45 protein-coding genes (1 of these 45 cut by a window edge) are annotated in these 47,219 nt (G+C 54.2%); 29 read left to right on the plus strand and 16 right to left on the minus strand.

Going from position 1 to position 47,219, the window contains the following annotated elements; genetic code table 11:
- A protein-coding gene (gene hemL / locus ABR39_RS07445) for a glutamate-1-semialdehyde 2,1-aminomutase (RefSeq protein WP_047346400.1) crosses the window boundary here: on the minus strand, positions 1 to 648 show its 5' portion. Its footprint begins 633 nt before the window's first position; only the first 648 of its 1,281 coding nucleotides appear in the window; it begins with the start codon at positions 646 to 648; its stop codon lies off the left edge, out of view.
- 177 nt (positions 649 to 825) lie between these two features.
- Here hemL and clcA point away from each other — a divergent pair, with 177 nt between their 5' ends.
- Together clcA and erpA are read left to right on the plus strand one after the other, a co-directional pair.
- Positions 826 to 2,226 carry a H(+)/Cl(-) exchange transporter ClcA gene (gene clcA / locus ABR39_RS07450; protein ID WP_047346401.1) on the plus strand — a complete coding sequence of 467 codons (1,401 nt, stop codon included), beginning with the start codon at positions 826 to 828 and terminating at the stop codon, positions 2,224 to 2,226.
- 85 nt (positions 2,227 to 2,311) lie between these two features.
- Positions 2,312 to 2,656: an iron-sulfur cluster insertion protein ErpA gene (gene erpA / locus ABR39_RS07455; protein ID WP_013095643.1), complete on the plus strand. Its 345-nt coding sequence runs from the start codon at positions 2,312 to 2,314 to the stop codon at positions 2,654 to 2,656.
- A gap of 93 nt (positions 2,657 to 2,749) precedes the next feature.
- On the opposite strand, the gene ABR39_RS07460 is transcribed toward erpA, so the two are convergent.
- Genes ABR39_RS07460 through mtnN form a run of 3 tightly spaced genes read right to left on the minus strand, consistent with a single transcriptional unit; the run spans position 2,750 to position 4,892 of the window.
- Complete coding sequence (locus tag ABR39_RS07460) at positions 2,750 to 3,373, minus strand: TRIC cation channel family protein (RefSeq protein WP_047346402.1); 624 nt, start codon at positions 3,371 to 3,373, stop codon at positions 2,750 to 2,752.
- 27 nt (positions 3,374 to 3,400) lie between these two features.
- Positions 3,401 to 4,201, minus strand: coding sequence for a vitamin B12 ABC transporter substrate-binding protein BtuF (btuF, locus tag ABR39_RS07465; protein WP_047346403.1), 801 nt, complete (start codon positions 4,199 to 4,201; stop codon positions 3,401 to 3,403).
- Positions 4,194 to 4,892 carry a 5'-methylthioadenosine/S-adenosylhomocysteine nucleosidase gene (gene mtnN, locus ABR39_RS07470; RefSeq protein ID WP_008501920.1) on the minus strand — a complete coding sequence of 233 codons (699 nt, stop codon included), beginning with the start codon at positions 4,890 to 4,892 and terminating at the stop codon, positions 4,194 to 4,196. The genes btuF and mtnN overlap by 8 nt, the downstream gene beginning before the upstream one ends.
- An 82-nt stretch (positions 4,893 to 4,974) precedes the next feature.
- On the opposite strand from mtnN, the gene dgt reads away from it, so the two are divergent.
- The 3 genes from dgt (at position 4,975) to cdaR (ending at position 9,369) form a co-directional block, all read left to right on the plus strand.
- A complete protein-coding gene (dgt, locus tag ABR39_RS07475; protein ID WP_047346404.1) occupies positions 4,975 to 6,489 on the plus strand; it encodes a dGTPase in 1,515 nt (504 codons plus the stop codon).
- 131 nt (positions 6,490 to 6,620) lie between these two features.
- The gene (gene degP, locus ABR39_RS07480; protein WP_047346405.1) at positions 6,621 to 8,057 is read left to right on the plus strand and encodes a serine endoprotease DegP; all 1,437 of its coding nucleotides are present in this window, start codon (positions 6,621 to 6,623) and stop codon (positions 8,055 to 8,057) included.
- 154 nt (positions 8,058 to 8,211) lie between these two features.
- Positions 8,212 to 9,369 carry a DNA-binding transcriptional regulator CdaR gene (cdaR, locus tag ABR39_RS07485; protein ID WP_047346406.1) on the plus strand — a complete coding sequence of 386 codons (1,158 nt, stop codon included), beginning with the start codon at positions 8,212 to 8,214 and terminating at the stop codon, positions 9,367 to 9,369.
- Between the two features lie 104 nt (positions 9,370 to 9,473).
- Here cdaR and ABR39_RS07490 read toward each other — a convergent pair whose 3' ends face one another.
- From ABR39_RS07490 to map, 4 genes are all read right to left on the minus strand, one after another.
- A complete protein-coding gene (locus ABR39_RS07490) occupies positions 9,474 to 9,863 on the minus strand; it encodes a DUF3461 family protein (protein WP_008501916.1) in 390 nt (129 codons plus the stop codon).
- Positions 9,864 to 9,974: 111 nt separating this feature from the next.
- Entirely contained in the window at positions 9,975 to 10,799 is an 825-nt protein-coding gene (gene dapD / locus ABR39_RS07495; RefSeq protein WP_008501915.1) for a 2,3,4,5-tetrahydropyridine-2,6-dicarboxylate N-succinyltransferase, read from the minus strand.
- A gap of 32 nt (positions 10,800 to 10,831) precedes the next feature.
- Positions 10,832 to 13,507 (minus strand): bifunctional uridylyltransferase/uridylyl-removing protein GlnD, encoded by a 2,676-nt coding sequence (gene glnD / locus ABR39_RS07500; RefSeq protein WP_048339033.1) that lies wholly within the window; start codon positions 13,505 to 13,507, stop codon positions 10,832 to 10,834.
- Between the two features lie 63 nt (positions 13,508 to 13,570).
- Positions 13,571 to 14,365, minus strand: coding sequence for a type I methionyl aminopeptidase (map, locus tag ABR39_RS07505; RefSeq protein WP_047346408.1), 795 nt, complete (start codon positions 14,363 to 14,365; stop codon positions 13,571 to 13,573).
- A gap of 321 nt (positions 14,366 to 14,686) precedes the next feature.
- Between map and rpsB the strand changes: the two genes are divergently transcribed.
- The 20 genes from rpsB to tilS all read left to right on the plus strand — a co-directional run bounded on the left by rpsB (position 14,687) and on the right by tilS (position 38,169).
- Positions 14,687 to 15,412: a 30S ribosomal protein S2 gene (gene rpsB / locus ABR39_RS07510; protein ID WP_003856207.1), complete on the plus strand. Its 726-nt coding sequence runs from the start codon at positions 14,687 to 14,689 to the stop codon at positions 15,410 to 15,412.
- 117 nt (positions 15,413 to 15,529) lie between these two features.
- Positions 15,530 to 16,381 carry a translation elongation factor Ts gene (gene tsf / locus ABR39_RS07515; RefSeq protein WP_014882627.1) on the plus strand — a complete coding sequence of 284 codons (852 nt, stop codon included), beginning with the start codon at positions 15,530 to 15,532 and terminating at the stop codon, positions 16,379 to 16,381.
- A 150-nt stretch (positions 16,382 to 16,531) separates the two neighbouring features.
- A complete protein-coding gene (gene pyrH, locus ABR39_RS07520) occupies positions 16,532 to 17,257 on the plus strand; it encodes a UMP kinase (RefSeq protein ID WP_047346409.1) in 726 nt (241 codons plus the stop codon).
- 167 nt (positions 17,258 to 17,424) lie between these two features.
- Positions 17,425 to 17,982, plus strand: coding sequence for a ribosome recycling factor (gene frr, locus ABR39_RS07525; protein WP_047346410.1), 558 nt, complete (start codon positions 17,425 to 17,427; stop codon positions 17,980 to 17,982).
- Positions 17,983 to 18,077: 95 nt separating this feature from the next.
- Positions 18,078 to 19,277, plus strand: coding sequence for a 1-deoxy-D-xylulose-5-phosphate reductoisomerase (ispC, locus tag ABR39_RS07530; RefSeq protein ID WP_047346411.1), 1,200 nt, complete (start codon positions 18,078 to 18,080; stop codon positions 19,275 to 19,277).
- A gap of 186 nt (positions 19,278 to 19,463) precedes the next feature.
- Entirely contained in the window at positions 19,464 to 20,222 is a 759-nt protein-coding gene (ispU, locus tag ABR39_RS07535; RefSeq protein ID WP_048339029.1) for a (2E,6E)-farnesyl-diphosphate-specific ditrans,polycis-undecaprenyl-diphosphate synthase, read from the plus strand.
- A 12-nt stretch (positions 20,223 to 20,234) separates the two neighbouring features.
- Positions 20,235 to 21,092: a phosphatidate cytidylyltransferase gene (cdsA, locus tag ABR39_RS07540; protein WP_047346413.1), complete on the plus strand. Its 858-nt coding sequence runs from the start codon at positions 20,235 to 20,237 to the stop codon at positions 21,090 to 21,092.
- Positions 21,093 to 21,103: 11 nt separating this feature from the next.
- Positions 21,104 to 22,456, plus strand: a complete 1,353-nt coding sequence (gene rseP / locus ABR39_RS07545) for a sigma E protease regulator RseP (protein WP_047346414.1) — start codon at positions 21,104 to 21,106, stop codon at positions 22,454 to 22,456.
- Positions 22,457 to 22,485: 29 nt separating this feature from the next.
- Positions 22,486 to 24,903 carry an outer membrane protein assembly factor BamA gene (gene bamA, locus ABR39_RS07550; protein WP_047346415.1) on the plus strand — a complete coding sequence of 806 codons (2,418 nt, stop codon included), beginning with the start codon at positions 22,486 to 22,488 and terminating at the stop codon, positions 24,901 to 24,903.
- 122 nt (positions 24,904 to 25,025) lie between these two features.
- Complete coding sequence (skp, locus tag ABR39_RS07555) at positions 25,026 to 25,520, plus strand: molecular chaperone Skp (protein ID WP_047346416.1); 495 nt, start codon at positions 25,026 to 25,028, stop codon at positions 25,518 to 25,520.
- 3 nt (positions 25,521 to 25,523) lie between these two features.
- Entirely contained in the window at positions 25,524 to 26,549 is a 1,026-nt protein-coding gene (lpxD, locus tag ABR39_RS07560) for a UDP-3-O-(3-hydroxymyristoyl)glucosamine N-acyltransferase (protein ID WP_047346417.1), read from the plus strand.
- Between the two features lie 102 nt (positions 26,550 to 26,651).
- The gene (fabZ, locus tag ABR39_RS07565) at positions 26,652 to 27,107 is read left to right on the plus strand and encodes a 3-hydroxyacyl-ACP dehydratase FabZ (RefSeq protein ID WP_010426706.1); all 456 of its coding nucleotides are present in this window, start codon (positions 26,652 to 26,654) and stop codon (positions 27,105 to 27,107) included.
- 3 nt (positions 27,108 to 27,110) lie between these two features.
- Complete coding sequence (gene lpxA / locus ABR39_RS07570; protein ID WP_047346418.1) at positions 27,111 to 27,899, plus strand: acyl-ACP--UDP-N-acetylglucosamine O-acyltransferase; 789 nt, start codon at positions 27,111 to 27,113, stop codon at positions 27,897 to 27,899.
- Positions 27,899 to 29,047 (plus strand): lipid-A-disaccharide synthase, encoded by a 1,149-nt coding sequence (lpxB, locus tag ABR39_RS07575; RefSeq protein WP_047346419.1) that lies wholly within the window; start codon positions 27,899 to 27,901, stop codon positions 29,045 to 29,047. Before lpxA ends, lpxB begins: the two co-directional genes overlap by 1 nt.
- Complete coding sequence (gene rnhB / locus ABR39_RS07580) at positions 29,044 to 29,640, plus strand: ribonuclease HII (RefSeq protein ID WP_047346420.1); 597 nt, start codon at positions 29,044 to 29,046, stop codon at positions 29,638 to 29,640. Before lpxB ends, rnhB begins: the two co-directional genes overlap by 4 nt.
- A gap of 38 nt (positions 29,641 to 29,678) precedes the next feature.
- Positions 29,679 to 33,161 carry a DNA polymerase III subunit alpha gene (gene dnaE / locus ABR39_RS07585; protein ID WP_047346421.1) on the plus strand — a complete coding sequence of 1,161 codons (3,483 nt, stop codon included), beginning with the start codon at positions 29,679 to 29,681 and terminating at the stop codon, positions 33,159 to 33,161.
- Positions 33,162 to 33,173: 12 nt separating this feature from the next.
- Positions 33,174 to 34,133, plus strand: coding sequence for an acetyl-CoA carboxylase carboxyl transferase subunit alpha (gene accA / locus ABR39_RS07590; RefSeq protein WP_008501895.1), 960 nt, complete (start codon positions 33,174 to 33,176; stop codon positions 34,131 to 34,133).
- Positions 34,134 to 34,233: 100 nt separating this feature from the next.
- Positions 34,234 to 36,366 (plus strand): lysine decarboxylase LdcC, encoded by a 2,133-nt coding sequence (locus ABR39_RS07595; protein WP_047346422.1) that lies wholly within the window; start codon positions 34,234 to 34,236, stop codon positions 36,364 to 36,366.
- Between the two features lie 65 nt (positions 36,367 to 36,431).
- Positions 36,432 to 36,821 (plus strand): VOC family protein, encoded by a 390-nt coding sequence (locus tag ABR39_RS07600; RefSeq protein ID WP_047346423.1) that lies wholly within the window; start codon positions 36,432 to 36,434, stop codon positions 36,819 to 36,821.
- A gap of 58 nt (positions 36,822 to 36,879) precedes the next feature.
- Complete coding sequence (gene tilS / locus ABR39_RS07605) at positions 36,880 to 38,169, plus strand: tRNA lysidine(34) synthetase TilS (protein WP_047346424.1); 1,290 nt, start codon at positions 36,880 to 36,882, stop codon at positions 38,167 to 38,169.
- A 28-nt stretch (positions 38,170 to 38,197) separates the two neighbouring features.
- Here the strand turns inward: tilS and rof are convergent, their stop codons facing one another.
- Entirely contained in the window at positions 38,198 to 38,458 is a 261-nt protein-coding gene (gene rof / locus ABR39_RS07610) for a Rho-binding antiterminator (RefSeq protein WP_047346425.1), read from the minus strand.
- Complete coding sequence (locus tag ABR39_RS24130; protein WP_032667327.1) at positions 38,445 to 38,645, minus strand: YaeP family protein; 201 nt, start codon at positions 38,643 to 38,645, stop codon at positions 38,445 to 38,447. The genes rof and ABR39_RS24130 overlap by 14 nt, the downstream gene beginning before the upstream one ends.
- A gap of 196 nt (positions 38,646 to 38,841) precedes the next feature.
- On the opposite strand from ABR39_RS24130, the gene ABR39_RS07615 reads away from it, so the two are divergent.
- From ABR39_RS07615 to nlpE, 3 genes are read left to right on the plus strand one after another with little or no spacing between them, the layout of a single operon-like run.
- Positions 38,842 to 39,387, plus strand: a complete 546-nt coding sequence (locus tag ABR39_RS07615) for a YaeQ family protein (RefSeq protein WP_047346426.1) — start codon at positions 38,842 to 38,844, stop codon at positions 39,385 to 39,387.
- On the plus strand, positions 39,384 to 39,806 hold the full coding sequence (arfB, locus tag ABR39_RS07620) for an alternative ribosome rescue aminoacyl-tRNA hydrolase ArfB (protein WP_032649720.1): 423 nt from the start codon (positions 39,384 to 39,386) through the stop codon (positions 39,804 to 39,806). Before ABR39_RS07615 ends, arfB begins: the two co-directional genes overlap by 4 nt.
- Before the next feature lie 34 nt (positions 39,807 to 39,840).
- On the plus strand, positions 39,841 to 40,539 hold the full coding sequence (nlpE, locus tag ABR39_RS07625; protein WP_047346427.1) for an envelope stress response activation lipoprotein NlpE: 699 nt from the start codon (positions 39,841 to 39,843) through the stop codon (positions 40,537 to 40,539).
- Between the two features lie 47 nt (positions 40,540 to 40,586).
- Here the strand turns inward: nlpE and proS are convergent, their stop codons facing one another.
- The 6 genes from proS to metN all read right to left on the minus strand — a co-directional run bounded on the left by proS (position 40,587) and on the right by metN (position 46,166).
- Positions 40,587 to 42,305: a proline--tRNA ligase gene (proS, locus tag ABR39_RS07630; protein ID WP_047346428.1), complete on the minus strand. Its 1,719-nt coding sequence runs from the start codon at positions 42,303 to 42,305 to the stop codon at positions 40,587 to 40,589.
- A gap of 112 nt (positions 42,306 to 42,417) precedes the next feature.
- Entirely contained in the window at positions 42,418 to 43,125 is a 708-nt protein-coding gene (gene tsaA, locus ABR39_RS07635) for a tRNA (N6-threonylcarbamoyladenosine(37)-N6)-methyltransferase TrmO (RefSeq protein WP_047346429.1), read from the minus strand.
- On the minus strand, positions 43,122 to 43,526 hold the full coding sequence (gene rcsF, locus ABR39_RS07640) for an Rcs stress response system protein RcsF (protein ID WP_047346430.1): 405 nt from the start codon (positions 43,524 to 43,526) through the stop codon (positions 43,122 to 43,124). The genes tsaA and rcsF overlap by 4 nt, the downstream gene beginning before the upstream one ends.
- 106 nt (positions 43,527 to 43,632) lie before the next feature.
- The gene (gene metQ, locus ABR39_RS07645) at positions 43,633 to 44,448 is read right to left on the minus strand and encodes a methionine ABC transporter substrate-binding lipoprotein MetQ (protein WP_014168729.1); all 816 of its coding nucleotides are present in this window, start codon (positions 44,446 to 44,448) and stop codon (positions 43,633 to 43,635) included.
- A gap of 40 nt (positions 44,449 to 44,488) precedes the next feature.
- On the minus strand, positions 44,489 to 45,142 hold the full coding sequence (locus ABR39_RS07650) for a methionine ABC transporter permease MetI (protein ID WP_008501881.1): 654 nt from the start codon (positions 45,140 to 45,142) through the stop codon (positions 44,489 to 44,491).
- Positions 45,135 to 46,166, minus strand: coding sequence for a methionine ABC transporter ATP-binding protein MetN (metN, locus tag ABR39_RS07655; RefSeq protein WP_047346431.1), 1,032 nt, complete (start codon positions 46,164 to 46,166; stop codon positions 45,135 to 45,137). The genes ABR39_RS07650 and metN overlap by 8 nt, the downstream gene beginning before the upstream one ends.
- A gap of 188 nt (positions 46,167 to 46,354) precedes the next feature.
- Here metN and gmhB point away from each other — a divergent pair, with 188 nt between their 5' ends.
- A complete protein-coding gene (gene gmhB, locus ABR39_RS07660) occupies positions 46,355 to 46,921 on the plus strand; it encodes a D-glycero-beta-D-manno-heptose 1,7-bisphosphate 7-phosphatase (protein ID WP_047346432.1) in 567 nt (188 codons plus the stop codon).
- Positions 46,922 to 47,219: the final 298 nt, after the last annotated feature.

A 47,219-nucleotide genomic window follows, 5' to 3' on the forward strand; every position in this document is an offset into this window, starting at 1 on the left:
CTGCGGTGGAATGCAGTTCATGTTACCCGCAACAGGCTCAACGATGATGCAGGCAATCTCCTGCGGATACTGCTCGAACGCCGCGCGAACGGTAGCCAGATCGTTGTAGGTACAGGTCAGGGTGTGCTTGGCGAAATCTGTCGGTACGCCAGGGGAGTTTGGCTGGCCGAGCGTCAGCGCGCCGGAGCCCGCTTTCACCAGCAGGCAGTCCGCGTGACCGTGGTAGCAGCCTTCAAACTTGACGATTTTGTCGCGGCCGGTGAAGCCACGCGCCAGGCGGATAGCGCTCATGGTGGCTTCGGTACCGGAGTTCACCATACGCACCATGTCCATGGTCGGCACCAGTTCGGTAACCAGCTCCGCCATTTTCACTTCCATTTCCGTCGGCGCGCCGAAGCTCAGGCCGCGCTGGGCGGCTTCAATCACCGCGTTACGGATGGCCGGGTGGTTGTGGCCCAGCACCATCGGGCCCCAGGAGCCGACATAATCGATATAGGCTTTGCCATCGACATCATACAGATACGCGCCGTCAGCACGTTCGATAAACAGCGGCGTGCCGCCCACGCCGGTAAAGGCGCGCACAGGTGAGTTCACGCCACCCGGAATAAGCTCGCGGGCTGCACTGTAGAGGTTTTCAGACTTGCTCATGGCGTCGTTCCTGGTTCGTATAAAATGATTAAGCACACTATTCTAAGTGATTCGCGGAAGGTTATGAAATTTTTGCCCCATTAATGCATAAACAATTGTTAAGGATTTTTCACGGGACGGGGCCACAGTCTCTGGTAAAATCCTCACGGCTTTTTGTATGACGATTAAGAGCAGGACATGAAATCAGATTCTCCGTCTTTTGAAGAACAACAGTTTACGCGCGCCCAGCGTCGAATCAGTATTCGGCGGCTGCTCAATCGCGATAAAACGCCGCTGGCGATCCTGCTGGCCGCTGCCGTGGTGGGTATTCTCGCCGGTCTGGTTGGCGTGGCGTTTGAAAGAGCGGTTAATGCCGTACTCAACTGGCGAGTGGGAACCGTAGCCGGTTTCGCCGACAGCAGATGGCTGGTCTGGACAGGGGCATTCGGGCTGTCTGCGCTGCTTGCCATGGTGGGTTATTTTCTGGTGCGTAAATTCGCTCCGGAGGCGGGCGGATCGGGCATTCCGGAAATTGAGGGCGCGCTGGAGGAGCTGCGTCCGGTGCGCTGGTGGCGAGTGATGCCGGTTAAATTTATCGGCGGCATGGGAACCCTCGGTGCGGGGATGGTGCTGGGGCGAGAGGGGCCAACCGTGCAACTGGGCGGGAACGTCGGGCGCATGGTGGGCGATCTGTTTCGGATGCGCAGCGCCGAAGCGCGCCATACGCTGCTGGCCACCGGTGCGGCGGCAGGGCTGTCGGCGGCGTTTAACGCGCCGCTGGCGGGAATTTTGTTTATCATCGAAGAGATGCGCGCGCAGTTTCGGTACAACCTGATCTCCATAAAAGCGGTGTTTACCGGCGTGATTATGTCGAGCATCGTCTTTCGCATCTTTAATGGCGAAGGCGCGGTCATTGAGGTGGGAAAGCTGACCAACGCGCCGGTCAATACCCTGTGGCTTTACCTGATCCTCGGCATGATATTTGGCGTGGTGGGGCCGCTCTTTAACTCTTTTATCTTACGTGCTCAGGATATGTTCCAGCGTCTTCACGGCGGGAATACGACCAAATGGGTGCTGATTGGTGGCCTGCTGGGCGGGGTGTGCGGCGTACTCGGATTTATCGAACCGAATGCCGCAGGCGGCGGGTTCGGCCTGATTCCCATTGCGGCGGCGGGGAATTTCAGCGTGGGGCTGCTGCTGTTTATGTTTATTTCGCGGGTCATCACGACGGTGCTGTGCTTCTCCTCCGGTGCGCCTGGGGGAATATTCGCCCCCATGCTGGCGCTGGGAACGCTGTTGGGCACCGCGTTTGGTATGGCGGCGCAGGCGGGTTTCCCCGCTTATCACCTTGAGGCCGGGACCTTTGCGGTCGCCGGAATGGGGGCGCTGCTGGCCGCGTCCCTGCGCGCGCCGTTGACCGGTATCGTGCTGGTGCTGGAGATGACGGATAATTACCAGCTCATTTTGCCAATGATCATTACCTGTCTCGGCGCGACACTATTAGCCCAATTCCTGGGTGGAAAGCCGCTATACTCCACCATCCTTGCACGTACTCTGGCAAAACAAGAGGCTGAACGGGCCGCAGCGCAGAATACTTGAATGAATTACCAGGGTATTAGATAATGACACAAAGAATTGGGTGAATTTTACCCAATCGCAGTAGCAGTATTCATGGGAGCATATGATGAGTGATGATGTAGCGTTGCCGCTGGAATTTACCGAAGCAGCAGCCAACAAAGTGAAAACCCTGATTGCAGACGAAGACAATCCGGATCTGAAACTGCGCGTCTATATTACCGGCGGCGGCTGCAGCGGCTTCCAGTATGGTTTTACCTTTGACGATCAGGTTAACGATGGTGATATGACTATCGAGAAACAGGGCGTCGCCCTGGTGGTTGACCCGATGAGCCTGCAATATCTGGTGGGCGGCTCGGTGGATTACACCGAAGGTCTGGAAGGATCGCGCTTTGTGGTGACCAACCCGAACGCAACAAGCACCTGCGGGTGTGGTTCTTCGTTCAGCATCTAAGAGGGTTCGGGCTGATGCCCTCACCCCGGCCCTCTCCCACAGGGAGAGGGAGAAAAGACTAAAAACGGTAACCTGGCGGTTACCGTTTTGCGTTTACCTTCCGTTATCGTCCAGCGCAAACGTCGGCAGCTTCAGGTGCCAGCGTATCGCCGCTAAACGAATCACCAGCGTCACGAGCATCCCCAGCATCGCTGCATTTTCCAGCGGGAACGCGAAGGTGTAGTACGCGGTCGCGTGAACAATCCCGCCAACAATACAGGCCGTTGCGTAAATTTCAGTGCGCAGGATCATCGGCACTTCACGCGCCAGAATGTCGCGTATTATCCCACCGCCCACGCCGGTTAATACGCCCATGCAGATCGCCACCATCGGACCGGTACCCGCATTAAACGCCTTGTTTACGCCAATACCGACGAACACGGCCAGACCCACGGCGTCCAGCACCGGCAATATCCATTTGGGTAATCTGCGCGGCTGGCGAACCAGCACAATGGTTAACAGGCAGGTGACCATCGCGACCACCAGATCGGTCGGGTCTTTCACCCAAAACACCGGGCCATTGGCCAGCGCCATATCGCGGATAGTCCCGCCGCCAACGGCGGTTACCACGCCAAGCACCAGCACGCCAAACGGATCCATGCGTAGTTTTCCGGCGAGCAGGACGCCGGAGATAGCAAAAACGGCTGTGCCAAGAATATCCAGCCAATAAACGAGCATCGTTAAATCCTCGAAAAGGGTCTTATGTTAGTGGCTCTCTGCCAGCGCGGCACAGAGCTGTTTTGCGGCGAGGATAATACGCGGGCTGGCGCGTTCAAACCAGTCACCGTTGAGCGGGATCACCGGAATTTTTAGCTGCCTTTGCCAGAATTGTTCAATTTTAGGAATCTCGCTCGCATTTCCGACCACGACGATAGCCTGTGGCTGGCGCGCCAGAACCTGTTCACGGCTAACCTGAGGCCACGGCACACGGCTGGCAGCAAAGATATTTTCGCCGCCGCACACTTCCAGCACCTGGTTCTGAATGGATCCTTTTCCGGTGGTGAACAGCGGCTGGCTGCCAAACTGCAGGAAGATGCGCTTTTTAACCGGCGTATCATAGCGGGATTTCAGCGCGGCATAGTCGCTGAGCATCTGTTTCGCTGCGGCCTCGGCTTTTTTGGGGGAAGGGCTATAGGGTGCCAGGGCGCGGAGCGCCTGAGCGACTTGTTCAATGCTCACTGCATCAACCCACATGACTTTGATGCCAAGCGTGGCGAGCTGGTTAACCTGCCGCTCGGCGTTGCCGCCGCGCCAGGCCAGCACGAGATCCGGTTTAAGCGCCACGATGCGCTCAAGGTTCATCCCTTGCCAGGTTGCTACCTGTTCAATGCCCGCTGCCTGCGGTGGGTAATCGGAAAAGCTGCTTACGCCAACGGGCGTGATCCCTGCGGCAAAGGCCAGCTCCGTGTTAGCGGGGGAGAGCGTAATCACACGCGGGACAGCATAGAGCCACAGCGGTGCGAAAAGAAGCAGGGCGGCCAGCGCCCTGACGCTATGTTTAGCCACGTGCCAGATTCTGCACCAGGCGTTCCACCATCACGGTGGACTGTTTTGCCGCAACGGTCAGGAACTCGTCGAAGCTGATGTGGGACTGCTGGTCTGCCACGTCAGAGATGGCGCGAACCACCACGAACGGAACGTTGAAGTTATGGCAAACGTGAGCGATCGCGGTCGCTTCCATCTCAACGGCCACCGCCTGAGGGAAGTTATGGCGGATTTTCGCCAGCCCTACGGAGCCATTGATGAAGGCATCACCGCTGACAATCAGGCCGCGCACCGCATTGAGATTGAGTTCAGCAATGCAGGTTTCTGCCGCCGCAATCAGTTTGTCGTCAGCCTTAAACCCTGCCGGACAGCCCGGGAGCTGACCGTACTCGTAACCGAACGCGGTCACGTCAGCATCGTGGTAACGCGCTTCGTCGGAGACAACGATATCACCCACTTTCAGCGTCGGCGCCAGACCGCCCGCAGAGCCGGTATTCACGATCACGTCCGGCTTGCAGCGCTCAAGCAGCAGGGTTGCACCCAGCGCAGCAGCCACTTTACCGATGCCTGATTTCAGCAGAGCCACGTCAACACCGTTCAGCTGGCCGGTGTAGATCTCACAGCCTCCGAGAGAGAGGGTCTGACGGTTCTCAATTTTGTCACGCAGCAGCGTAACTTCTTCTTCCATTGCACCAATAATGCCGATTTTCATAGATTTACTCGCGATGTGCCTTGTTAAGATGCATAGTCTATCATGCGGTTAAGGGGAAACGCATTCTCAGGCGGGGGAGCACATGTCACCAATCGATTTTCGCACCAAAATTAACTGGCACCGGCGTTTCCGTTCGCCGCAGGGCGACAAGAGCGAACATGAGATCCTGCGTATCTTCGAAAGCGATCGCGGGCGGATTATTAACTCGCCGGCCATCCGTCGTTTGCAGCAAAAAACGCAGGTGTTTCCGCTCGAGCGTAACGCCGCGGTGCGCACGCGCTTAACCCACTCCATGGAAGTGCAGCAGGTCGGGCGCTATATTGCCAAAGAGATTTTGAGCCGTCTCAAAGAACAGCGCTTACTGGAAACTTATGGCCTAGACGAACTGACGGGGCCCTTCGAGAGCATCGTTGAGATGGCTTGCCTGATGCATGACATCGGCAACCCGCCTTTCGGCCACTTTGGTGAGGCGGCAATTAATGACTGGTTTAAACAGCGGCTTCATCCTTCGGATGCGGCCAGCCAGCCCCTCAGCGATGACCGCTGTACCGTACGCGATTTACGCCTGCGTGAAGGGGAAGAGGGGCTGAACGATCTGCGTCGTAAAGTGCGCCAGGATCTGTGTCACTTTGAGGGTAACGCGCAGGGGATCCGGCTAGTCCATTCTCTGATGCGTATGAACCTGACCTGGGCACAGGTCGGCTGTATCCTGAAATATACCCGCCCCGCGTGGTGGATGGGGGATACGCCCGAGTCGCACAGTTATCTCATGAAAAAACCGGGCTATTACCTTTCTGAAGAAGCCTATATTGAACGGCTGCGTAAAGAACTTTCATTGACGCCAAACGGCCGCTTTCCCTTAACCTGGATTATGGAAGCCGCCGACGATATTTCCTATTGTGTGGCCGATCTGGAAGACGCCGTTGAGAAAAGAATCTTCAGCGTCGAGGAGCTTTATCAGCATCTTTATGCCGCCTGGGGCACCCATGAAAAAGGCTCGCTGTTTGCGCAGGTTGTCGAAAATGCCTGGGAAAAATCGCGCTCAAATACATTAAGCCGCAGTACGGAAGACCAGTTCTTTATGTATTTGCGGGTCAATACATTAAATAAACTGGTGCCGTATGCGGCATCGCGCTTTATTGATAATTTGCCGCTGATTTTCAGCGGAGAATTCAATCACGCGCTGCTGGAAGATGACAGCAGCTTCAGCCAGCTCCTTGAGCTTTATAAACATGTGGCGATGCGGCACGTGTTCAGTCATCCGGATGTCGAACAGTTAGAGCTGCAGGGCTACCGGGTAATCAGTGGGTTACTGGAAATTTACTCCCCGTTGCTCCAGCTGTCGGTCGACGAATTCAGCGAGCTGGTGGAACACGAGCGCGTGCGCCGAATACCGATTGAGTCCCGGCTTTATCAGAAACTCTCTACCCGTCATCGACTGGCGTATGTTGAAGCAATTGGCAAGCTGGATCGTCATTCTCTCCAGTGGCCGGTGCTGGAATATTATTATCGCTGTCGCCTTATCCAGGACTATATCAGCGGCATGACGGATTTATACGCCTGGGATGAATATCGCAAGCTGATGGCCGTGGAATAATCACGGAGTTTTGTAAAGACGGCCAATAAATTTTTACCTTTTCCATAAACTTATCGCCGGAACTAAGCGGTATAAAATGAATCTGAGTTACACAGCAATTTTGCGTTATCTGTAAATCGAGATTGAGAAACATGAAAAAAACCACATTAGCAATGAGTGCACTGGCTCTGAGTTTAGGTTTAGCGCTGTCTCCTCTGACTGCTACTGCAGCCGAGACCGCGTCGTCGGCAGCAACCGCGCAGCAGATGCCAAGCCTGGCACCGATGCTCGAAAAGGTGATGCCATCGGTGGTGAGTATTAACGTTGAGGGTAGCACGACCGTCAATACGCCGCGCATGCCGCGTAACTTCCAGCAGTTCTTTGGCGACAACTCGCCGTTCTGCCAGGACGGTTCGCCATTCCAGAGCTCTCCGTTCTGCCAGGGCGGTGGCGCAGGGGATGACAGCCAGGGCGGCGCCCAGCAGCAGAAATTCATGGCGCTTGGCTCGGGGGTGATCATTGATGCAGCGAAAGGCTACGTCGTCACCAACAACCACGTGGTTGATAACGCTAACAGCATTAAGGTGCAGCTGAGCGATGGCCGCAAGTTTGACGCCAAAGTAGTCGGCAAAGACCCGCGCTCCGACATCGCGCTGATCCAGATTCAGGATCCGAAGAACCTGACCGCGATTAAAATTGCCGACTCCGACGCGCTGCGCGTGGGTGACTATACCGTGGCAATCGGTAACCCGTTCGGTCTGGGTGAAACTGTGACCTCGGGTATCGTTTCTGCGCTGGGCCGTAGCGGCCTCAATGCCGAGAACTATGAAAACTTCATCCAGACGGATGCAGCGATCAACCGCGGTAACTCCGGCGGTGCGCTGGTGAACCTGAACGGTGAGCTGATCGGTATCAACACCGCTATCCTGGCACCGGACGGCGGCAACATCGGTATCGGCTTTGCTATTCCAAGTAACATGGTGAAAAACCTGACCGCGCAGATGGTGCAGTATGGCCAGGTAAAACGCGGTGAGCTGGGTATCCTGGGTACGGAACTGAACTCCGAACTGGCGAAGGCAATGAAAGTTGACGCTCAGCGCGGGGCATTCGTCAGCCAGGTGATGCCGAACTCCTCTGCGGCGAAAGCGGGGATTAAAGCGGGTGATGTCATCACCTCCCTGAACGGTAAACCGATCAGCAGCTTTGCCGCCCTGCGCGCCGAAGTGGGTTCTATGCCGATTGGCAGTAAAATCACCCTCGGCCTGCTGCGCGACGGTAAGCCGGTTAACGTGAGCCTGGAGCTGCAGCAGAGCAGCCAGAATCAGGTGGATTCCAGCACCATCTTCAGCGGTATTGAAGGGGCGGAGATGAGCAACAAAGGGGCAGATAAAGGCGTGGTGGTGAATAACGTGAAGGCGAATTCACCGGCAGCCCGTATCGGCCTGAAAAAAGGGGATGTGATCATGGGGGCTAACCAGCAGCCGGTGAAAAACATCGCTGAACTGCGCAAAATTCTCGACAGCAAGCCTTCCGTGCTGGCGCTGAATATCCAGCGTGGTGACTCCTCTATCTACCTGCTGATGCAGTAAATCCTGTAAGCCCCCTGCTGTAACAGGCAGGGGCTTTTCTCGTTTCTGTGACCCTTTCCACAAGTCCATATTTCTCCCTCTCTCTTTGTGCGTTTGCACAATGCAGCCGCAGCTGAACTTCCCTATGCTTGAGCTCTGCTCACAGGAGGGTTGCATGGCTGGCTGGCATCTTGATACCAAAATGGCGCAGGATATCGTGGCGCGCACCATGCGCATCATCGATACCAATATCAACGTAATGGATGCCCGCGGGCGCATTATTGGCAGCGGCGATCGCGAGCGTATTGGTGAATTGCACGAAGGCGCGCTGCTGGTGCTTTCCCAGGGGCGGGTCGTTGATATCGACAACGCGGTAGCGAAACATCTTCACGGCGTCCGGCAGGGGATCAATTTACCGCTGCGTCTGGAAGGGGAGATAGTAGGCGTTATTGGCCTGACCGGCGAGCCGGAGTCCCTGCGAAAATACGGCGAGCTGGTCTGTATGACGGCAGAAATGATGCTGGAGCAGTCTCGCCTGATGCACCTGCTCGCTCAGGATAGCCGCCTGCGCGAAGAGCTGGTGATGAACCTTATTCAGGCGGAAGAGCATACCCCTGCACTCAGCGAATGGGCGCAGCGTCTGGGGATCGATCTAAACCAGCCGCGCGTCGTGGCGGTGATTGAGGTGGATAGCGGCCAGCTTGGAGTCGACAGTGCGATGGCCGAGTTGCAGCAACTGCAAAACGCGCTGGCGACGCCGGAGCGCGACAATCTGGTGGCGATAGTCTCTCTGACGGAAATGGTGGTGCTCAAACCGGCGCTCAATCAGTTTGGTCGCTGGGATGCAGAAGATCACCGTCGTCGCGTGGAGCTGCTGATCTCCCGGATGAAGGAGAATGGTCAACTGCGCTTTCGCGTTGCATTGGGCAACTACTTTACCGGGCCGGGCAGTATCGCCCGCTCCTGGCGTACCGCGCGCACCACCATGATGGTGGGCAAGCAGCGCATGCCGGAGAGCCGCAGCTATTTCTATCAGGATCTGATGCTGCCGGTGCTGCTCGACAGCCTGCGCGGCGGCTGGCAGGCCAATGAGTTGGCGCGGCCATTAGCGCGCCTGAAAGCCATGGACAACAACGGCCTGCTGCGCCGAACGCTACAGGCGTGGTTCCGCCATAACGTGCAGCCGCTGGCGACGTCGAAAGCGCTGTTTATTCACCGCAATACGCTGGAATATCGGCTCAACCGCATTTCGGAGCTGACGGGGCTGGATCTGGGGAATTTTGACGACAGGCTGCTGTTGTATGTGGCGCTGCAGCTGGATGAACAGCGATGATGTTGTCTGCCGGGTGGCGGCTTCGCCTTACCCGGCCTACATGATGGTTTTCTCCCTCTCCCTGTGGGAGAGGGCCGGGGTGAGGGCATCAGGCCGCACCCAACTTATTTGTTGCGAGTTAACTTCTCAAGATCCGCTTCAATCTCGCTGATCTTGTTGGTCACAACGCTTTCAAGGTGACGCAGATCGTCAAGGATCTTACGCTTGAGATCGACTTCGGTGCGGTCGCGCTGGCAGATCTGATCGAGTTCATCAATCACATAGCGCAGGTTAGGGCTGATTTCCTGTACTTCTTTGTATCCCTGTCCTACGCCGTCAGCAACAACGGTCTTACGCTGGCGTGGATATTTAAACTTCACGCTTTTGGCGAAAAACTCTCCTTTGTCTTTGTGAAAATAGATTTTCAGAATATCGTTATTGGCTTCCTGACGGAGGCTGTAACGATCAATTTCATCAGGATTGGTAATGCCCAGACTTTTCAGATTATCGTACATAGCGGTACCCTTGATCTCAACATAACCTTTGAATAATTAACGAAAAAATCTATTTTCGCCACCCTCAGATATAAAAAAAGCGGGGTTGCCCCCGCTTTTTGTTATACCCGATTAATCGATGGTGCGCAGCAATTCGTTGATGCCAACTTTACCGCGCGTTTTCGCATCCACTTTCTTCACGATAACCGCACAGTACAGGCTGTATTTGCCATCTTTTGACGGCAGGTTGCCGGAAACCACCACGGAGCCAGCCGGCACGCGACCGTAATGCACTTCACCGGTTTCACGATCGTAAATACGGGTGCTCTGACCGATATAAACGCCCATGGAGATCACGGAGCCTTCTTCAACGATCACGCCTTCGACTACTTCAGAACGCGCGCCGATGAAGCAGTTGTCCTCGATGATGGTCGGGTTAGCCTGCAGTGGCTCCAGAACACCGCCGATGCCCACGCCGCCGGACAGGTGAACGTTTTTACCAATCTGCGCACAAGAACCCACAGTCGCCCAGGTATCGACCATCGTACCTTCGTCAACGTAGGCACCGATGTTCACGTAGGATGGCATCAGCACGGTGTTGCGGGCAATGAATGCACCCTGACGCACTGCCGCAGGCGGTACCACGCGGAAGCCTTCTTTCTGGAAACGCGCTTCATCGTAGTCAGCGAATTTCATTGGCACTTTATCGAAGTAGCGGCTTTCTGCTCCGTCGATAACCTGGTTATCGTTGATACGGAAAGAGAGCAGCACCGCTTTCTTCAGCCATTGATGAGTGACCCACTGACCGTCGATTTTTTCTGCCACGCGCAATGCGCCAGAATCCAGCAGGGAAATCACCTGGTTTACCGCTTCACGGGTCACGGTATCCACATTTGCCGGGGTAATCTCGGCGCGACGCTCAAAGGCGGACTCAATAACGTTCTGTAACTGCTGCATGGTTTACTCTTTCCATTTCACTAAAAAACACGTCACCCTTTATCGTTTGGATTGAGGGCTGCTGTCAACCGTTGTTGTACTTCAAGTTGAAGGTCATTATTAAGGGCACGCCGGTCCGCTGTGGCGATTATAAATAAATCTTCTACTCGCTCGCCAATGGTTGTAATTCTTGCCCCATGAAGCGAAATTCCCAGATCGGCAAACACCTGGCCGACGCGGGCGAGTAGCCCTGGCTGGTCCAGTGCGATCAGCTCCAGGAACGATTTACGGTCGGTGTGGGTCGGCAGGAAATTAACCTCGGTATCGACGGTAAAGTGGCGCAGTTTCGCCGGCTGGCGACGCGGCTGCGGCGGCTGCCAGCTGCGCTGGGTGATCGCCTGCTCAAGCCCGAAGCGTATTCCTTCATGTCTGTCCGACGACAGCGGGCTGCCGTCCGGCTCAAGCACAATAAAGGTATCCATCGCCATGCCGTCGCGGGTGGTGAAAATCTGCGCGTCGTGAACGCTCAGATTACGCCTGTCCAGCTCGGCGCACACCGCAGCAAACAGATAAGGCCGGTCCGGGCTCCAGATGAAAATCTCCGTCCCGCCGCGCGTGGCCTGTGGGCTCAGCAGGATCATCGGCTGCGACAGATCGTGCTTGAGCAGATGCCGCGCGTGCCAGGCAAGCTGGTTTGGGCTGTGGCGGACAAAATAGTTGGCACGGCAGCGGGCCCAAATCTGATGCAGCGCTTCTTCATTGATGTTATCCATCCGCAGCAGCGCGAGCGCCTGTAGCTGGTGATGGCGCACGCGCTCGCGCATGTCCGGCGCGTTTTGCATGCCGCGGCGCAGCTGTTTTTCAGTTGCAAAGTACAGCTCGCGTAGCAGGCTTTGTTTCCAGCTGTTCCACAGCGTTTCGTTGGTGGCGCAGATATCGGCCACCGTCAGGCAGACCAGATAGCGCAGACGGTTTTCCGTCTGAACCTCCTCCGCAAACTGCTTGATCACTTCAGGATCCTGAATGTCACGACGCTGTGCGGTGACCGACATCAGCAGGTGATGACGCACCAGCCAGGCCACAAGCTGCGTTTCACGCGAGTTCAGGCCGTGCAGTTCGGCAAATTTAAGCACGTCCTGCGCGCCCAGCACCGAGTGGTCACCGCCGCGACCTTTCGCGATATCGTGGAACAGGGCGGCAATCAGGATCAATTCCGGATGGGTAAGGCGCGGCCATAATTCCACGCACAGCGGGTGGCGGGATCGCGTCTCTTCTTTGGCAAAGCTTTCCAGCTTGAGCATGACGCGGATCGTGTGTTCATCCACCGTGTATGCGTGGAACAGATCAAACTGCATCTGCCCGACAATGTGCGACCACTGCGGCATATAGGCCCACAGCACGCTGTGGCGGTGCATCGGCAGCAGGCCACGACTGACGGCGCCCGGGTGGCGGAGCATGCTCAGGAACAGCGAACGCGCTTCCGGGATATAGCACAGCGGCTGCGTCAGATGGCGGCGCGCATGGCGCAGATGTCGCAGGGTGGTGGAGTAGATCCCGGTGATGGCGCTGTTGCGCACCATGGTATAGAACATCCGCAGAATCGCTTCCGGCTCGCGGATAAACAGCGTTTCGTCGCGCAGATCGATAAGCGTGCCGCGTAGCTGGAATTCGTCATCAATCGGGCGCGGCTTTTCGTCCGCCGTCAGGGCCAGGATGGCCTCGTCGAAGAGCTGCAACAGCATCTGGTTCAGCTCCGTGACCCGGCGGGTGACGCGGAAGAAATCCTTCATCATGTGCTCAACCGGCTCGTTCCCCTCGCCGCTGTAGTTGAGGCGCTGGGCAACGCTGAGCTGACGGTCAAACAGCAGACGGTTATCGTAGCGCGTCACTTCCAGGTGGAGGGCAAAGCGAATGCGCCAGAGCAGGTGCAGACACTCGTTGAGCTCGTTACGCTCGGCCTCGGTTAAGAAGCCAAAGCCGACCATCTCGTCCATGGAGGTGGCTCCAAAATGGCGACGGGCGACCCACTGTAACGTGTGGATGTCGCGCAGGCCGCCGGGGCTGCTTTTAATATCGGGTTCAAGGTTATAGCTGGTGCCGTGGTAGCGCTGGTGGCGCTGATTTTGCTCCTCGACCTTCGCGGCAAAGAACTTTTCTGACGGCCAGAATCCGTCGCTGAAGATGTGTTTTTGCAGCTCCAGGAACAGCGCGACGTCACCAATCAGCAGGCGGGTTTCAATCAGGTTGGTGGCGACGGTCAGGTCGGATAGTCCTTCCAGCAGACACTCTTCCAGGGTGCGTACGCTGTGGCCAACTTCCAGCTTCACGTCCCAGAGCAGCGTCAGCAGCTCGCCAATTTTTTGCGCCTGTTCGTCCGGCAGCTTTTTGCGGCTTAAGATCAGGAGATCGATATCGGAAAGCGGATGAAGCTCTCCGCGGCCATAGCCCCCGACGGCAACCAGCGCCACATCACCGATCTGCCCGAAGCCGTAATCGATCCATAGACGCTGCAGGAGCTGGTCGATAAATTCGGTACGCGCTTCAATCAGCTGCTCTGCGGAAATACCGGCATCAAATGCGCTTCCAAGCCAGCGGTGAAAGACGTCCATGTGCGCCTTGATGCCGGCACAGGTTAGCTCGTGTTGCGGCCAGACGCCCGGGTTATCGGGCTGGTCGGGGAGGGTGGGAAGTGCTGTGTTAGCATACTGTTCGGGTAAAAGATTACTCATCGTGCGCCACCCATAAGAAAAAACGATAGCCATTAAAAAAGCCGGCATTTGCCGGCTTTTTTATCATTCGTCGTGCGTCAGTATCGCCGGGATGGTGTCATCCTTGCGCAACGTCATAATTTCGCAGCCGTTGTCTGTTACCACAATAGTATGCTCGTACTGCGCAGACAAGCTTCTGTCTTTGGTTTTCACCGTCCAGCCATCTTTCATGGTACGGATACGGTAATCACCCGCGTTAACCATCGGCTCGATGGTAAAGGTCATGCCTTTTTGCAGTACCACGCCGCCGTCATCTGCATCATAGTGCAGGACCTGCGGTTCTTCGTGGAAGACGCGACCAATGCCGTGACCGCAGTATTCGCGAACCACGGAGAAACCTTCCGCTTCCACGAATTTTTGAATGGCGGCACCAATGGTACGCAGACGAATGCCCGGTTTAACCATCTTCAGCGCCAGGTAGAGGCTCTCTTGCGTCACTTTGCACAGACGCTCGCCCAGAATGGTTGGCTTGCCAACGATGAACATTTTTGAGGTGTCACCGTGGTACTCATCTTTAATGACGGTGACGTCGATGTTGACGATGTCGCCATCTTTCAGAAGTTTTTCGTTGTCCGGGATACCGTGGCAAACCACTTCATTAATAGAAATGCAGACGGATTTCGGGAAACCGTGATAGCCGAGGCAGGCGGAAACCGCGTGCTGCTCGTTAACGATGTAATCATTACAGATGCGATCCAGTTCACCGGTGCTGACGCCCGGCTTCACGAACGGCTCGATCATTTCCAGCACTTCCGCGGCCAGACGACCGGCGACGCGCATCTTTTCAATTTCTTCAGGTGTCTTAATAGAGATAGCCATGTAATCTGTCCATCGGTGTCGATTTTTTCGACAATACTAGTCTAAGTGTTGTCAATGGTATCAGTCAGGCACACCCCGTGCCAAATTGAGAATCATTAACAGCACACTACGCCAACAACAGTTGGTTTATGGTGGCGTTTTGTGGTATAAAGCGCGCCGGACTTCCGATCCATTTCAGATACACAGGCTGGACGGAAGCGACAAATCTCACTTTGTGTAACAACACACACGTATCGGCACATATTCCGGGGTGCCCTTTGGGGTCGGTAATATGGGATACGTGGAGGCATAACCCCAACTTTTAATATAGAGGTTTTAAACATGGCAACTGTTTCCATGCGCGACATGCTCAAGGCTGGTGTTCACTTTGGTCACCAGACCCGTTACTGGAACCCGAAAATGAAGCCTTTCATCTTCGGCGCACGTAACAAAGTTCACATCATCAACCTTGAGAAAACTGTACCAATGTTCAACGAAGCCCTGGCTGAGCTGAACAAGATCTCTTCCCGTAAAGGTAAGATTCTGTTCGTTGGTACTAAGCGCGCTGCAAGCGAAGCTGTGAAAGATGCTGCTAACAGCTGCGACCAGTTCTTCGTGAACCATCGCTGGTTGGGCGGCATGCTGACTAACTGGAAAACTGTTCGTCAGTCCATCAAACGCCTGAAAGATCTGGAAACCCAGTCTCAGGACGGTACTTTCGACAAGCTGACTAAGAAAGAAGCGCTGATGCGCACTCGTGAACTGGACAAGCTGGAAAACAGCCTGGGCGGTATCAAAGATATGGGCGGCCTGCCAGACGCGCTGTTCGTAATCGATGCGGACCACGAGCACATCGCAATCAAAGAAGCTAACAACCTGGGTATCCCGGTATTCGCTATCGTTGATACCAACTCCGATCCGGACGGTGTTGACTTCGTTATCCCGGGTAACGACGACGCAATCCGTGCTGTTAGCCTGTACCTGAGCGCTGTAGCTGCTACCGTTCGTGAAGGCCGTTCCCAGGATCTGGCTTCTCAGGCGGAAGAAAGCTTCGTAGAAGCTGAATAATAAGGTTTTACCCCTTATTAGTACCGTGTATGAATAGGGGCCCATTACCGGCCCCTTTTTTCAATTTACACTGTTTGGCCCCTGGCCGGGCAGTTCACATCTCCCGAGGATTTAAGAATGGCTGAAATTACCGCATCCCTGGTAAAAGAGCTGCGCGAGCGTACTGGCGCAGGCATGATGGATTGCAAAAAAGCGCTGACTGAAGCGAACGGCGACATCGAGCTGGCAATCGAAAACATGCGTAAATCCGGTGCGATCAAAGCAGCTAAAAAAGCAGGCAACGTTGCTGCTGACGGCGTGATCATCACTAAGATCGACGGCAACTACGGTATCATTCTGGAAGTTAACTGCCAGACTGACTTCGTTGCTAAAGATGGTGGTTTCCAGGCATTTGCTAACAAAGTTCTGGACGCAGCTGTTGCTGGCAAAATCACTGACGTTGAAGTTCTGAAAGCACAGTTCGAAGAAGAACGTGTTGCGCTGGTTGCTAAAATCGGTGAGAACATCAACATCCGTCGCGTTTCTTCTCTGGAAGGCGACGTTCTGGGCTCTTACCAGCACGGTGCACGTATCGGTGTTCTGGTTGCGGCTAAAGGCGCTGACGAAGAGCTGGTTAAACAGCTGGCGATGCACATCGCTGCAAGCAAACCAGAATTCGTTAAGCCAGAAGACGTGTCTGCTGAAGTGGTAGAGAAAGAGTACCAGGTTCAGCTGGACATCGCGATGCAGTCTGGCAAGCCAAAAGAAATCGCAGAGAAAATGGTTGAAGGCCGCATGAAGAAATTCACCGGCGAAGTTTCTCTGACTGGCCAGCCTTTCGTTATGGATCCAAGCAAGTCTGTTGCTCAGCTGCTGAAAGAGCACAACGCTGACGTAACTGGCTTCATCCGCTTCGAAGTGGGCGAAGGCATCGAGAAAGTTGAGACTGACTTCGCAGCAGAAGTTGCTGCAATGTCCAAGCAGTCTTAATGATTGAAAAGGAGCCGCCTGAGGGCGGCTTCTTTTTGTCACCCGTCATATGAAATCAGACAGGCTCCAGTATCGCTGTGCTGATTTGCGGCATATCATGTCGCCAGAATTAACCCCCATCTTAATCGTTGACAGTCTCAGGAAAGAAACATGGCTACCAATGCAAAACCCGTGTACAAACGCATTCTGCTTAAGCTGAGTGGCGAAGCGCTGCAGGGATCGGAAGGCTTCGGTATTGACGCAAGCATCCTTGATCGCATGGCACAGGAAATCAAAGAACTGGTCGAACTGGGTATCCAGGTTGGCGTGGTCATTGGCGGTGGCAACCTTTTCCGTGGTGCTGGTCTGGCGAAAGCGGGGATGAACCGCGTTGTGGGTGACCACATGGGTATGCTGGCAACCGTCATGAATGGTCTGGCAATGCGTGATGCACTGCATCGTGCCTATGTGAATGCTCGCCTGATGTCCGCGATTCCACTGAATGGCGTATGCGATAACTACAGCTGGGCAGAAGCCATCAGCCTGCTGCGCAACAACCGCGTGGTGATCCTCTCCGCCGGTACGGGTAACCCGTTCTTTACGACCGATTCCGCTGCCTGCTTGCGCGGTATCGAGATTGAAGCCGATGTGGTACTGAAAGCGACCAAAGTCGATGGCGTGTTTACTGCCGACCCGGCAAAAGATCCTTCTGCGACCATGTACGATCAGCTGTCCTATAATGAAGTGTTGGATAAAGAGCTGAAAGTGATGGATCTTGCCGCCTTCACGCTGGCTCGCGACCATAAACTGCCGATCCGTGTCTTCAACATGAACAAGCCTGGCGCACTGCGTCGCGTGGTCATGGGCGAAAAAGAAGGCACTTTGATCACGGAATAATTTCCGTTGACGATAAATACAGGTAAGATTCCGCTTTATTTTGTAGTGGTATCTTACCCGGGCGCGCCTTTGGCGTTGTCATGAATTAAACGCGACTATACTTAGCACACCTTTAGCGCTGTGCTGGCGGATAGTCTGCCTGAGACAAGTTTTCAAGGATTCGTAACGTGATTAACGACATCAGAAAAGATGCTGAAGTACGCATGGACAAATGCGTAGAAGCGTTCAAAACCCAAATCAGCAAAATCCGTACTGGCCGTGCTTCCCCAAGCCTGCTGGATGGCATCATCGTAGAATACTACGGTACGCCAACCCCTCTGCGCCAGCTGGCGAGCGTAACGGTAGAAGATACCCGTACGCTGAAAATCAACGTGTTCGATCGCTCTATGAGCCCGGCCGTTGAGAAAGCGATCATGGCCTCTGACCTCGGCCTGAACCCAAGCTCTGCGGGTGCGGACATCCGCGTTCCGCTGCCTCCGCTGACCGAAGAGCGCCGTAAAGATCTGATCAAAGTGGTTCGTGGCGAAGCTGAGCAGGGTCGTGTTTCCGTGCGCAACGTTCGTCGCGACGCGAACGATAAAGTAAAAGCGCTGCTGAAAGAAAAAGAGATCAGTGAAGATGACGATCGTCGTTCTCAGGACGACATTCAGAAAATGACCGACGCTGCCATCAAGAAAATTGATGCGGCGCTGGCAGATAAAGAAGCGGAACTGATGCAGTTCTGATTTCTGTCGTACACTGATAAACGCCGTTCAGAGAGACTTCGGGTCTTGCTGGCGGCGTTTTGCTTTTATCTGGTCTAACTTTTTTCGGGCATCTCATGAAGCATTTAACACTCCTCGGCTCAACCGGCTCTATCGGTTGCAGTACTCTCGACGTTGTTCGCCATAATCCTGAACTTTACACCGTGACAGCGCTGGTGGCCGGTAAGAATGTGCAGCGAATGGTCGAGCAGTGCCTGGAGTTTACGCCCCGCTATGCGGTGATGGATGACGAAGAGAGCGCGCGTCTGCTGAAAGCGCAACTGCTTGAAAAGGGCTGTCGAACCGAGGTTCTGAGTGGCCAACAGGCGGCCTGCGAGATGGCGGCGCTGGATGAGGTGGATCAGGTTATGGCAGCCATCGTCGGGGCTGCAGGATTATTGCCGACGCTTGCCGCGATTGATGCCGGTAAGGATGTTCTGCTGGCCAACAAAGAGTCACTGGTCACTTGCGGACGCCTGTTTATGGATGCGGTGAAGCAGCGTGGCGCGCGTCTTTTACCGGTCGACAGCGAACACAACGCGATTTTTCAGAGTTTACCGCAACCTTTTCAACAGAACCTGGGGTACGCTGACCTGGAGCAGAATGGCGTGGTATCTATTCTGCTTACCGGGTCTGGTGGCCCGTTCCGTGAAACGCCACTGTCTGAACTGAGCGCAATGACGCCGGATCAGGCGTGTCGTCATCCGAACTGGTCGATGGGGCGTAAAATCTCCGTTGACTCTGCCACCATGATGAACAAAGGTCTGGAATACATTGAAGCGCGCTGGCTGTTTAATGCGTCAGCGAAACAGATGGAAGTACTGATTCACCCGCAATCGGTGATTCACTCGATGGTGCGCTATCAGGATGGCAGCGTGTTGGCACAGCTGGGCGAGCCAGATATGCGTACGCCTATTGCCCATTCAATGGCGTGGCCGAATCGAGTGAAATCCGGCGTGAAGCCGCTTGATTTCTGCAAGCTATGTTCCCTGACGTTTAGTGAACCAGACTACGACCGCTATCCTTGTCTGAAGCTTGCAATGAATGCCTTTGACCAGGGGCAGGCGGCGACGACGGCACTTAATGCAGCTAATGAAATCACCGTTGAAGCATTTCTGAATCAGCAGATTCGCTTTACCGATATCGCGTCGTTAAATTTATCGGTACTGGAAATGTTGGATTTGCGCGAACCACAGAGTGTGGAAGAGGTGCTGGCGGTGGATACAGCTGCGCGTGATATTGCGCGCCAACAGGTGACTCGTCTCGCAAGCTGGTGATAAAGCAAGCACTAGTCGTCGTGCTATTTGTTAGCGTTGGGCTTCAGTGATATAGTCTGCGCCACCTGATCGCAGGAATTTGACTTTACGTGGTCAGGTAAGCCGTGGTTTGACACGGCTTTTTTATGTATAGGCTTCAGTATTCCTGAGTACCGTTAAATCCTTTTCAGGGACAAAAAACGCGTTATGTTGTCTGCGAATCAACCAATAAGCGAAAACTTGCCAGCTCATGGCTGCCGTCATGTAGCAATCATTATGGATGGCAATGGCCGCTGGGCGAAAAGACAAGGGAAAATACGAGCCTTTGGGCATAAAGCAGGGGCGAAATCTGTTCGCCGCGCCGTTTCTTTTGCCGCCAATAACGGCATTGATGCGTTAACGCTCTATGCTTTTAGCAGTGAAAACTGGAATCGACCTCCGCAGGAAGTGACTGCGTTGATGGAATTGTTTGTGTGGGCGCTAGACAGCGAAGTAAAAAGCCTGCACCGCCACAACGTCCGCCTGCGTATCATTGGCGATACCAGTCGTTTTAACTCACGTTTGCAGGAACGGATTCGTAAAGCAGAAGCGTTGACTGAAAATAATACCGGTCTGACGCTTAATATTGCGGCGAATTACGGTGGACGCTGGGATATTATCCAGGGCGTTCGGCATCTGGCCGAGCAGGTTCAGGAAGGGCTGTTGAGACCCGACCAAATTGATGAAGAGGCGCTGAGTAAGCAAATCTGCATGAATGAACAGGCGCCAGTGGATTTGGTAATTAGGACAGGGGGGGAACATCGCATAAGTAACTTTTTGATATGGCAAATTGCCTATGCCGAACTTTACTTTACGGATGTTCTTTGGCCCGATTTTGATGAACAAGACTTTGAAGGTGCGCTGCATGCTTTTGCCAATCGAGAGCGTCGTTTCGGCGGCACCGAGCCTGGTGGCGACAAAGCCTGATGGGGGTAGCTTTTGCTGAAGTATCGCCTGATTTCCGCTTTTGTATTAATACCCATTGTCATTGCGGCGCTGTTTTTACTGCCCCCGGTGGGATTCGCTATTGTTACGCTGGTGGTGTGCATGCTCGCCGCGTGGGAATGGGGACAGTTTAGCGGCTTTACCTCGCGCAGCCAGCGAGTATGGCTTGCGGTACTCTGTGGCTTTATCCTGGCCATAATGCTGTTTACGTTGCCTGAATATCATCATGATATTCATCAACCGTTGGTTGCCGGTTCCCTGTGGGTATCGTTGGCCTGGTGGGTTGGTGCGCTGCTGCTGGTGCTTTTTTATCCAGGTTCTGCGGCGTTATGGCGTAATTCAAAAGTGCTGCGACTCATTTTTGGTTTGCTCACTATTGTTCCATTTTTCTGGGGTATGGTTGCGCTGAGGGCCTGGCACTACGACGAAAACCATTACAGCGGTGCGATCTGGCTGCTTTATGTAATGATTCTCGTCTGGGGGGCTGACTCCGGGGCCTATATGTTTGGTAAACTGTTTGGCAAACACAAACTGGCGCCGAAGGTCTCTCCGGGCAAAACCTGGCAGGGATTCATCGGCGGCCTGTTTACGGCAGCGATCATCTCCTGGGGCTATGGCGTCTGGGCGAATCTGGAAGTGGCACCGTCAATACTGCTGGTGTGCTCGATTTTTGCTGCGCTTGCCTCAGTGCTCGGTGATTTAACCGAGAGTATGTTTAAGCGTGAAGCAGGGATTAAGGACAGCGGACACCTGATTCCAGGGCATGGCGGTATACTGGATCGCATTGATAGCCTCACAGCGGCTGTTCCAGTGTTTGCTTGTTTGCTTTTACTGGTATTCGGGACGATTTAACGGAAGGTTTTATGCTGAGCATTCTCTGGAATCTGGCGGCGTTCATTGTTGCACTGGGTGTACTGATTACCGTGCATGAATTTGGCCATTTCTGGGTTGCTCGCCGTTGCGGTGTGCGGGTAGAGCGGTTTTCCATCGGTTTTGGCAAATCACTCTGGACGCGCACCGACCGTCATGGTACTGAATTTGTCATCGCCCTTATCCCGCTGGGTGGCTACGTCAAAATGCTCGACGAACGCGTTGAGCCTGTTGCCCCTGAGCTACGACACAGCGCGTTTAACAATAAAACCGTTGGACAACGCGCCGCCATCATTGCTGCCGGACCGGTAGCTAACTTCATCTTTGCTATTTTCGCTTACTGGCTGGTGTTTATCATCGGCGTCCCCGGCGTGCGTCCGGTGGTGGGTGAAATTGCCCCCAACTCCATCGCGGCAAATGCGCAAATTACATCCGGGATGGAACTTAAAGCGATTGATGGCATCGAAACCCCTGATTGGGATGCCGTGCGACTGCAGCTGGTAGCCAAAATTGGCGACCCGCAGACGACCATCAGCGTATCGCCGTTTGGCTCAGACGCGCGCCAGGACAAAGTGCTCGATTTGCGTCACTGGCGTTTCGAGCCAGACAAAGAGGATCCCGTCGCTGCGCTGGGCATTCGTCCACGCGGCGCACAGATCGAGCCGGTATTAGCCGAAGTACAGGCAAATTCGGCAGCGAGCAAAGCGGGTTTGCAAGCAGGCGACAGGATCGTTAAAGTCGATGGTCAACCATTAACAGAGTGGATGACCTTTGTTACTCTGGTGCGCGATAATCCGGGAACGTCTCTCGCGCTGGAAGTTGAAAGGCAAGGTAGTCCGCTTTCGCTGACGCTGATCCCGGATACGAAGTCGGTCGGCAAAAAGGCAGAAGGGTTTGCAGGCGTAGTGCCAAAAGTGATCCCGCTGCCAGATGAGTACAAGACAATACGCCAGTATGGGCCGTTCAGCGCCATCCTTGAAGCCACGGATAAAACATGGCAACTGATGAAGCTGACGGTCAACATGTTGGGGAAATTGATAACCGGTGATGTGAAACTGAACAACCTCAGTGGGCCAATTTCGATTGCTCAGGGGGCTGGGATGTCAGCGGAATTCGGGGTGATTTACTATTTCATGTTCCTCGCGCTCATTAGCGTGAACCTTGGGATAATCAACCTGTTCCCGCTTCCCGTTTTAGACGGGGGTCATCTGCTCTTTTTAGCGATTGAAAAGCTAAAAGGCGGACCGGTATCCGAGCGAGTTCAAGACTTTAGTTATCGCATTGGCTCGATTTTGCTGGTGCTGTTAATGGGGCTTGCACTTTTCAATGATTTCTCTCGGTTGTAAGAGAGTGTTAGGAAGAACGCATAATAACGATGGCGATGAAAAAGTTGCTCATAGCGTCGCTGCTGTTTAGCAGCGCCACCGTATACGGTGCTGACGGGTTCGTAGTGAAAGACATTCATTTCGAAGGCCTCCAGCGTGTCGCCGTTGGTGCGGCCCTCCTCAGTATGCCTGTACGCCCCGGCGATACGGTTAATGATGAAGATATCAGTAACACCATCCGTGCTCTGTTTGCCACCGGCAACTTTGAGGACGTTCGCGTCCTGCGCGATGGTGATACGCTGCTGGTTCAGGTAAAAGAACGTCCGACGATCGCCAGTATCACTTTCTCCGGTAACAAGTCGGTGAAAGATGACATGCTCAAGCAGAACCTTGAAGCATCCGGTGTTCGTGTGGGGGAATCTCTGGACCGCACAACCCTTTCAGACATTGAAAAAGGTCTGGAAGACTTCTACTACAGCGTCGGTAAATACAGCGCCAGCGTGAAAGCGGTGGTGACCCCGCTGCCACGTAACCGTGTTGACCTGAAGCTGGTCTTCCAGGAAGGTGTTTCTGCGAAGATCCAGCAGATCAACATTGTCGGCAACCACGCTTTTAGCACCGACGAACTGATCTCCACTTTCCAACTGCGCGATGAAGTGCCGTGGTGGAACGTGGTAGGCGATCGCAAATACCAGAAACAAAAACTGGCGGGCGACCTCGAAACCCTGCGCAGCTACTATCTGGATCGTGGTTACGCGCGTTTCAACATCGACTCGACTCAGGTGAGTCTGACTCCGGACAAGAAAGGTATCTACATTACGGTTAACATCACTGAAGGCGATCAGTACAAGCTTTCTGGTGTTGAAGTGAGTGGCAACCTGGCGGGGCATTCAGCTGAAATCGAATCGCTGACCAAAATTCAGCCAGGCGATCTGTACAGCGGCTCTAAAGTAACCAAAATGGAAGACAGCATTAAGAAGCTGCTCGGCCGCTATGGTTATGCCTATCCGCGCGTACAAACGCAGCCTGAAATCAACGATGCGGATAAAACCGTTAAGCTGCACGTTAACGTCGACGCGGGCAACCGTTTCTACGTGCGTAAGATTCGCTTCGTCGGCAACGACACCTCCAAAGATTCCGTTCTGCGTCGCGAAATGCGCCAGATGGAAGGCGCATGGTTAGGCAGCGATCTCGTTGATCAGGGTAAAGAGCGTCTGAACCGTCTGGGCTATTTTGAAACGGTTGATACCGATACTCAACGCGTACCAGGCAGCCCGGATCAGGTTGATGTCGTTTATAAAGTGAAAGAGCGTAACACCGGTAGCTTCAACTTCGGTGTTGGCTACGGTACTGAAAGCGGCGTTAGCTTCCAGGTTGGCGTGCAGCAGGATAACTGGCTGGGTACGGGTTACTCTGTCGGCATTAACGGTACCAAAAACGACTATCAGACCTATTCTGAGTTCTCTGTTACTAACCCATACTTCACCGTTGATGGTGTGAGCCTGGGCGGTCGTATCTTCTATAACGACTTTAAAGCTGACGATGCGGATCTGTCCTCCTACACCAATAAGAGTTACGGTGTGGATGGTACGCTTGGCTTCCCGATTAACGAATACAACACGCTGCGTGCGGGCTTAGGTTACGTGCATAACGACCTGTCCAATATGCAACCGCAGGTAGCGATGTGGCGTTATCTGGACTCTATCGGTCAGTCGGCGAGCAAAAACAGCGATAACAACGGTTTCGCTGCGGATGACTTCACCTTCAACTACGGCTGGACCTATAACCGTCTCGACCGTGGCTACTTCCCAACGGAAGGTTCTCGCGTCAACCTGAACGGTAAAGTTACCGTGCCGGGTTCCGATAACGAGTTCTATAAGGTCACGCTGGATACCGCGTCCTACTTCCCGATCGATGACGATCATAAGTGGGTAGTTCTGGGTCGTACCCGTTGGGGTTATGGTGACGGCTTAGGCGGTAAAGAACTGCCGTTCTATGAAAACTTCTATGCCGGTGGTTCCAGTACGGTTCGTGGCTTCCAGTCCAATAACATTGGTCCGAAAGCGGTTTACTACGGCGGGAACGACAAAGACAACTGCGAAAGCCGAGATCCAAAAGATGTATGTAGCTCTGATGATGCTGTAGGCGGTAACGCCATGGCCGTGGCGAGCCTTGAGTTCATCACGCCAACGCCGTTTATCAGTGATAAATACGCAAACTCCGTGCGTACATCCTTCTTCTGGGATGCCGGTACGGTGTGGGATACCAACTGGGAGAACACTGCCCAGATGCGTAATGCTGGCGTTCCAGACTACAGCGATCCGAGCAATATTCGCATGTCTGCCGGTATCGCATTACAATGGATGTCACCGCTGGGGCCGTTGGTCTTCTCTTACGCCCAGCCGTTTAAGAAATATGATGGAGATAAGTCGGAGCAATTCCAGTTTAACATTGGTAAAACCTGGTAATAATCCGCTGCAAAGGAATGCGTTGGCAGTGTAGCGCTGACAACTGGCGATCGGTAAAACGGTCGCCTTGCCACGCAAAGAACGGTACCTTCTGGTGCCAATGGGATGGTAAGGAGTTAATTGTGAAAAAGTGGTTATTAGCTGCAGGTCTCGGTTTAGCGATGGCAACTTCTGCTCAGGCAGCAGACAAAATTGCAATCGTCAACATGGGTAATTTGTTCCAGCAGGTTGCACAGAAAACTGGCGTTTCTGCGACTCTGGAAAACGAATTCAAAGGCCGTGCAAGCGAACTGCAGGGTATGGAAAACGATCTTCAGTCCAAAATGCAGCGTCTGCAGCGTGATGGTTCTACCATGAAAGCGAGCGATCGCAGCAAGCTGGAAAAAGACGTAATGGCTCAGCGCCAGACGTTCTCCCAGAAAGCGCAGGCTTTCGAGCAGGATCGTCAGCGTCGTTCTAACGAAGAACGTGGCAAGCTGGTGACTCGCATTCAGACTGCTGTTAAATCAGTGGCTGCCGATCAGAACATCGATCTGGTTGTTGATGCGAACGCTGTAGCTTTCAACAGCAGCGATGTTAAAGACATCACCGCTGATGTTCTGAAACAGGTTAAATAAGTAATGCCTTCAATTCGACTGGCTGATTTAGCTCAGCAGTTGGATGCAGAATTACACGGTGATGGCGATATCGTCATCACCGCTGTTGCGTCCATGCAATCTGCTAAAGCTGGCACGATTACCTTCATGGTAAGCCCTAAGTACCGTGAGCAACTGGCACAATGCCAGGCGTCAGCTGTTGTTCTGACGCAGGACGATCTTCCATTTGCCACTGTAAGCGCACTGGTAGTGAAAAATCCCTACCTGACGTATGCACGCATGGCTCAAATTCTTGATACCACGCCGCAGCCGGCCCAGAACATTGCTGCCAGCGCAGCGATTGATTCGACGGCTAAGCTTGGTAACAACGTCGCCGTTGGCGCGAATGCAGTTATCGAATCCGGCGTGGTGCTGGGCGATAACGTCGTCATTGGCCCGGGCTGCTTCGTTGGGAAAAATACCAAAATCGGCGCCGGGACCCGTTTATGGGCCAATGTGTCCGTTTACCATGAAGTCGACATTGGCGAAAACTGCCTCGTCCAGTCCAGTACAGTGATTGGTTCTGATGGTTTTGGTTACGCTAACGATCGCGGTAATTGGGTTAAGATCCCGCAACTTGGTCGCGTTATTATTGGCGATCGCGTGGAGATTGGCGCCTGTACCACCATTGACCGTGGCGCACTTGACGACACGATCATTGGCAATGGTGTTATCATCGATAACCAGTGCCAGATTGCGCACAACGTCGTGATTGGCGACAATACCGCGGTTGCGGGTGGCGTCATCATGGCAGGCAGCCTGAAAATTGGTCGTTATTGCATGATTGGCGGCGCGAGCGTGATTAATGGTCATATGGAAATATGCGACAAGGTGACTGTGACGGGAATGGGCATGGTAATGCGTCCTATCACTGAACCTGGCGTCTATTCCTCAGGCATTCCGCTACAGCCCAACAAGGTATGGCGTAAAACAGCAGCTCTGGTGATGAACATTGATGATATGAGCAAGCGCCTCAAGTCTCTTGAGCGTAAAATCGATCAACAAGACTAAGCGTCATCCGTTTAACGCTATTTTTCCCGGCCTGTCGGCTTTCTAATAAACCGGCAGGCCGTGTTATTATTGTTATCAGTACATTTTGACAGGAAGAGTATTTTGACTACTGACACTCATACTCTGCATATTGAAGAGATTTTAGAACTTCTACCGCACCGCTACCCGTTTCTGCTGGTAGACCGTGTGCTGGATTTTGAAGAAGGTCGTTTTCTGCGCGCAGTGAAAAATGTTTCCGTGAATGAGCCGTTCTTCCAGGGACACTTCCCGGGGAAACCTATCTTCCCGGGTGTGTTGATCCTGGAAGCTATGGCACAGGCTACCGGTATTCTGGCGTTTAAAAGCGTCGGCAAACTGGAGCCAGGTGAGCTGTATTACTTCGCGGGTATTGATGAAGCGCGCTTCAAGCGCCCTGTCGTGCCTGGTGATCAGATGATCATGGAAGTCACTTTTGAAAAAACGCGTCGCGGCCTGACTCGCTTCAAAGGCGTAGCTTTGGTTGACGGCAAAGTTGTTTGCGAAGCGACGATGATGTGTGCTCGTAGCCGGGAGTCCTGATACGTGATTGATAAATCCGCCTTTATTCATCCTACCGCGATTGTGGAAACCGGTGCCATCATTGGTGCTAACGTTCACATTGGCCCGTTTTGTATTGTTGGACCCCATGTCGAAATTGGTGAGGGTACAGTACTGAAATCTCACGTTGTCGTGAATGGTCATACGACCATTGGCTGCAATAACGAGATCTATCAGTTCGCCTCCATCGGCGAAGTTAACCAGGATCTCAAATATGCTGGTGAGTCGACCCGTCTGGAAATTGGCGATCGTAACCGTATTCGCGAAAGCGTCACCATTCATCGTGGAACAGTGCAGGGTGGTGGGTTGACGAAGGTGGGCAGCGATAACCTGTTTATGGTTAATGCGCATATCGCGCATGACTGTACCGTGGGTGACCGCTGTATTCTTGCCAACAATGCAACGCTGGCAGGACACGTATCGGTTGATGACTTCGCAATTATTGGCGGCATGACCGCAGTCCATCAGTTCTGCATCATTGGTGCACACGTGATGGTCGGCGGATGCTCCGGTGTGGCGCAGGACGTCCCACCGTATGTGATTGCGCAGGGCAACCATGCCACGCCGTTTGGCGTGAACATCGAAGGCCTCAAGCGTCGTGGTTTTAGTCGCGAAGCGATTACTGCCATCCGCAACGCGTACAAACTGCTGTACCGTAGCGGTAAAACGCTGGAAGAGGCGAAGCCGGACATTGCCGAGCTGGCGAAAAAGCACCCGGAAGTGAACGCGTTCATGGAATTCTTTGACCGTTCCACGAGGGGTCTGATTCGTTAATGGTCGACAGTCGTCCGCTTACGATAGCCCTGGTCGCCGGAGAAACCTCCGGCGATATTCTTGGTGCAGGTCTCATCCGCGCGCTGAAGGCGCGTGTACCTAATGCACGCTTTGTGGGCGTTGCTGGTCCGCTGATGCAGGCCGAAGGCTGTGAAGCCTGGTATGAAATGGAAGAGCTGGCCGTGATGGGCATCGTGGAGGTGCTGGGGCGGCTACGCCGTTTGCTGCATATTCGCGCCGATCTCACCCGCCGCTTCACCGAACTCAAACCCGACGTGTTTGTCGGTATCGATGCACCTGATTTCAACATTACCCTCGAAGGGAATCTGAAAAAGCAGGGCATTAAAACCATTCACTACGTCAGCCCGTCCGTCTGGGCGTGGCGACAGAAACGTGTTTTCAAAATTGGGCGGTCCACCAACCTGGTGCTGGCTTTCCTGCCTTTCGAAAAAGCGTTTTACGACAAATTTAATGTTCCGTGCCGTTTTATCGGTCATACCATGGCGGATGCGATGCCGCTGGATCCGGATAAAAACGCGGCGCGCGACGTGCTGGGCATCCCGCATGATGTGCACTGTCTGGCATTGCTGCCGGGCAGCCGTGGTGCAGAAGTTGAGATGCTGAGCGCAGATTTCCTCAAAACAGCGCAAATTCTTCGTCAGACATACCCCGATCTGGACGTCGTGGTGCCGCTGGTCAACGCCAAGCGCCGCGAGCAGTTTGAGTGCATCAAGGCCGACGTCGCACCAGACCTCCAGATTCGCCTTCTGGACGGGAAAGGTCGGGAGGCAATGGTCGCGAGCGATGCCGCGCTGTTAGCCTCCGGAACGGCAGCGCTGGAGTGTATGCTGGCAAAATGCCCAATGGTGGTAGGCTATCGCATGAAGCCGTTCACTTTCTGGCTGGCAAAACGTCTGGTGAAAACGGATTATGTCTCCCTGCCAAACTTGCTTGCCGGACGCGAGCTGGTGAAAGAGCTGTTGCAGGATGAGTGTCAGCCGCAGTTGCTTGCCGATGCGTTGCTCCCGCTGCTTGCAAACGGCAACACCAGCCACCAGATGCATGATACGTTCCGCGAACTGCATCAGCAGATCCGCTGTAATGCCGATGAGCAAGCGGCTGATGCGGTGCTGGAGTTAGCAAAATGATGGAATTTGTTTATCCTCATACCCACCTTGTGGCGGGCGTGGACGAAGTGGGTCGTGGTCCGTTAGTGGGAGCTGTAGTTACCGCTGCGGTGATCCTCGATCCGGCGCGTCCAATTATCGGGCTGAACGACTCTAAAAAATTGTCCGAAAAGCGCCGGCTGGCGCTGTTTAGCGAGATTCAGGAGAAGGCGCTAGCCTGGAGCCTGGGGCGCGCTGAACCGCACGAAATAGACGAGCTGAATATTTTGCATGCCACGATGCTGGCGATGCAGCGTGCGGTTGCGGGTTTGAAAATTTCCCCTGAATATGTCCTGATTGACGGCAACCGCTGTCCGGCACTGCCAATGCCTTCAATGGCGGTAGTCAAAGGCGATAGCCGGGTCGCAGAAATCAGCGCGGCTTCTATTATTGCCAAAGTGACACGCGACGCCGAAATGGCCGCGCTGGACCTGACTTACCCTCAGTACGGTTTCGCCCAGCATAAGGGATATCCCACCGCTTTCCATCTGGAAAGACTTGCTGAACATGGCGCAACCGAACATCACCGGCGCAGCTTTGGCCCGGTGAAACGCGCGCTGGGACTGGTGTCCTGAATCAATACGCAAGCAATTAAGTAACGCGGAATCTGAAGATGGCTGAACCACGTTTCGTACACCTGCGGGTGCATAGCGACTACTCCATGATCGATGGGCTGGCGAAGACCGGGCCGCTGGTAAAAAAGGCGGCCTCCCTTGGCATGCCCGCGCTGGCGATCACCGATTTTACCAACCTGTGTGGCCTGGTGAAGTTCTACGGAACGGCGCATGGCGCAGGGATGAAGCCAATCGTCGGCGCGGATTTTCACGTGCAGAGCGATCTCATCGGCGATGAAATGACGCAAATCTCCGTGCTGGCGATGAACAACACGGGCTATCAAAACCTCACTCTGCTTATCTCAAAAGCCTACCAGCGCGGGTATGGCGCGCTGGGGCCGTGGATCGACCGCGACTGGCTGGCTGAGCTGAACGAAGGGCTGCTGCTGATCTCCGGCGGTCGTATGGGCGATGTCGGCAAATGTCTGCTGCGTGGCAATAGCGCGCTGGTGGATCAGTGCGTGTCATTCTATGAAGAGCACTTCCCGGATCGTTATTATCTGGAGTTGATCCGCACCGGCCGTCAGGACGAAGAGAGCTATCTTCATGCCGCTGTGGCACTCGCAGAAGAGCGCGGGTTGCCCGTGGTGGCCACCAACGATGTGCGCTTCCTTGAGCCGGGTGATTTTGACGCTCACGAAATCCGCGTGGCGATCCACGATGGCTTCACGCTGGACGATCCTAAACGACCGCGCAACTACTCATCGCAGCAGTACATGCGCAGCGAAGAGGAGATGTGTGAACTCTTCTCCGATATCCCGGAAGCGCTGGAAAACAGCGTAGAGATTGCCAAGCGCTGTAACGTTACCGTCCGCCTCGGCGAGTACTTCCTGCCGCAGTTCCCGACAGGAGATATGACCACGGAAGATTTCCTGGTCGCAAAATCAAAAGAAGGTCTGGAAGAGCGTCTGGAGTTCCTGTTCCCGGATGAGGCCGTTCGCAAAGAGAAGCGTCCGCCGTACGATGAACGCCTGGATATTGAACTCCAGGTGATCAACCAGATGGGCTTCCCGGGCTACTTCCTGATCGTCATGGAGTTCATCCAGTGGTCGAAGGATAACGGCGTGCCGGTTGGGCCGGGACGTGGCTCCGGTGCGGGTTCGCTGGTGGCCTATGCGTTAAAAATTACCGACCTCGATCCGCTGGAATTTGACCTGCTGTTTGAACGTTTCCTCAACCCGGAACGTGTCTCGATGCCCGACTTCGACGTCGACTTCTGCATGGAGAAACGCGACCAGGTTATCGAGCACGTGGCCGATATGTACGGCCGTGATGCGGTATCGCAGATTATTACGTTCGGTACGATGGCGGCGAAAGCGGTTATCCGTGACGTAGGCCGCGTGCTGGGGCACCCTTATGGTTTCGTCGATCGCATCTCTAAACTGGTGCCGCCTGACCCGGGCATGACGCTGGCGAAAGCCTTTGAGGCCGAGCCGCAGCTGCCCGAAATCTACGAAGCGGACGAAGAAGTAAAAGCGCTGATCGACATGGCGCGTAAGCTGGAAGGCGTGACGCGTAACGCCGGTAAGCATGCGGGCGGGGTGGTTATCGCTCCGACCAAAATTACCGATTTTGCACCGCTCTACTGCGATGAAGCGGGTCAGCACCCGGTAACCCAGTTTGATAAGAACGACGTAGAATACGCCGGGCTGGTGAAGTTCGACTTCCTCGGCCTGCGTACGCTGACCATCATCAACTGGGCGCTGGAGATGATCAACGCCCGCCGTGAAAAGAACGGCGAGCCGCCGCTCGATATCGCAGCCATCCCGCTGGATGACAAGAAAAGTTTCGACATGCTGCAGCGCTCGGAGACCACCGCGGTCTTCCAGCTTGAATCCCGCGGCATGAAAGACCTGATTAAGCGCCTGCAGCCCGACTGTTTCGAAGATATGATCGCTCTGGTTGCCCTGTTCCGTCCGGGCCCACTGCAGTCGGGGATGGTAGATAACTTTATCGACCGTAAGCACGGTCGCGAAGAGATTTCCTATCCGGATGTGCAGTGGCAGCATGAAAGCCTGAAGCCGGTACTCGAGCCTACCTACGGCATCATCCTGTATCAGGAACAGGTTATGCAGATAGCCCAGGTGCTCTCTGGCTATACCCTTGGTGGCGCGGATATGCTGCGTCGAGCAATGGGTAAGAAAAAGCCGGAAGAGATGGCCAAGCAGCGAGGCACCTTCGAAGAGGGCGCGAGAAAAAACGGCATTGATGGCGAACTGGCGATCAAGATCTTTGACCTGGTAGAAAAATTCGCCGGGTACGGGTTTAACAAATCCCACTCTGCCGCCTATGCTTTGGTCTCGTATCAGACGCTGTGGCTGAAAGCGCACTATCCTGCTGAATTTATGGCGGCGGTAATGACCGCCGATATGGACAACACCGAGAAGGTAGTGGGCCTGGTGGACGAATGCTGGCGCATGGGGCTGAAGATCCTGCCGCCGGATATTAACTCGGGTCTCTACCATTTCCACGTCAACGAGCACGGGGAAATTGTCTACGGGATTGGCGCGATCAAAGGCGTGGGCGAGGGGCCGATCGAGGCGATCCTCGAAGCGCGTAACAACGGCGGGTATTTCCGCGAGCTGTTCGATCTTTGCGCCCGTACTGATACCAAAAAACTGAACCGCCGCGTGCTTGAAAAGCTGATCATGTCCGGCGCGTTTGACAGGCTGGGGCCGCACCGGGCCGCGCTGATGAATTCCCTCGGCGATGCGCTGAAAGCGGCAGATCAGCATGCGAAAGCGGAAGCCATTGGTCAGGCGGATATGTTCGGCGTGCTGGCGGAAGAGCCAGAGCAGATCGAGCAATCTTATTCCAACTGCCAGCCGTGGCCAGAACAGGTGGTGCTGGATGGGGAGCGTGAGACGTTAGGCCTGTACCTGACGGGGCACCCGATCAACCAGTACATTAAAGAAATTGAGCGCTATGTCGGCGGCCACAGGCTGAAAGACATGCATCCGACAGAACGTGGTAAAATCACCACGGCTGCGGGGCTCGTGATTGCTGCAAGGGTTATGGTCACCAAGCGCGGCAATCGTATCGGCATCTGTACGTTGGATGACCGTTCCGGGCGTCTGGAGGTGATGTTGTTCACCGACGCGCTGGATAAATACCAGCAATTGCTGGAAAAAGACCGCATACTTATCGTCAGCGGACAGGTCAGCTTTGATGACTTCAGTGGGGGGCTTAAAATGACCGCCCGCGAAGTGATGGACATTGACGAAGCCCGGGAAAAATATGCTCGCGGGCTTGCTATCTCGCTGACGGACAGGCAAATTGATGACCAGCTTTTAAACCGACTCCGTCAGTCTCTGGAACCCCACCGCTCGGGGACAATTCCAGTACATCTCTACTATCAGAGGGCGGATGCACGCGCGCGGTTGCGCTTTGGTGCAACGTGGCGTGTCTCTCCGAGCGATCGTTTACTTAACGATCTCCGTGGCCTCATTGGTTCGGAGCAGGTGGAACTGGAGTTTGACTAATACAGGAATACTATGAGTCTGAATTTCCTTGATTTCGAACAGCCGATTGCTGAGCTGGAAGCGAAAATCGATTCTCTGACAGCGGTAAGCCGTCAGGATGAAAAACTGGATATTAACATCGACGAAGAAGTGCATCGTCTGCGTGAGAAAAGCGTAGAACTGACGCGCAAAATCTTTGCCGATCTCGGCGCATGGCAGGTAGCCCAGCTGGCACGCCATCCACAGCGTCCGTACACCCTGGATTATGTCCGCCTGGCGTTTGACGAATTTGACGAACTGGCAGGCGATCGCGCATACGCTGACGATAAAGCTATCGTTGGTGGTATCGCGCGTCTGGACGGACGCCCGGTGATGATCATTGGTCATCAGAAAGGCCGTGAAACCAAAGAGAAAATCCGTCGTAACTTTGGTATGCCAGCACCAGAAGGCTACCGTAAAGCCCTGCGTCTGATGGAGATGGCTGAGCGTTTCAACATGCCAATCATCACCTTCATCGACACCCCGGGTGCATACCCAGGCGTGGGCGCGGAAGAGCGCGGTCAGTCTGAAGCTATCGCGCGCAACCTACGCGAGATGTCTCGTCTGAAGGTGCCGGTCATCTGTACCGTTATCGGTGAGGGTGGTTCCGGTGGTGCGCTGGCAATTGGCGTGGGTGATAAAGTGAATATGCTGCAGTACAGCACCTATTCCGTAATCTCCCCGGAAGGCTGCGCGTCTATTCTGTGGAAGAGTGCCGACAAAGCGCCTCTGGCCGCAGAAGCGATGGGCATCATTGCGCCACGCCTGAAAGAGCTTAAGCTGATCGATTCCATCATCCCGGAACCACTGGGCGGTGCGCATCGTAAGCCGGAAGTGATGGCTGCTTCTCTGAAAGCACAGCTGCTGGCTGACCTGGCGGATCTGGACGTGCTGAGCAAAGAAGATCTGCTCAACCGTCGTTACCAGCGTCTGATGACCTACGGTTACGCGTAAGCTTCACAATTATCTGAAAAGCCGCACATTGTTGCGGCTTTTTTTATACCTGCGGTTTAGCCGGACTATGCTTAGCTAATGTTTTTTAAGGAGGAAGCCCATGAATATCATTGCCATTATGGGGCCGCACGGCGTCTTTTATAAAGATGAGCCGATTAAGGAGCTGGAGCAATCCCTGCAGTCGCGCGGGTATCAGCTAATCTGGCCGCACAACAGCGCCGACCTGCTGAAGTTCATCGAGCATAATCCGCGTATCTGCGGCGTGATTTTCGACTGGGATGAATATGACCTCGAACTGTGCAGCGATATCAACAAGCTGAACGAATATCTCCCGCTGTACGCGTTTATTAATACCCACTCGACCATGGACGTCAGCGCCAACGATATGCGTATGGCGCTGTGGTTCTTTGAATACTCGCTTGGTGTGGCGGAAGATATTGCGACCCGAATTCAGCAATATACCGGTGAATATCTCGATAACATTACCCCGCCGTTTACCCGCGCGCTCTTCACCTACGTGAAGGAGGGCAAATATACCTTCTGTACGCCTGGGCATATGGCGGGGACGGCCTACCAAAAAAGTCCGGTGGGCTGCCTGTTCTATGATTTCTTTGGCGGAAACACGCTGAAGGCGGACGTGTCAATTTCGGTCACTGAGCTAGGCTCTCTGCTCGACCACACCGGCCCGCACCTCGAAGCCGAAGAGTATATCGCCCGCACCTTTGGTGCCGAGCAGAGCTATATGGTGACCAACGGCACCTCAACCTCAAACAAAATCGTCGGGATGTATGCTGCACCTGCCGGCAGTACCCTGCTGATTGACCGTAACTGCCATAAATCGCTGGCTCACCTGCTTATGATGAGCGACGTCGTACCGCTCTGGCTGTCACCCACACGTAACGCGCTCGGCATTCTTGGTGGTATTCCGCGCCGGGAGTTCACGCATCAAGCCATTGAAAGTAAGGTCGCGGCAGTGCCCGGTGCAGGCTGGCCTGTCCATGCGGTGATCACCAACTCAACCTATGACGGTCTGCTGTACAACACTAACTGGATTAAAGAAACGCTGGACGTGCCGTCTATCCATTTTGATTCCGCGTGGGTGCCGTACACCAACTTCCACCCGATTTACGCGGGTAAAAGCGGCATGAGCGGTGAACGCGTGCCGGGTAAAGTGTTCTTCGAAACGCAGTCGACGCACAAAATGTTGGCCGCGTTTTCCCAGGCTTCGCTTATTCACATCAAAGGCGAGTACGACGAAGAGACCTTTAACGAAGCCTTTATGATGCATACCACTACCTCACCGAGCTATCCGCTGGTGGCCTCCATTGAAACGGCCGCGGCGATGCTGCGCGGCAATCCGGGTAAACGCCTCATCAACCGTTCGGTGGAGCGGGCGCTACATTTCCGTAAAGAGGTTCAGCGGCTGAAAGATGAAGCCGACGGCTGGTTCTTTGATATCTGGCAGCCGGAAGAGATTGATGAAGCGGAGTGCTGGCCGGTTTCGCCCGGGGAAGGCTGGCATGGCTTCCGGGATGCCGACAGCGACCATATGTTCCTCGACCCGGTAAAAGTGACAATCCTGACGCCGGGCATGGATGAACAGGGCAAGATGAGTGAAGAAGGTATTCCGGCTGCGCTGGTCGCGAAATTCCTTGATGAACGGGGTGTGGTGGTAGAAAAAACCGGCCCCTATAACCTGCTGTTCCTGTTCAGTATTGGTATTGATAAAACCCGGGCGATGGGGTTGTTGCGCGGCCTGATGGAGTTTAAGCGCGCCTACGATCTCAACCTGCGGGTGAAGAACATGCTGCCGGATCTCTACGCGGAAGATCCTGACTTTTATCGCAATATGCGCATTCAGGATCTGGCCCAGGGCATCCACAGGCTGATCCGCCAGCACGATCTGCCGCGTCTGATGCTGCAGGCATTCGATGTGTTACCGGAGATGAAGTTTACCCCGCACAAGGCGTGGCAGCGCCAGGTGAAAGGGGAGGTCGAAACCGTCGAACTGGAAAATCTGGTCGGACGCGTATCGGCCAATATGATCCTGCCTTACCCGCCGGGCGTACCGCTCCTGATGCCGGGAGAGATGATTACCGAAGAGAGTCGGGCCGTGCTCGATTTTCTGCTGATGCTCTGTTCGATAGGGCGGCACTATCCCGGTTTTGAGACGGATATTCACGGTGCGAAGCGCGATGAGAACGGCGTTTACTGGGTGCGAGTCCTAAAATAAGGGTGACCGCTTGCAAGGTGCGGGTTTTCGGTTGTAACGTTCAGGCATCATAAAAAGGAGAAGCTATGCTGGGTTTAAAAGCTGTTCATCATATTGCGATCATTGCGACCGATTACGCGAAAAGTAAGGCCTTCTACTGCGACATCCTTGGCTTTACGCTGTTGAGCGAGGCGTACCGCGAGGAGCGTGACTCCTGGAAGGGGGATCTCGCGCTAAACGGGCAATATGTGATTGAACTTTTCTCTTTTCCTTTTCCGCCTGCGCGTCCGTCCCGTCCGGAAGCCTGTGGGCTGCGCCATCTTGCCTTCAGCGTTGATGACCTGGATAGCGCGGTAAAACATCTGGAGTCTCACGGCGTAACGTGCGAACCGATCCGTGTCGATCCGTTTACCGACAAGCGTTTTACCTTTTTCAACGACCCGGACGGCCTGCCGCTGGAGCTTTACCAGCAGTAATGTTTGTCCTGTGTGATAATGCCCGCTCAGTTCGGGCATTTTTTATGTGTAATTTCCTATGACCTTACCCGCTATCGCGCAAGCCGTTTCACCGTACCGCCAGATGCTGGTGGGGTTTAGCGGTGGCCTGGATTCTACCGTTCTGCTCCATCGACTTAAACTCTGGCGCGATCGGGAACCGGACGTCCAGCTTCGGGCTATGCATATTCATCACGGATTAAGTCCTCATGCAGAGGAGTGGGTGGCGCACTGCGAAGCTCTGTGTGCGGCCTGGGCGATCCCGCTCCTCGTGGAGCGCGTCACGCTTGTGGATGAAGGGTTGGGCATCGAGGCGCAGGCGCGTAAAGCCCGCTATGCCGCTTTTACCGGCGCATTGCAGCCCGGCGAAGTGCTGGTGACGGCCCAGCATCTGGATGACCAGTGCGAAACGTTTTTGCTGGCGCTTAAGCGGGGCAGCGGGCCGGCGGGGCTTTCTGCCATGCCTGAGCGCTCTGAGTTTGCCGGCACAACATTACTGCGTCCGCTGCTTGGCGAGACGCGTGCGTCGCTGGAAGAGTGGGCGCGAGAACATCAGCTGAACTGGATTGAAGATGAGAGCAACCAGGATGACAGCTACGACCGTAACTTCCTGCGTCTGCGCGTCCTCCCGCTGCTGAGCGAGCGCTGGCCGCATTTTGCCGAGGCGACAGCACGAAGCGCCACGCTGTGCGCCGAACAGGAATCGTTGCTGGATGAGTTGCTGAGTGAAGAGCTGGCTGAACTGATTTCTGACGACGGGGCGCTGGCGATTGCACCGCTGAAAGGGATGAGCCCGGTACGTCGCGCCGCACTGTTACGACGCTGGCTGGCCTCTCATCACGCAGCGATGCCGTCGCGGGCGATGCTGAGCCGCATCTGGGATGAAGTCGCACTGGCGCGGGATGACGCTTCCCCGTGCGTACACCTGAACGGCTTTGACGTAAGACGCTATAAAGGGGAACTCTGGTGGATAAAATCCACTCCTTCACTGACGGATGTAGTGCTCGACTGGTTTTCTCCTGACGCACCGCTGGTATTGCCCTGTGAGGCAGGGCGTGTCTCGCTCATACCGTCTGGTCATGTGCGGCTGCCGAAGCCCGGTGAGCCGGTAACCGTACGCTTTAAGGCTGGCGGTATGTTGCATATCGTCGGGCGTAAGGGGGGACGCAAGCTGAAGAAAATATGGCAGGAGAGTAACGTGCCGCCGTGGCTGCGCGACACCACGCCGATACTGTTTTACGGTGAAACGTTGATTGCTGCTGCGGGTGTTTTCATCACGGAAGAGGGATGGTCGGAAGAGGGTGTCAGTTTTGAGTGGCAGAAAGCGTAACGGGCAGCCTGGCTGCCCGTTGGTGTCATCAGGATTCACTCACCACGACGGTGCCGATTTGCGGGTGGCTGAAGCTGGCAATTTTATCCAGACGCAGCTCACGCGTTGCACCGGCATCTTCCACTATCAGATATTCCACATTCTTACGTGAAACCAGATCGCTGGCTTTCCCTTTCAACACTTCGCCATCTTTTAGCTCCAGCGTCAGTATTAAGTGATGCTGGCAGGCGAGTTCGAGGTTGTCATAGTCATCACAATTGATGGGTTGATAAGTTTCATTCATCGACATAATCGCTCACCAGTAAATTCGCCGCAGCATACGCTGCTTTTTCCCTGACCGACTCTGAAAGGCCCTCATCGGAGGCCACTTCATTAAGCACTTTCAATACACAGCCCAGCGCGTCCGGGACATACCCCAGATCTCCGCTGGCGATTTCCGCATACCGTTTGCGAATTAACTCACAATAATTATTCACATCCCCTCCCGCCAGCGCACTGACTTACTGTGAGATACCATTAAGCCTACGAAGATAAACTCGGTTTAGCAAGGTGACTATACCATACTCATTTAAGCAATATCAGAGCCTTGATAGCGGTGTATTTAACACCCCGTAACAGCCTTTTGCCGCTGTTTTCGCTACAATGGGCGCTTGATTCGAATGGAGTTCTCTCATGGCGCTGAAAGCGACAATCTATAAAGCAGTGGTCAATGTGGCCGATCTTGATCGCAACCAGTTCCTGGATGCGTCGCTTACTCTGGCACGCCACCCCTCTGAAACCCAGGAGCGCATGATGCTGCGCCTGCTGGCGTGGATAAAGTACGCCGACGAGCGTCTGCAATTTACTCGTGGGTTAAGCGCAGAAGACGAGCCTGAAGCCTGGCTGCGCAACGATCATCTGGGTATCGATTTGTGGATTGAACTCGGTCTGCCGGACGAGCGCAGGATTAAGAAGGCTTGCACCCAGTCCGCTGAAGTGGCCTTATTCGCGTATAATCAGCGCGCTGCGGAGATCTGGTGGCAGCAAAGCAAGAGCAAGTGCGGACAGTTTAAAAATCTCACGGTCTGGTATCTGGATGATGAGCAGCTGGCGCAGTTGAGCGAGTTTGCCGTCCGGACCATGGTGTTGCAGGCGACGATTCAGGACGGTGCAATCTGGCTCTCTGATTCTCAGAATAATCTGGAAATTCATTTGACGGCGTGGCAACCCGCGTCATGATCGTCTTGTCCCGAAACGTCAGCATTCCTGACAATGAGCTGGAGATCACCGCTATTCGGGCTCAGGGGGCAGGCGGACAGCACGTCAACAAGGCTTCCACGGCTATCCATTTGCGTTTTGACATTCGGGCCTCAAGCCTGCCAGAGTATTATAAAGAAAGCCTGCTCGCCGCCAGTCATCACCTTATCACCAGCGATGGCGTGATTGTGATTAAAGCTCAGGAATACCGCAGCCAGGAGTTAAACCGGGAAGCGGCGATAGCCAGGCTGGTGGCGGTCATCAAAGAGTTAACGGCAGTACAAAAAAGCCGCCGGGCAACGCGGCCAACCCGCGCATCGAAAGAGCGTCGGCTGTCCTCGAAGGCTCAAAAATCCACAGTGAAAGCACTACGCGGTAAAGTTCGTCGCCCGACAGAGTGACGAAAGGGAACACAATTTTCATAAGGAATTCATTGTGAAAAAAGCATTATTTTCAGCGCTGGCAGTGAGTACGCTGTTTGCGCTTTTCGGGTGTAACAACCGTTCTGAAACACAGGTTATGCAGCCCGCGCAGAATGAAGAGTTAAAGCCAATGCAGCAGAGCTGGCGCGGCGTATTGCCTTGTGCAGACTGTGAAGGCATCGAAACGTCGCTGTTCCTGCAAAAAGACGGAACCTGGGTTATGAATCAGCGCTATCAGGGCGCTAAAGAACCCTCGTCATTTGCGACTTACGGGACATGGGCGCGTACGGCTGAGAAGCTGGTTCTGACGGATACCGCCGGTGAGAAAACCTTTTTCCGCGCCAAAGGCGAGGGAATGGAGATGCTTGACCGCGAAGGCAATCCGATTGAATCTCAGTTCAACTACACGCTTGCGCCGGTAAAAGCGGCTCTGCCTGCCACGCCAATGGCAATGCGGGGAATGTATTTCTATATGGCCGATGCGGCGATCTTTACCGACTGCGCAACCGGCAGGAAAGTCAGCGTAGCAAACAATGCGCAGCTGGAGCGTGATTACGCGGTTGCGCGCGGCAATGACAGCAAGCCGGTATTGCTGACGGTTGACGGTCACTTTACGCTGGAGCCAAACCCGGATAGCGGAGAGATGGTGAAAACGCTGGTGGCAGATAAAGATGCGAAATTCGTTGCAGGCAAAGACTGTAACAGTAAATAAGCTGACGATTACCCATTAAAAAACCCCGCCTGAGCGGGGTTTTTTGTTTAGCCTTTGATGGCTTTCAGCAGGTAATCAAGAATGTCGCCGGTCTTGATCATCTGTTTTTCGCCGCTGCGACGATACTTGTATTCAATCTCATCGCTATCGAGGTTGCGGTCGCCAATAACGACGGTGTGCGGGATACCGATCAGTTCCATATCGGCAAACATCACGCCCGGACGCTCTTTACGATCGTCCATCAGCACTTCGATACCCTGCGCGCGCAGCTCGGCATACAGCTTCTCGGCCAGCTCCTGGACGCGGTAAGACTTGTGCATGTTCATTGGCAGGATCGCAACCTGGAACGGCGCGATATTGTCCGGCCAGACGATGCCGCGTTCGTCGTAGTTCTGCTCAATTGCTGCAGCCACCACGCGCGTCACCCCGATACCGTAGCAACCCATGGTCAGGATTTGGTTACGGCCATCTTCACCCTGAACAGCGGCGTTCAGCGCACGAGAGTATTTATCACCCAGCTGGAAGATGTGACCCACTTCGATACCGCGCTTAATCATCAGGGTACCCTGGCCGTCCGGGCTTGGATCGCCTGCGACCACGTTACGGATGTCTGCCACTTCAGGAGTCGCCACGTCGCGATCCCAGTTAATGCCGAAGTAATGTTTACCGTCGATGTTTGCACCGGCGGAGAAGTCGCTCATTGCGGCAACCGTGCGGTCAATGACAACAGGAACCGGCATATTCACCGGACCCAGCGAGCCTGGGCCTGCATTTACCACGGCACGAATTTCCGCTTCCGTTGCGAATGTCAGCGGGCTGGCAACCTGCGGCAGCTTCTCTGCTTTCACTTCGTTCAGCTCGTGATCGCCACGCACCAGCAGGGCAACCAGCGGGTAAGCGCTACCTTCAGTGGATTTCACCAGCAGCGTTTTAACGGTTTTTTCGACAGGCAGGTTGAACTGCTCAACCAGCTCGGCGATGGTTTTCGCGTTTGGCGTATCAACCAGCGTCATCTCTTGCGTTGCCGCGCCGCGTGGTTCTTTTGGCGCCAGCGCTTCTGCAAATTCGATGTTCGCCGCGTAGTCAGAGGAGTCAGAGAAGATCACATCGTCTTCGCCGCTCTGTGCCAGCACCTGGAATTCATGGGACGCGCTACCGCCGATGGAGCCGGTATCAGCCTGCACAGCACGGAAATCCAGACCCATGCGGGAGAAGATTTTGCTGTATGCCTCGTACATTTTGTCGTAGGTCTCTTGCAGGGATTCCTGAGAGGTATGGAAAGAGTAAGCATCTTTCATCAGGAATTCGCGAGAGCGCATGACGCCGAAACGCGGGCGCACTTCGTCACGGAACTTGGTCTGGATCTGGAAGAAGTTCAGCGGCAGCTGTTTGTAAGAGCTCAGCTCATTACGAATCAGGTCGGTAATGACTTCTTCATGCGTTGGGCCGAGAACGAACGGACGCTCGCCGCGATCGACGAAGCGCAGCAGTTCAGGACCATATTGCTCCCAGCGGCCACTCTCCTGCCACAGGTCAGCGGGCTGAACCACAGGCATGGACACCTCGATAGCACCGGCGTTGTTCATCTCTTCACGCACGATGTTTTCGACTTTTTTCAGGACGCGCACGCCGGTCGGCAGCCAGGTATATAACCCGGAGGCCAGCTTGCGGATCATCCCGGCGCGCAGCATCAGCTGATGGCTGATCACTTCGGCGTCGGCAGGCGTCTCCTTCAGAGTGGAGAGCAGATATTGGCTAGTACGCATGTTGTTACGGTTCCATTTCGACGATTGGAACAGGCTGAAACACCAGCCTGACACAAAAAAAGTGGTTTAGTTTACCAGTGTGGCAAAGATGCCAAAAGAGAGGAGAACAAAATTACCTGGGTTCAAGGGCAAACACTTCAAAACCTGCCCCAGTGACGCGCCAGCGAACGTTAAAATCGAGCAGCCAGACGGCGTATGTTTTTCCTGTTTCCTCTTCTTTACGGTAGGCCGGACGGGGGTCCTGCGCCAGAACTTCGGTGATGAAATTCCGCAAACGAGGGTAGCGTTTCTCGAGCAGGCTGAGCTGCGAGGCAATCTCAGGCGTAAAATAGACAGGCATGTCCGCCTGCGGTGCGTCCTGAGCGTAACTGGCGCGCGCGTCCGGGAGTGCTTCGGCGAAGGGCAAATAGGGTTTGATGTCGATAACCGGCGTGCCGTCGACCAGGTCCAGGCTACCTAACTCCAGTATCACCCGATCTTTCTGGCAACGTATCCCTTTCAGCTCAACCAGCGACATTCCAATCGGGTTTGGACGGAAGGTTGAGCGAGTCGCAAACACGCCCATTCTGGCATTTCCGCCAAGACGAGGAGGACGTACTGTAGGACGCCAGCCGCCTTCCATCGTCTGGTGAAACACGAACACTACCCATAAATGGCTGAAAGCCTCGAGCCCGCGTACTGCATCGGCCTGATTGTAAGGCGCTATCAGGTGAAGCTCGCCGCTGCCGCTGGTGACAAGACCAGGCTGGCGAGGTACGGCGAACTTCTCTTTATAAGGAGAGTGGATAACGCCTATCTGCTCGAACTGAAATGCACTCATTTCGCCGTAATGTTCAGCGCCGAACCGATGCAAACCGCCTGACGGTAGCAGCCTGGCGTGCCGCTGGTGACTTCGCAGCTGTGCAGCAGGACCGCGTTGGCTTTCATTTTTGCGGCATTAATCTGCATACGTTTACGCGCTGTCGGGATATTGGGTGGTGAGTCCTGATTGGTCGCCTGACAGGAATCGCCGCTCACTTCGCCCAGTTCACGGAACGGTTTGCCGACGAGTTCGTCCGCTTTCGTGATAATGCGAACCGGCGCAGAGCGCACCACTTTCGGTTTTGCAGGCTCTGTTTTTGGCGGGGTTGCCGTGCTTTGAACAGGTTCAGCGGGAGATCTGCTTAGCATAGAACAGCCGCTCAGCATGAGTGCTAAAAGACAGATCGGTAAAGCACGCATAATATTTCCTCAATGGATAATCAAAACGTCAGATATTGAATCAGTTGACTGCACAAATGACAAGACGGGCATAAGCCCGTCTTGATGATATTACACTGAGGTGAGATTACCAGCCTTTAACAGCGCCGCCGTTAAACACTTTGTTGGCTTCCTGGTAAACTTCGTCAGACTGATAGGCCTGCACGAATTTCTTCACGTTTTCCGCGTCTTTGTTGTCTTCGCGAGTCACGATCAGGTTAACGTACGGGGAGTCTTTATCTTCAACGAAGATACCGTCTTTGGCTGGTGTCAGGCCGATCTGGCTGGCGTAAGTCGTGTTGATAACGGCCAGGGCAATCTGTGCATCGTCCAGGGAACGCGGCAGCTGTGGTGCTTCCAGTTCAACAATTTTCAGATTTTTCGGGTTCTCGGTGACGTCCAGAACGGTTGGCAGCAGGCCAACACCGTCTTTCAGTTTGATCAGACCCACTTTCTGCAGCAGCAGCAGGGAGCGACCGAGGTTGGTTGGGTCGTTAGGGACGGCAACCTGAGAGCCCGGCTGCAGCTCGTCCAGTGATTTAATTTTCTTAGAGTAACCGGCAATCGGATAAACGAAGGTGTTACCCACGCCAACCAGCTTATAGCCGCGGTCTTTGATCTGCTGATCCAGGTAAGGCTTATGCTGGAAAGCGTTAGCGTCGATATCGCCTTTGCTCAGCGCTTCGTTCGGCAGAACGTAATCGTTGAAGGTTACCAGCTCAACGTCCAGGCCATACTTCTCTTTTGCCACTTTCTGAGCGACTTCAGCAACCTGTTGTTCTGCACCCACGATAACGCCCACTTTAATGTGGTTTGGATCTTTTTCGTCCTGACCGCAACCCACCAGTGCCAGAGAGCCGATCAGCGCGCCTACTGCTGCAAAGGTCTTTAATTTAAACGCCATGTTTTATCCTTAACTCGTAGAGTTTGTGTTGTGTGTAACGTTATTTGTGAGTAACAGCCCGGACGATGCGATCGCCAGAGAACTGGATTAAGTAAACCAGAACAACCAGCAATACCAGAACGGTATTCATCACGGTAGCGTTATATCCAATATAGCCGTACTGGTAACCAATCTGACCTAAACCGCCGGCACCGACGGCACCGCCCATCGCGGAATACCCCACCAGGGTGATAAGCGTAATGGTTGCCGCGTTCACTAGGCCTGGCAGTGCTTCAGGAAGCAGAACTTTGCGTACGATCTGCATCGGCGTTGCGCCCATTGCGCGGGAGGCTTCAATCAGACCTGTCGGGATTTCCAGCAGGGCGTTTTCCACCATACGGGCGATAAACGGCGCGGCGCCCACGGTCAGCGGAACGATAGCCGCCTGCAGTCCAATTGACGTTCCGACGATGACGCGGGTAAACGGAATCATCCACACCAGCAGAATAATGAACGGGATAGAACGGAAGATGTTTACCAGCGCAGAAAGCGTACGGTACAGCTTCGCGTTCTCAATGATTTGACCCGGACGCGTCACGTACAGCAAGACGCCGACCGGCAGGCCAATCACAAAACCAAAGAAACCAGAGACAAAGGTCATTGCCAGCGTTTCCCAAACGCCGCGAACCAGCAGCCATATCATCGGCTCAGACATAACCCAGTACCTCTACTTTTACGTGATGTTCTTGCAGCCAGGCAATGGCTGCCTGGGTTTCTTCTTGTGTGCCGTGCATTTCCGTCAGCATGATGCCGAACTTCACGCCGCCGGCGTAATCCATCTGCGCGCTGATGATATTGTTGTTTACGTTAAATCGGCGCGCGGTCTCGGAAAGCAGGGGAGCATCAACGGACTGACCGGTAAACTCCATGCGCAGCATCGGGACGCTGTCTGCCGTTGGTTCATTTTTCAGACGTTCCAGATAATCTTCCGGAATATCCAGATGCAGCGTGGACTGGATGAACTGCTGCGCCAGCGGAGTTTTCGGGTGCGAGAACACTTCACTTACCGTGTCCTGCTCAATCAGCTCACCGTTGCTGATGACCGCCACGCAGTCGCAGATGCGTTTCACCACATCCATCTCGTGCGTAATAAGGAGGATCGTCAGGCCCAGGCGACGATTAATGTCTTTCAGCAGTTCCAGAATAGAACGCGTGGTGGCCGGGTCTAACGCGCTGGTGGCTTCATCGCACAGCAGTACCTTAGGATTGCTTGCCAGCGCGCGGGCAATGGCCACACGCTGTTTTTGCCCACCGGACAGATTTGCCGGGTAGCTATCATGTTTGTCGCCCAGACCGACAAGGTCGAGCAGTTCGGTAACGCGACGCTTCACTTCTTCTTTCGGCGTGTTATCCAGCTCAAGCGGTAGGGCAACGTTGCCGAACACGGTGCGGGAGGCCAGCAGATTAAAGTGCTGGAAGATCATGCCAATCTGACGACGCGCTTTGGTGAGTTCTTTCTCTGAAAGGGCGGTAAGTTCTTGTCCGCCAACTTCTACGCTGCCCTGGGTTGGGCGCTCAAGCAGGTTAACACAACGGATCAGCGTGCTTTTACCTGCACCCGATGCGCCAATGACGCCATAAATTTGACCAGCAGGAACATGCAGGCTGACGTTGTTCAGCGCCTGAATGGTTCGGTTCCCCTGCTGGAACACTTTGGTGATATTGGAAAGTTTAATCATTAGATTATTTTTATCGTATGTAAGTTAGCCGTGGCATTTTGTTCTGCCAGATACGGGTGATGACCGTAAACAAAACGGATGTTAAGGCATCCAGACGTCTAAATCAATCCAACTCTGTACGATGAGCACTTTATTGCGCTGCGATTCATGAGATACTAGCCGAACATGCCTTTTTCAGGAGCAAACCGGTGGCAAATTCAGTACCCGCAATTTTTCTCGATCGTGACGGCACTATTAATGTGGATCACGGTTATGTCCATGAGATTGATGAGTTCGAGTTTATCGAAGGCGCAATAGATGCCATGCGCCAGCTGAAAGAGATGGGGTATGCGCTGGTGGTGGTGACGAACCAGTCCGGTATTGCACGCGGCAAATTCACCGAAGCGCAGTTTGAGACGCTGACGGAATGGATGGACTGGTCGCTGGCCGATCGCGGTGTGGATCTCGATGGTATCTATTATTGTCCGCACCACCCACAGGGAACAGTAGAAGAGTATCGTCAGATCTGTGATTGCCGTAAGCCGCATCCGGGAATGTTCATCTCTGCACAGGAGTTCCTGCACATTGATATGGCTGCCTCTTATATGGTGGGCGATAAACTGGAAGATATGCAGGCGGCAGCGGCAGCGGGTGTAGGAACTAAAATATTAGTTCGCACCGGCAAGCCAGTGACGCCAGAAGCAGAAAATGCAGCGGATTGGGTGATTAATAGTCTGGCCGAACTGCCAAAAGAGATTAAAAAGCACCAAAAATAGCCTTTTTGGTGGAAATGTGAGCGGTTGAAATAAAAATGCATTTTTCCGCTTGTCATTCCTCGGCGGCCCCCTATAATGCGCCTCCATCGACACGGCGGATGTGAATCACTTCACACAACAAGCGGTTCGGTTGAAGAGAAAAAATCCTGAAATAACGGGTTGACTCTGAAAGAGGAAAGCGTAATATACGCCACCTCGCAACGGTGAGCGAAAGCCGCGTTGCACTGCTCTTTAACAATTTATCAGACAATCTGTGTGGGCACTCAAAGTGACATGGATTCTTAATGTCTTCGGACAA

The sequence above is a fragment of the Enterobacter genomosp. O genome (genome assembly GCF_001022965.1).
Lineage (GTDB): Bacteria > Pseudomonadota > Gammaproteobacteria > Enterobacterales > Enterobacteriaceae > Enterobacter > Enterobacter cloacae_L.

Bases quoted from the DNA above. Each gene is read 5' to 3' on its own strand.
- clcA (WP_047346401.1), top strand. From the start codon at position 826: ATGAAATCAGATTCTCCGTCTTTTGAAGAACAACAGTTTACGCGCGCC.
- erpA (WP_013095643.1), top strand. From the start codon at position 2,312: ATGAGTGATGATGTAGCGTTGCCGCTGGAATTTACCGAAGCAGCAGCC.
- ABR39_RS07460 (WP_047346402.1), bottom strand. From the start codon at position 3,373: ATGCTCGTTTATTGGCTGGATATTCTTGGCACAGCCGTTTTTGCTATC.
- mtnN (WP_008501920.1), bottom strand. From the start codon at position 4,892: ATGAAAATCGGCATTATTGGTGCAATGGAAGAAGAAGTTACGCTGCTG.
- dgt (WP_047346404.1), top strand. From the start codon at position 4,975: ATGTCACCAATCGATTTTCGCACCAAAATTAACTGGCACCGGCGTTTC.
- degP (WP_047346405.1), top strand. From the start codon at position 6,621: ATGAAAAAAACCACATTAGCAATGAGTGCACTGGCTCTGAGTTTAGGT.
- cdaR (WP_047346406.1), top strand. From the start codon at position 8,212: ATGGCTGGCTGGCATCTTGATACCAAAATGGCGCAGGATATCGTGGCG.
- ABR39_RS07490 (WP_008501916.1), bottom strand. From the start codon at position 9,863: ATGTACGATAATCTGAAAAGTCTGGGCATTACCAATCCTGATGAAATT.
- dapD (WP_008501915.1), bottom strand. From the start codon at position 10,799: ATGCAGCAGTTACAGAACGTTATTGAGTCCGCCTTTGAGCGTCGCGCC.
- glnD (WP_048339033.1), bottom strand. From the start codon at position 13,507: ATGAGTAATCTTTTACCCGAACAGTATGCTAACACAGCACTTCCCACC.
- map (WP_047346408.1), bottom strand. From the start codon at position 14,365: ATGGCTATCTCTATTAAGACACCTGAAGAAATTGAAAAGATGCGCGTC.
- rpsB (WP_003856207.1), top strand. From the start codon at position 14,687: ATGGCAACTGTTTCCATGCGCGACATGCTCAAGGCTGGTGTTCACTTT.
- tsf (WP_014882627.1), top strand. From the start codon at position 15,530: ATGGCTGAAATTACCGCATCCCTGGTAAAAGAGCTGCGCGAGCGTACT.
- pyrH (WP_047346409.1), top strand. From the start codon at position 16,532: ATGGCTACCAATGCAAAACCCGTGTACAAACGCATTCTGCTTAAGCTG.
- ispC (WP_047346411.1), top strand. From the start codon at position 18,078: ATGAAGCATTTAACACTCCTCGGCTCAACCGGCTCTATCGGTTGCAGT.
- ispU (WP_048339029.1), top strand. From the start codon at position 19,464: ATGTTGTCTGCGAATCAACCAATAAGCGAAAACTTGCCAGCTCATGGC.
- rseP (WP_047346414.1), top strand. From the start codon at position 21,104: ATGCTGAGCATTCTCTGGAATCTGGCGGCGTTCATTGTTGCACTGGGT.
- bamA (WP_047346415.1), top strand. From the start codon at position 22,486: ATGGCGATGAAAAAGTTGCTCATAGCGTCGCTGCTGTTTAGCAGCGCC.
- lpxD (WP_047346417.1), top strand. From the start codon at position 25,524: ATGCCTTCAATTCGACTGGCTGATTTAGCTCAGCAGTTGGATGCAGAA.
- lpxB (WP_047346419.1), top strand. From the start codon at position 27,899: ATGGTCGACAGTCGTCCGCTTACGATAGCCCTGGTCGCCGGAGAAACC.
- rnhB (WP_047346420.1), top strand. From the start codon at position 29,044: ATGATGGAATTTGTTTATCCTCATACCCACCTTGTGGCGGGCGTGGAC.
- dnaE (WP_047346421.1), top strand. From the start codon at position 29,679: ATGGCTGAACCACGTTTCGTACACCTGCGGGTGCATAGCGACTACTCC.
- accA (WP_008501895.1), top strand. From the start codon at position 33,174: ATGAGTCTGAATTTCCTTGATTTCGAACAGCCGATTGCTGAGCTGGAA.
- ABR39_RS07595 (WP_047346422.1), top strand. From the start codon at position 34,234: ATGAATATCATTGCCATTATGGGGCCGCACGGCGTCTTTTATAAAGAT.
- ABR39_RS07600 (WP_047346423.1), top strand. From the start codon at position 36,432: ATGCTGGGTTTAAAAGCTGTTCATCATATTGCGATCATTGCGACCGAT.
- tilS (WP_047346424.1), top strand. From the start codon at position 36,880: ATGACCTTACCCGCTATCGCGCAAGCCGTTTCACCGTACCGCCAGATG.
- rof (WP_047346425.1), bottom strand. From the start codon at position 38,458: ATGTCGATGAATGAAACTTATCAACCCATCAATTGTGATGACTATGAC.
- ABR39_RS07615 (WP_047346426.1), top strand. From the start codon at position 38,842: ATGGCGCTGAAAGCGACAATCTATAAAGCAGTGGTCAATGTGGCCGAT.
- arfB (WP_032649720.1), top strand. From the start codon at position 39,384: ATGATCGTCTTGTCCCGAAACGTCAGCATTCCTGACAATGAGCTGGAG.
- proS (WP_047346428.1), bottom strand. From the start codon at position 42,305: ATGCGTACTAGCCAATATCTGCTCTCCACTCTGAAGGAGACGCCTGCC.
- tsaA (WP_047346429.1), bottom strand. From the start codon at position 43,125: ATGAGTGCATTTCAGTTCGAGCAGATAGGCGTTATCCACTCTCCTTAT.
- rcsF (WP_047346430.1), bottom strand. From the start codon at position 43,526: ATGCGTGCTTTACCGATCTGTCTTTTAGCACTCATGCTGAGCGGCTGT.
- metQ (WP_014168729.1), bottom strand. From the start codon at position 44,448: ATGGCGTTTAAATTAAAGACCTTTGCAGCAGTAGGCGCGCTGATCGGC.
- ABR39_RS07650 (WP_008501881.1), bottom strand. From the start codon at position 45,142: ATGTCTGAGCCGATGATATGGCTGCTGGTTCGCGGCGTTTGGGAAACG.
- metN (WP_047346431.1), bottom strand. From the start codon at position 46,166: ATGATTAAACTTTCCAATATCACCAAAGTGTTCCAGCAGGGGAACCGA.